At 68.8% G+C, this 57,546-nt stretch carries 48 protein-coding genes, 1 tRNA gene and 5 pseudogenes; 28 read left to right on the top strand and 26 right to left on the bottom strand.

Annotated elements, in window-relative coordinates:
- Window positions 1–12 precede the first annotated feature (12 nt).
- Together WBK31_RS34700 and WBK31_RS34695 are read left to right on the top strand one after the other, a co-directional pair.
- Window positions 13–441 carry a hypothetical protein gene (locus tag WBK31_RS34700; RefSeq protein ID WP_364061994.1) on the top strand — a complete coding sequence of 143 codons (429 nt, stop codon included), beginning with the start codon at window positions 13–15 and terminating at the stop codon, window positions 439–441.
- Between the two features lie 260 nt (window positions 442–701).
- Entirely contained in the window at window positions 702–1,301 is a 600-nt protein-coding gene (locus tag WBK31_RS34695) for a dihydrofolate reductase family protein (RefSeq protein ID WP_364061997.1), read from the top strand.
- 110 nt (window positions 1,302–1,411) lie between these two features.
- On the opposite strand, the pseudogene WBK31_RS34690 reads toward WBK31_RS34695, so the two are convergent.
- The 4 genes and pseudogenes from WBK31_RS34690 to WBK31_RS34675 all read right to left on the bottom strand — a co-directional run.
- Window positions 1,412–1,531: pseudogene (locus WBK31_RS34690) on the bottom strand (hypothetical protein); the annotation flags it as partial.
- A gap of 126 nt (window positions 1,532–1,657) precedes the next feature.
- Window positions 1,658–1,894, bottom strand: a pseudogene (locus WBK31_RS34685) (WD40 repeat domain-containing protein); the annotation flags it as partial.
- 344 nt (window positions 1,895–2,238) lie between these two features.
- A pseudogene (locus WBK31_RS34680) lies at window positions 2,239–2,427 on the bottom strand (serine/threonine protein kinase); the annotation flags it as partial.
- Complete coding sequence (locus WBK31_RS34675; RefSeq protein ID WP_406675572.1) at window positions 2,381–2,614, bottom strand: hypothetical protein; 234 nt, start codon at window positions 2,612–2,614, stop codon at window positions 2,381–2,383. The gene WBK31_RS34675 and the pseudogene WBK31_RS34680, both read right to left, overlap by 47 nt.
- A gap of 162 nt (window positions 2,615–2,776) precedes the next feature.
- Here WBK31_RS34675 and WBK31_RS34670 point away from each other — a divergent pair, with 162 nt between their 5' ends.
- The 4 genes from WBK31_RS34670 to WBK31_RS34655 all read left to right on the top strand — a co-directional run bounded on the left by WBK31_RS34670 (window position 2,777) and on the right by WBK31_RS34655 (window position 9,024).
- Window positions 2,777–6,304 carry a protein kinase domain-containing protein gene (locus tag WBK31_RS34670; RefSeq protein ID WP_378785929.1) on the top strand — a complete coding sequence of 1,176 codons (3,528 nt, stop codon included), beginning with the start codon at window positions 2,777–2,779 and terminating at the stop codon, window positions 6,302–6,304.
- A gap of 43 nt (window positions 6,305–6,347) precedes the next feature.
- Complete coding sequence (locus WBK31_RS34665; RefSeq protein WP_406673783.1) at window positions 6,348–7,568, top strand: sensor histidine kinase; 1,221 nt, start codon at window positions 6,348–6,350, stop codon at window positions 7,566–7,568.
- Between the two features lie 32 nt (window positions 7,569–7,600).
- Entirely contained in the window at window positions 7,601–8,221 is a 621-nt protein-coding gene (locus WBK31_RS34660) for a response regulator (RefSeq protein WP_378790162.1), read from the top strand.
- 143 nt (window positions 8,222–8,364) lie between these two features.
- Window positions 8,365–9,024, top strand: coding sequence for a hypothetical protein (locus WBK31_RS34655; protein ID WP_406673782.1), 660 nt, complete (start codon window positions 8,365–8,367; stop codon window positions 9,022–9,024).
- A gap of 70 nt (window positions 9,025–9,094) precedes the next feature.
- Here the strand turns inward: WBK31_RS34655 and WBK31_RS34650 are convergent, their stop codons facing one another.
- The 5 genes from WBK31_RS34650 to WBK31_RS34630 form a co-directional block, all read right to left on the bottom strand.
- Entirely contained in the window at window positions 9,095–9,565 is a 471-nt protein-coding gene (locus WBK31_RS34650) for a lamin tail domain-containing protein (RefSeq protein WP_378785931.1), read from the bottom strand.
- Window positions 9,566–9,917: 352 nt separating this feature from the next.
- Entirely contained in the window at window positions 9,918–10,760 is an 843-nt protein-coding gene (locus tag WBK31_RS34645; RefSeq protein WP_406673781.1) for a hypothetical protein, read from the bottom strand.
- The gene (locus WBK31_RS34640) at window positions 10,757–11,263 is read right to left on the bottom strand and encodes a SigE family RNA polymerase sigma factor (RefSeq protein ID WP_406673780.1); all 507 of its coding nucleotides are present in this window, start codon (window positions 11,261–11,263) and stop codon (window positions 10,757–10,759) included. Before WBK31_RS34640 ends, WBK31_RS34645 begins: the two co-directional genes overlap by 4 nt.
- A 241-nt stretch (window positions 11,264–11,504) precedes the next feature.
- Window positions 11,505–12,116 carry a hypothetical protein gene (locus tag WBK31_RS34635; protein WP_406673779.1) on the bottom strand — a complete coding sequence of 204 codons (612 nt, stop codon included), beginning with the start codon at window positions 12,114–12,116 and terminating at the stop codon, window positions 11,505–11,507.
- Between the two features lie 400 nt (window positions 12,117–12,516).
- On the bottom strand, window positions 12,517–13,473 hold the full coding sequence (locus WBK31_RS34630) for an MBL fold metallo-hydrolase (RefSeq protein WP_406673778.1): 957 nt from the start codon (window positions 13,471–13,473) through the stop codon (window positions 12,517–12,519).
- A 791-nt stretch (window positions 13,474–14,264) separates the two neighbouring features.
- Between WBK31_RS34630 and WBK31_RS34625 the strand changes: the two genes are divergently transcribed.
- Both WBK31_RS34625 and WBK31_RS34620 read left to right on the top strand, forming a co-directional pair.
- A complete protein-coding gene (locus tag WBK31_RS34625) occupies window positions 14,265–15,386 on the top strand; it encodes a tyrosine-type recombinase/integrase (protein ID WP_406673777.1) in 1,122 nt (373 codons plus the stop codon).
- 171 nt (window positions 15,387–15,557) lie between these two features.
- Entirely contained in the window at window positions 15,558–16,310 is a 753-nt protein-coding gene (locus WBK31_RS34620; protein WP_406675551.1) for a DUF2637 domain-containing protein, read from the top strand.
- Between the two features lie 273 nt (window positions 16,311–16,583).
- On the opposite strand, the gene WBK31_RS34615 is transcribed toward WBK31_RS34620, so the two are convergent.
- The 3 genes from WBK31_RS34615 to WBK31_RS34605 form a co-directional block, all read right to left on the bottom strand.
- Window positions 16,584–19,922 (bottom strand): type ISP restriction/modification enzyme, encoded by a 3,339-nt coding sequence (locus WBK31_RS34615; protein WP_406673776.1) that lies wholly within the window; start codon window positions 19,920–19,922, stop codon window positions 16,584–16,586.
- A gap of 874 nt (window positions 19,923–20,796) precedes the next feature.
- Window positions 20,797–20,870, bottom strand: a tRNA-Pro gene (locus WBK31_RS34610).
- Between the two features lie 65 nt (window positions 20,871–20,935).
- Window positions 20,936–21,799 (bottom strand): metallophosphoesterase, encoded by an 864-nt coding sequence (locus WBK31_RS34605; RefSeq protein ID WP_406675550.1) that lies wholly within the window; start codon window positions 21,797–21,799, stop codon window positions 20,936–20,938.
- 109 nt (window positions 21,800–21,908) lie between these two features.
- On the opposite strand from WBK31_RS34605, the gene WBK31_RS34600 reads away from it, so the two are divergent.
- On the top strand, window positions 21,909–22,367 hold the full coding sequence (locus WBK31_RS34600; RefSeq protein ID WP_364062027.1) for a GatB/YqeY domain-containing protein: 459 nt from the start codon (window positions 21,909–21,911) through the stop codon (window positions 22,365–22,367).
- Window positions 22,368–22,691: 324 nt separating this feature from the next.
- Here the strand turns inward: WBK31_RS34600 and WBK31_RS34595 are convergent, their stop codons facing one another.
- On the bottom strand, window positions 22,692–24,851 hold the full coding sequence (locus WBK31_RS34595; protein WP_406673775.1) for a transglycosylase domain-containing protein: 2,160 nt from the start codon (window positions 24,849–24,851) through the stop codon (window positions 22,692–22,694).
- A gap of 366 nt (window positions 24,852–25,217) precedes the next feature.
- Here WBK31_RS34595 and WBK31_RS34590 point away from each other — a divergent pair, with 366 nt between their 5' ends.
- Window positions 25,218–25,514, top strand: coding sequence for a WhiB family transcriptional regulator (locus WBK31_RS34590; RefSeq protein ID WP_364062032.1), 297 nt, complete (start codon window positions 25,218–25,220; stop codon window positions 25,512–25,514).
- 48 nt (window positions 25,515–25,562) lie between these two features.
- On the opposite strand, the gene WBK31_RS34585 is transcribed toward WBK31_RS34590, so the two are convergent.
- Together WBK31_RS34585 and WBK31_RS34580 are read right to left on the bottom strand one after the other, a co-directional pair.
- On the bottom strand, window positions 25,563–26,690 hold the full coding sequence (locus WBK31_RS34585) for an ArsA family ATPase (RefSeq protein ID WP_364062035.1): 1,128 nt from the start codon (window positions 26,688–26,690) through the stop codon (window positions 25,563–25,565).
- A complete protein-coding gene (locus WBK31_RS34580; RefSeq protein WP_364062038.1) occupies window positions 26,687–27,658 on the bottom strand; it encodes an ArsA-related P-loop ATPase in 972 nt (323 codons plus the stop codon). Before WBK31_RS34580 ends, WBK31_RS34585 begins: the two co-directional genes overlap by 4 nt.
- A 106-nt stretch (window positions 27,659–27,764) precedes the next feature.
- Between WBK31_RS34580 and WBK31_RS34575 the strand changes: the two genes are divergently transcribed.
- From WBK31_RS34575 to WBK31_RS34560, 4 genes are all read left to right on the top strand, one after another.
- Window positions 27,765–27,920 carry a hypothetical protein gene (locus WBK31_RS34575; protein ID WP_364062041.1) on the top strand — a complete coding sequence of 52 codons (156 nt, stop codon included), beginning with the start codon at window positions 27,765–27,767 and terminating at the stop codon, window positions 27,918–27,920.
- A complete protein-coding gene (locus tag WBK31_RS34570; protein WP_364062044.1) occupies window positions 27,917–28,375 on the top strand; it encodes a RidA family protein in 459 nt (152 codons plus the stop codon). Before WBK31_RS34575 ends, WBK31_RS34570 begins: the two co-directional genes overlap by 4 nt.
- 64 nt (window positions 28,376–28,439) lie before the next feature.
- Window positions 28,440–29,249: an NUDIX hydrolase gene (locus WBK31_RS34565; protein WP_364062047.1), complete on the top strand. Its 810-nt coding sequence runs from the start codon at window positions 28,440–28,442 to the stop codon at window positions 29,247–29,249.
- A complete protein-coding gene (locus WBK31_RS34560; protein WP_364062050.1) occupies window positions 29,246–30,037 on the top strand; it encodes an MBL fold metallo-hydrolase in 792 nt (263 codons plus the stop codon). Before WBK31_RS34565 ends, WBK31_RS34560 begins: the two co-directional genes overlap by 4 nt.
- Here the strand turns inward: WBK31_RS34560 and WBK31_RS34555 are convergent.
- Window positions 30,034–30,714, bottom strand: a complete 681-nt coding sequence (locus tag WBK31_RS34555) for a Crp/Fnr family transcriptional regulator (RefSeq protein ID WP_378785936.1) — start codon at window positions 30,712–30,714, stop codon at window positions 30,034–30,036. The two genes, WBK31_RS34560 and WBK31_RS34555, sit on opposite strands and share 4 nt — an antisense overlap.
- 268 nt (window positions 30,715–30,982) lie before the next feature.
- Between WBK31_RS34555 and nth the strand changes: the two genes are divergently transcribed.
- Both nth and WBK31_RS34545 read left to right on the top strand, forming a co-directional pair.
- Window positions 30,983–31,717 carry an endonuclease III gene (gene nth, locus WBK31_RS34550; RefSeq protein ID WP_364062053.1) on the top strand — a complete coding sequence of 245 codons (735 nt, stop codon included), beginning with the start codon at window positions 30,983–30,985 and terminating at the stop codon, window positions 31,715–31,717.
- A 40-nt stretch (window positions 31,718–31,757) separates the two neighbouring features.
- Window positions 31,758–32,405 (top strand): CoA pyrophosphatase, encoded by a 648-nt coding sequence (locus WBK31_RS34545; protein WP_364062056.1) that lies wholly within the window; start codon window positions 31,758–31,760, stop codon window positions 32,403–32,405.
- Between the two features lie 8 nt (window positions 32,406–32,413).
- Here WBK31_RS34545 and WBK31_RS34540 read toward each other — a convergent pair whose 3' ends face one another.
- Entirely contained in the window at window positions 32,414–32,905 is a 492-nt protein-coding gene (locus WBK31_RS34540) for a HEAT repeat domain-containing protein (RefSeq protein WP_364062059.1), read from the bottom strand.
- Window positions 32,906–33,008: 103 nt separating this feature from the next.
- On the opposite strand from WBK31_RS34540, the pseudogene WBK31_RS34535 reads away from it, so the two are divergent.
- Together WBK31_RS34535 and WBK31_RS34530 are read left to right on the top strand one after the other, a co-directional pair.
- Window positions 33,009–33,392 (top strand): annotated as a pseudogene (locus WBK31_RS34535) (CvpA family protein); the annotation flags it as partial.
- A gap of 160 nt (window positions 33,393–33,552) precedes the next feature.
- The gene (locus WBK31_RS34530) at window positions 33,553–34,197 is read left to right on the top strand and encodes a MarP family serine protease (RefSeq protein WP_406673774.1); all 645 of its coding nucleotides are present in this window, start codon (window positions 33,553–33,555) and stop codon (window positions 34,195–34,197) included.
- On the opposite strand, the gene WBK31_RS34525 is transcribed toward WBK31_RS34530, so the two are convergent.
- The 5 genes from WBK31_RS34525 to WBK31_RS34505 all read right to left on the bottom strand — a co-directional run bounded on the left by WBK31_RS34525 (window position 34,194) and on the right by WBK31_RS34505 (window position 39,977).
- Window positions 34,194–34,637 carry a DUF309 domain-containing protein gene (locus WBK31_RS34525; RefSeq protein WP_364062065.1) on the bottom strand — a complete coding sequence of 148 codons (444 nt, stop codon included), beginning with the start codon at window positions 34,635–34,637 and terminating at the stop codon, window positions 34,194–34,196. The genes WBK31_RS34530 and WBK31_RS34525 overlap by 4 nt on opposite strands.
- The gene (locus tag WBK31_RS34520) at window positions 34,634–35,554 is read right to left on the bottom strand and encodes an alpha/beta fold hydrolase (protein WP_406673773.1); all 921 of its coding nucleotides are present in this window, start codon (window positions 35,552–35,554) and stop codon (window positions 34,634–34,636) included. The genes WBK31_RS34525 and WBK31_RS34520 overlap by 4 nt, the downstream gene beginning before the upstream one ends.
- A gap of 6 nt (window positions 35,555–35,560) precedes the next feature.
- Window positions 35,561–35,986, bottom strand: coding sequence for a phage holin family protein (locus tag WBK31_RS34515; RefSeq protein ID WP_378785938.1), 426 nt, complete (start codon window positions 35,984–35,986; stop codon window positions 35,561–35,563).
- Window positions 35,987–36,359: 373 nt separating this feature from the next.
- Window positions 36,360–38,333 carry an acetate--CoA ligase gene (gene acs, locus WBK31_RS34510; protein WP_364062074.1) on the bottom strand — a complete coding sequence of 658 codons (1,974 nt, stop codon included), beginning with the start codon at window positions 38,331–38,333 and terminating at the stop codon, window positions 36,360–36,362.
- Between the two features lie 360 nt (window positions 38,334–38,693).
- Window positions 38,694–39,977, bottom strand: a complete 1,284-nt coding sequence (locus WBK31_RS34505) for an IS701 family transposase (protein WP_364070937.1) — start codon at window positions 39,975–39,977, stop codon at window positions 38,694–38,696.
- Between the two features lie 645 nt (window positions 39,978–40,622).
- Here WBK31_RS34505 and WBK31_RS34500 point away from each other — a divergent pair.
- From WBK31_RS34500 to WBK31_RS34480, 5 genes and pseudogenes are all read left to right on the top strand, one after another.
- Entirely contained in the window at window positions 40,623–41,402 is a 780-nt protein-coding gene (locus WBK31_RS34500) for an oxidoreductase (protein ID WP_364062077.1), read from the top strand.
- A gap of 1,251 nt (window positions 41,403–42,653) precedes the next feature.
- Entirely contained in the window at window positions 42,654–43,697 is a 1,044-nt protein-coding gene (ssd, locus tag WBK31_RS34495; protein WP_364062080.1) for a septum site-determining protein Ssd, read from the top strand.
- A 176-nt stretch (window positions 43,698–43,873) separates the two neighbouring features.
- A pseudogene (locus WBK31_RS34490) lies at window positions 43,874–45,043 on the top strand (TadA family conjugal transfer-associated ATPase); the annotation flags it as partial.
- An 846-nt stretch (window positions 45,044–45,889) separates the two neighbouring features.
- Window positions 45,890–46,603, top strand: a complete 714-nt coding sequence (locus WBK31_RS34485; RefSeq protein WP_364062083.1) for a type II secretion system F family protein — start codon at window positions 45,890–45,892, stop codon at window positions 46,601–46,603.
- Between the two features lie 678 nt (window positions 46,604–47,281).
- Window positions 47,282–47,803, top strand: a complete 522-nt coding sequence (locus tag WBK31_RS34480; protein WP_364062086.1) for a type II secretion system F family protein — start codon at window positions 47,282–47,284, stop codon at window positions 47,801–47,803.
- A gap of 115 nt (window positions 47,804–47,918) precedes the next feature.
- Here the strand turns inward: WBK31_RS34480 and WBK31_RS34475 are convergent, their stop codons facing one another.
- From WBK31_RS34475 to WBK31_RS34465, 3 genes are all read right to left on the bottom strand, one after another.
- A complete protein-coding gene (locus tag WBK31_RS34475) occupies window positions 47,919–48,791 on the bottom strand; it encodes a tyrosine-protein phosphatase (protein ID WP_406673772.1) in 873 nt (290 codons plus the stop codon).
- The gene (locus WBK31_RS34470; protein ID WP_364062092.1) at window positions 48,730–49,101 is read right to left on the bottom strand and encodes a VOC family protein; all 372 of its coding nucleotides are present in this window, start codon (window positions 49,099–49,101) and stop codon (window positions 48,730–48,732) included. Before WBK31_RS34470 ends, WBK31_RS34475 begins: the two co-directional genes overlap by 62 nt.
- Window positions 49,102–49,553: 452 nt before the next feature.
- Window positions 49,554–49,736: a hypothetical protein gene (locus WBK31_RS34465; protein ID WP_364062095.1), complete on the bottom strand. Its 183-nt coding sequence runs from the start codon at window positions 49,734–49,736 to the stop codon at window positions 49,554–49,556.
- Window positions 49,737–49,799: 63 nt separating this feature from the next.
- Between WBK31_RS34465 and WBK31_RS34460 the strand changes: the two genes are divergently transcribed.
- The 3 genes from WBK31_RS34460 (at window position 49,800) to WBK31_RS34450 (ending at window position 51,204) form a co-directional block, all read left to right on the top strand.
- A complete protein-coding gene (locus tag WBK31_RS34460) occupies window positions 49,800–50,300 on the top strand; it encodes a DUF4244 domain-containing protein (protein WP_406673771.1) in 501 nt (166 codons plus the stop codon).
- Window positions 50,301–50,377: 77 nt separating this feature from the next.
- A complete protein-coding gene (locus WBK31_RS34455; protein WP_378785943.1) occupies window positions 50,378–50,677 on the top strand; it encodes a TadE family type IV pilus minor pilin in 300 nt (99 codons plus the stop codon).
- Window positions 50,674–51,204: an Rv3654c family TadE-like protein gene (locus WBK31_RS34450; protein ID WP_406673770.1), complete on the top strand. Its 531-nt coding sequence runs from the start codon at window positions 50,674–50,676 to the stop codon at window positions 51,202–51,204. Before WBK31_RS34455 ends, WBK31_RS34450 begins: the two co-directional genes overlap by 4 nt.
- 2,626 nt (window positions 51,205–53,830) lie before the next feature.
- On the opposite strand, the gene WBK31_RS34445 is transcribed toward WBK31_RS34450, so the two are convergent.
- Window positions 53,831–56,371: a DEAD/DEAH box helicase gene (locus WBK31_RS34445; protein WP_406673769.1), complete on the bottom strand. Its 2,541-nt coding sequence runs from the start codon at window positions 56,369–56,371 to the stop codon at window positions 53,831–53,833.
- A 349-nt stretch (window positions 56,372–56,720) separates the two neighbouring features.
- On the opposite strand from WBK31_RS34445, the gene WBK31_RS34440 reads away from it, so the two are divergent.
- Both WBK31_RS34440 and WBK31_RS34435 read left to right on the top strand, forming a co-directional pair.
- Entirely contained in the window at window positions 56,721–57,071 is a 351-nt protein-coding gene (locus WBK31_RS34440; protein ID WP_043629845.1) for an STAS domain-containing protein, read from the top strand.
- A 1-nt stretch (window position 57,072) separates the two neighbouring features.
- Complete coding sequence (locus WBK31_RS34435) at window positions 57,073–57,519, top strand: ATP-binding protein (RefSeq protein ID WP_406673768.1); 447 nt, start codon at window positions 57,073–57,075, stop codon at window positions 57,517–57,519.
- Window positions 57,520–57,546 lie beyond the last annotated feature (27 nt).

Genomic DNA, 57,546 nt, shown 5'->3' with positions numbered 1-57,546 from the left:
ACGGTGCCTTCTATGGTGACGGCCGAGACCGTACCTCGGGAGCAGCCCATGTCAGAGAGAAAGGCGAAGCGCAGGCGGGCCGCGATGCGGCGCGAGGAAGCGAAGCGGCGTGAGCAGCGCCGGCGTCTCAGACGGAAGATCGGTTACGGCTCCGCCGCCGTGCTGTCGGTGGTGTTCGTGGCGATCGGCGTGCTGGCGTATGTGACGGCCGACGGCCCCTCACCCGCAGCCGGCACGGCACCCTCCACGACGGCCACTCCCACGGCCACAGCCTCACCCACCGCAACGCCGTCCGCCGAGAAGTCGGATGCCGAGAAGTCGGATGACGGGAAATCGGACGGCGGGAAATCGGACGGCGGAAAGCCGGATGGCGAGAAGGCTGACGACGGGAAGTCGGACGGTGGGAAACCGGAAGGCGAGAAGCCGGGCGGCGAGAAGTAGGGCTCGTCCTCGTCCTTTCCTCGTCCTCGTCGTCGCCCGAACCGTCGTCGTCCGGAGACAAGTAGCGTCCCGCGGCGCCGGCCCGCCGCCCGCCTTGGCTGATGCGGGCGGCGGGGCCCGCGCGATGCGCGCCTGTGCGTACCGATGGACACGAGCCCGTGCGTACCGATGAGTTCGGCCGATGAGCTTCGACCGATGAGTTTTGGCGGCCCGCGTGGTCCATATCGGCACACACCGGGAACTTCCTGAAGGAGGCCGATATGCGGAAGATCACCGCGCAGCTGTTCATCTCGCTCGACGGCGTCGTGGAGGCGCCCGACCAGTGGCACTTCCCGTACTTCAACGAAGAGATGGGCGCGGCCGTCTACGCGGGGCTGAGCAAGGCGGACACGCTCCTGCTGGGGCGCAAGACGTACGACAGCTTCGCGGGGGCCTGGCCGGCGCGCGAGGAAGCGGGCGACGTGGACGCCTCCTTCGCCAAGGTGCTCGGCGACGCCCGCAAGATCGTCGTGTCCCGGCAGCGGCTGGAGTTCACCTGGCGCAACAGCGAGCTGCTGCAGGGCGACCTCGTCGAGGCCGTCACCGCGCTGAAGAACGAGCCGGGCGGTCCCATCGGGATGAGCGGCTCCGTCTCGGTCGTCCGCCAGCTGCTCGCCGCCGGGCTGCTCGACGAGCTGCACCTGATGGTCCACCCCATCGCCGTGCGCAAGGGGATGCGGCTGTTCGACGAGGGCGAGCCGGTGCCGCTGCGGCTGGTGTCGTCCGAGACGTTCACGACCGGCGTGCTGAACCTCCTGTACGCGCCCGCCCCCTCGCCCGGCACCGTCGGGTACGACGACGTCAAGGAGCGCATGTCGTAGCGAGCCCCGGGTGGATCTGAGCGCGGCGGTAGTGGCTCGGCGAGACGCCGTACTCGCGGCGGAAGGCGCCGGAGAAGGCGAACTCGGTCGATCCGCAGCATGACGAAGTCGTCGTTGCCGGCGGTGGCGATCATCGATCCGTCCGGGCTGTAGGCGATGTCGTGCACGGTGGCGTCGTGCCCGCGCAGGGTGAAGCGGAGCCCGTTCGTCGTGGCGTCCCAGACGAACACCTCGCCGGACGCCGTCCCGGCCGCGTACGTGGTGCCGTCGGGGGAGAAGGCGGCCCCGTACATCTCCTCGTTCGCCTGCGGGTAAAGCTCGGTCATCATGGTGCCGGGCACCACATTCCACCTGCGGACCGTCACATCACCGGCGGTCACCAGGGACTCCCCGTCGGGGGTGAACGCCACCGCGTGCACGTTGCCGAGGTGCCCGGTCAGCGTCTTGACGTGTTCTCCCGTGGCGGGGTCCCACAGCCGGACGGTCCTGTCCCCGCTCGCGCCGGCCAGCAGCTTGCCGTCACGGCTGAAAGCCAGGTCCTCGATCGCGGCGGGGTGCCCGGGCATGGTCCGGACACGGCGGCCGCTGCGCACGTCGTACAGGCAGATGCCGTACGGGCACGGACCGGCGAGCAGCGCGGCGACCCCGAGGGCGGCGCCCAGCGCGAACAGCGCTCCCCTGCCGCGCTTCGCGGGATCGGCTTTCGTGGAACGGGGACTCGACGAGGGTCTCGCGCAGCGTCCGCCCGGGGCCGCCGCCGTGCCCGCCCTGGCTCGCCGGGGTGGTCAGGGCCGCCGGGTCCGCCGGGGCCGGGCTTCCCGGGGGGAGTCGGGCCTTCCGGTGGAGAGCTCGTCTTCGGGCTGAGCGGGCGGCAGACCTCCAGGACGTGGTCGAGCTCCGGCCGGGCGTCCGGGTTCTTCTCCAGGCAGGAGGCGATCAGCTTGACCAGCGGCTCGGGCACGCCGGACAGGTCGGGCTCCTCGTACACGATGCGGTGGGTGATCGCCCACGGCGGGCCCTCGCCGAACGGGCTGCGCCCGGTCGCCGCGTACGCCAGCACGCAGCCCAGCGAGAACACGTCAGCGGCCGGCCCCACGGGCAGAGCCGTCACCTGTTCGGGGGACATGTACGCGGCGGTGCCGAGGACGGTGGAGGTGCGCGTGTACGAGGTGGCGTCGAGAGCGCGGGCGCCGCCGGAAGTCGGGATCGTCGGCCAGCTCGGGGCGCACCACCTTCAGCGCGACGTCCCGCCCGCCGGGCGAGCGCCCGAGGTAGACCTCGCCCATGCCGCCGCCGCCCAGCTTGCGCACCACCTGGTAAGGGCCGACCTGCTCCAGCGTACGGGCGCAACCGGGATTGCGGAGCGTCCGCGAGACCCGCGCGGGTGGTCCGAATCCCCGGCGGAATCGGGGTTTCCGAACCAACGGCGGTGCGGTCGCGTCAGACGAAATGATCACGCTTGCCCGGGAGACCGCATGAGTCTGACGCCGCTCACCCACGACGATCCGACCCACATCGGTGCGTACGCGCTGGCCCGCCGCGTCGGCGCGGGCGGCCAGGGGGTCGTGTACGAGGCGTACGACCCGGCGGGCGTGCGGGTGGCGATCAAAGTGCTGCATCCGGGAGGCATACGCCGCCCACCGGCCAAGGAGGTGGCGGCGGCGCGGCGGGTCTCGTCCTTCTCGACCGCCAAGATCCTTGAGGTCGATCTCGACGCCGAGCGGCCGTACATCGTCAGCGAGTTCGTCGACGGTCCCAGCCTGCGCGCGGCGGTGGCGCAGGCGGGCCCGTACGAGGGGGACGCGCTGCACCGGCTCGCCATCGGCATCGCCACCGCGATGGCCGCCATCCACGGCGCCGGCGTCGTGCACCGCGACCTGAAGCCCGAGAACGTGCTGCTCGCGCCGGACGGCCCGCGCGTCATCGACTTCGGCATCGCGCGCGTCCTTGAGGCGTCGTCGACGATGACCAGCGGCCTGGCGGGGACGCCCGCGTACATGGCCCCGGAGCTGTTCCGCGGCGAAACCACCCCGCGCCCGGCCGCCGACGTCTACGCCTGGGGCATGATCATGGTGTTCGCCGCGACGGGGCGGGTGCTGTTCCAGCGGAACAACATGGCGGCGACCATACACGAGGCCCTGACCGCCGAGCCCGACCTCGACGGCGTGCCCGACTCGCTGCGCCCGCTGGTGGCCAAGGCGCTGTCCAAAGACCCGGACGAGCGGCCGCCCGCGCCCGACCTGCTGCTCTCGCTGGTCGGCTTCGGCTCCGCGGGCGTGGTCGAGCCGCCCGCCGGGCTGGAGCGGCGTACCCCTGAGCTGGGGGAGATCGCCGAGGACCTCTACCTGTCGCTCAGCGAGGACGAGCAGGCCGCGCTGCCCCTGGCCATGCTGCGGCTGTACGGCGCCGACGGCGAGCCGCGCACGGTGGACCTCGCCGACCTGGGCCCGATGCCGGCACTCGACAGGCTGGTGGAGCGCGGCCTGCTCGTACGCGAGGGCGGATCGATGCGCCCGGCGAGCGCGGCCCTGGTCCACGGCTGGCCGCGGCTGCGCGGCTGGCTCGCCGCCGAGAGGCCAGGCCACGCCGTGCACCTGCGGATCAGCGAGGCGGCCCGTGAGTGGGAGGCCAACGGCCATAAGGACGGCGACCTGCTCGGCGGCTCCTCACTCGACGCGGCCACGCGCTGGGCGGCCGAGCCGCACCCGTACATCACGCTCAACGTGCGCGAGAAGCGTTTCCTGGACGCGAGCATGCGCGCGGCGGGCAGGCGCGCGAGGCGGCGTCGCGCCACCGTCATCACGCTCGCCACGATGCTCGCGATCTCGCTGGCGCTCGCCGGGGTGGCGCAGACCCAGCGCGCCATCGCCGAGGAGCGCCGCGTCGAGGCCGACAAGCGGCGTGACGAGGCCGTCGCGCTCAACGTCGCCACCCGCGCGAACGACCTGCGCCAGTCCGACCCGGCCACCGCGATGAAGCTGAGCGTGGCCGCGTACGCGATGGCGCCCCGCGTCGAAACCCGCTCCGCGCTGCTCGCCTCGTCCACCCAGACCGAGACGAAGGTGTTCAGCCCGCCGAGCGTGGACGTGCACGCCTTCAGCGGGGACGGCGGCACCGAGGCAGTTCTCCTCGGCCAGGAGGTGCAGATCTGGGACACCGTGAAGGGGACGCTCAAGCGGACGTTCCGCGTCGAAGGCGTGAACCCCGAGGACTCCGAGCTCCAGCTGAGCGCCGACGGCGGCGTCCTGCTGATCAAGCCGATCCGCGAGGGGGAGACCCAGGTGTGGAACGCCGAGGCCGGCGAGCGGCTCGATCCGCCCGCAAAGACCATGAGCCTCGGCTGGCAGGGCCGCTACCTCGTGGACGGCGACGGCCGTACGTACGACCTGCCGAGCCTGACCGAGGTGCGGTCGCCGCACCTGGAGGCGGCGATCAAGGGCAGCAAGGTACGGGTCACCCGGGTGGGCGCCACTCGCGAGGACGTCGCGGTCATCGACCTTTCCAAGCAGAAAGTGGAGGAGCTCAACGGCCCGGTGCCGGCCGCCATGAACAAGACGGGAACTCTCATCGGCGTGGCCACGGGCGAGACCGTCGCGGTCGCGAGCATCAGCGGCGACACGCCGCCCAAAGTCGGCACCCTGCCCGAGCACATGGGCCCATCCGGCGACGGCGGTCTGGTGCTGCCCGTCTTCGATCCGACGGGGACGGTGCTCGCCACCGCCTCCAATTGGGCGGTGCAGCTCTGGGACGTCAAGAGCATGACGGCGCTCAGGCAGTTCTCCTATCCCGGCTTCGCGCCCACTCATCTGGTGTTCCGCGACGGTGGCGACACCCTCATGGTGGGCGGGCTCGACGGCAGCGTACGCATGCTCGACGTCGGGTGGTTCACCCGCCCGTCGTCGCTGCTCACCGCGGCTGGAACGCCGAACGGCCTGGTCCGAGGCGCGGTCTTCAGCCCTGACGGCCGCACACTGGCGACCATCACCGGGGACGCCATCCGGTTGTGGGATCCGGCCACCCGCCGGCAGCACGGCGGCGACATCAAGGGCAAATGGAACGTGCAGTGGCAGGGGCTCAACGCCACCACCATCACCAGGCCGCCGCTCGCCTTCTCACCCGACGGCACGACCATCGCCACTGCCCGCGACCTGCTCACCGTGTCCCTGATCGACGTGGCGACGGCGAAGGAAAAACGCACGCGGGCCCTGCCGAAGGATCCGGACAGCGTGAGCGAAGTGCTCTCCGTGGCGTTCAGCCCGGACGGCCGGCGCCTGGCGATCGCCACCAGCGACTGGCGCGTGATGATCCTCGACGCCGACACCCTGCGCACCGTCGCACAGGCGGGCACCCCCGGCGAGCTCCTGGCGACGGTCGTCGAATGGGACCCGAACGGGCACGTCGTGGCGCTCGGCAGTCCCACCGAGACCCGTTTGTGGGAGGTCGGCTCGGGTGACTCCTCCGCCGCGTCGCCCGCGGCCGTGCGCAAGCCGGGCAACCCGATGGCGCGCGAGCACAGCAGCGAGCCGCTGGCGTTCAGCCGCGACGGCAGGCTGCTCATCGTGCGCGGCGAGAACGAGTGCGCCTGCGCCACCCAGATCGGCCCCGAGGTGGACGCCCGCGTCTGGGTGTGGGACATGGAGCGCCGCACGCCGGTGAACCCGCCGCTCGCGGGCCACACCATGCCGGCGTACGCGGCCGCGTTCTCCCCGGACGAATCGATGATCGCCACCGTGAGCGCCGACAGCACCCTGCGCCTGTGGGACGCCGCCGACCACCGCCCGGTCGGGCTGCCCATCGACCGGCACCGACATGAGGCGCTCGCGCTCTCCTTCTCCCCGGACGGCAAGTCGATCACCACGGTCGGCGCCGACAGCTCGATCCGTACGCTGCGGCTCGACGAGGCCGAGGTGACGGCGGCCGTGTGCGCCCGGGCGGGCGGCGGCCTGACCGAGGCCGAATGGGCGCGGCACATCCCGGAGGTCCCCTACCGTCGCACGTGCTGACGGTTAGGCTCGCTTTGTGCCGGGCGCCGGGTCCTTACGGGAGATGAGCCGCTGGGCGGGCTTCACCGATGACCGCCCTCCTCTGGTGCTCAGCGTGTTCTTCTGGGGTTCCGCGTTCATCAGCGCCGTGACGGTCGCGGGTGCGCTGTGGAGGCTGGACGAGTTCGGCTGGCCTCTGGCGAAGGCGTTCCCACTGGCCGGCGCCGGTGCGCTGCCGCTGATCTGCGTGCTCTGGCCGCTGCTGCCGTGGCGGCGGCGGCCGGCGCCGCCGCGCAGGGCGGTCACCGTGGCGTTCCTGGCCGCGAGCCTGCTGCTCCTTCCCGCCGGCGGCATCGTGGCGCCGCTGATCGTGAGCGTGGCGGTCGGCAACGCGCTGATCGTGTTCGGGCGGCGCGGCAGCATCGGGTACGTGGCGACGGCCGCGCTGTTCGGCGTCGTACTCGGCCTGCTCAACCCCGGAAGGTCGGCGCTCGGGGCCGTGATCGACGGAGTGCTGGTGCTGCTCCTCGGTCTGATCATCATGGTCGTGGTGGCCGCGATGATCGAGTCCCAGCGCCGGGCCGAGGAGACCCGGCGGCTCCTGGCCGACCTGGAGGAGGCGCACGCCGAGCTGCGGCGCTACGCCGCCCGTACGCGTGACCTCGCCATCGCCGAGGAACGCGCCAGGATGGCCAGGGACATGCACGACTCGGTCGGCCACTACCTGACGGTCATCAACATGGGCCTCGCGAACGCCGAGCGCTTCCGCACCGCGCGCCCCGAGGCCGCCTGGGACGAGGTGCGCCAGGCCAAGGAGCTGACCCTGGAGGCCCTGGCCGAGACCCGCCGCTGGGTGCGCGCGCTCAGGCCGCTGCGCATGGAGGGCCGTACGGGCGTCGAAGCCCTGCGCGCCCTCGCGCGGTCGTACGGCACCGACGTGGCGTTCACCGTGACGGGCACCTGGCCGGACCTGGACGAGGAGCGCGTGCTCGCCTGCTACCGCGTCATCCAGGAGGGCCTGACCAACGCGCTGCGTCACGCCAAGGCCGGGCACGTCGCGGTCGCACTCGACGGCACACCCGAGCGGGTGCGGGTGACGGTCTCCGACGACGGCGAAGGAGCCGAACCGGACACGACGGAAAGCGGCTTCGGGCTGCGCGGCCTGCGGGAACGCCTGGAGTCGATCGGCGGCACCCTGGACGTGCGCAGCGAGCCCGGCGCCGGCTTCACCCTCCAGGCCGTGGTGCCGGTGCGAGCGACCGAGAAGGGGAGTACGCCGACGTGATCCGGGTGCTGCTGGTGGACGACCAGGTCCTGATGCGGGAGGGCCTGCGCAAGCTGCTGGAGATCGAGCCGGGCATCGAGGTGGCCGGATCCGCGCAGAACGGCGCGGACGCGCTCGCGCTGCTGTCGCGTACCCCGCCCGCCGAGCACCCCCACGTGGCGCTCGTGGACGCCCGCATGCCCGTCATGGACGGGGTCGAGCTGGTCTCGCGGCTGCGTACGGAGTATCCGGACATCGCGCCGGTGATCCTGACGACGTTCGACGATGACGACTACATCTTCGGCGGCCTGCGGGCAGGGGCCAAGGGGCACCTGCTCAAGGACACCCCGCCCGACGAACTGGTGTCGGCGATCAGGCGGGTGGCGCGCGGCGAGACCGTGCTGGGCGGTGCCGCTACGGAACGCCTGGTCGCGGCCGTACGCGAGGGCGCCGTCCCCCGTACCGGACCCTCACCGGATGAGCCGCCCTGCGGGCTGACCGGCCGCGAGTACGAGATCGCCCTGCTGGTCGGCTCGGGCGCCACGAACAGGGAGATCGCGCGCCGCCTCCACATCACCGAGGGCACCGCCAAGAACCACATCTCGAGCTGCCTGCGCAAGCTCGGCCTGCGCGACCGGACCCAGCTCGCGGTCTGGGTCACCCGGCACCGATAGGCGTACGGCGGTGCCATGACTCCGGTCATGCCCGCCCGGCCGTCAGGACATGACCTGATCCATGTCGCGCGGTGGATGCCGCGTTCGAACCCCGCGATCTACGGTGCTCGCATGCAGTACCACGAGCCCGCCGGCCCCGTGCGGTGCGCCCGCCATGGGCCGGCGTCATCGTCTCCACCGCCGGTTTCCTCGCCATGATCGCGATCGCCTGGGCGCTGTGGGACTCCCTGCCCGAACACATCGTCACCCGCGAGGCCACCGATACCCGCGCGGGCGCCACGGTGCCGCGGCTCGTCATGGCCGGCGCCCTGCCCGCGGGGCTGCTCATCGTCGCCGCGCTCACGCCCGTGGGGTTGATCGTCCAGCGCAGGCTGGCCCGTCACTTCCCTCCCTTGCTCATCGCCCCGCCGCACGCGCAGGCGCGGGCTCTGAACGTGCTCTTCGTCGTCCTGCCCCTGCTGCTTGTGACGCTCCAAGCAGTAGCGCTGGCCAAGGAGGCGGGATACGACATCCCGGTGGAGCGGGTGATGGGGGTGGCGCTCGGGATCGTACTGATCATCCTGGGACGCGCGCTGCCCGCGATGGGCTCGTCCGATGCCGTGCCGGACGGCTCGATCGGCAGGCTGATCGTGGCCTGGCAGCGGTCGCACCGCGAGGGCGGCTTGGCGCTGACGGCTCTCGGCGGGGCCTGCGCGGCGGGCTCCCTCTTCCTCCCGCCGCTGTTCGTCGGGGTCGCCTCGGCGCTGCTCGTGGGCGCGGTCTTCGCCCTGATGGCCGTACTGGCCGTCGTCCGTACGCGCTGATCGGGACCGCGCATGCCGGACCGCCGTCCCCCTCCAGAACGGCGGTCGGCTCCCTACATGTGGAACGGGCTCAGCAGATCTTGTAGTCCTGCCGCGACGAGTTGTACGAGCAGGAGTCGATCAGCTTCCCGGCCGGGTTCCGCAGGTAGGCGGTGTCGCTGACCTGGTTCCAGATGTAGGCGAGGGTGCCGCCGCTCCTGCCCCAGTAGCGGGTGGTGCTGGTGTTCGTGCCCTTGCCGGTGCGCAGGGTGACCGTCTTGCCGGGCTTCAGGACGAACTTGCCGAACGTGTAGACGTGGTCCGGCCGCCGGGTCGCGTCGCGGATGGTCCAGCCCGCGAGGTTGACGGCCTTCTTCGTCATGTTCCTGATCTGGACGTACTCGCCGTTCAGGCTACGGTTCCCGCCGTCGTCCGGCGAGCCGGGCGAGTCGTAGTAAATCTTCGTGATCTTGACGGCAGGCGCGGCGGCGTACGCCGGCTGCGCGACGGCGACGACGGACGCGGATAACAGGGCGGCGGTCAGCAGAGATCGAACACTCACAGGGACGCCTCCTGGGGAGTGAGATGGAATGGAACGATCCTATTGATGTTGCTGAGAAAGGAATGGACCGTTCCGTATCGGTTTGATGTCCCATACGCGTCCTGACTCTGAGTCGAGGAACGGACGGGACAATGTCGCGTTGATCGGCCGCCATCCGCCCAGGTGATCCTGCGACCATGCCCCTGGGGCCTTGGAAGATCGTCTTCATGCCCGAGGAGCTCGCCCGTGTCCGGATCGCTCCCCGCCCCGACCCCTGTGGGAGATGATGCCGAGCCTGGCCGGGACGGTCCGGGGCAAGCCGCCCTCCCTGAAAGAGGGCGGATGCGCTTCAGGTCGTCACCTGGGCGGTGGTTCAGCGTGATACCGGACCGAGAGGTGCGTACGGTACCTCTGCCCTGCGGTCGATGACCTCGCCCGTCTGGTCGTACGCGGTCACGGTCACGGCGGGGGTGTCGAGGTGCTTGCCGTCCGCGTTCACGCGGGCGGGCACCCGCCCGATGAAGAAGCCGCCGGCCACCGCGGCGTCCGTGCGCCTGCCGTCCGCCCAGTCGATCTCGACGCGGGTCACCTCCCGCGCCACGCGCCCCGCCACGACGCGGTAGCGGCCGCCGCTCTGGTCGTCGTCCGACATGGCGTTGGAGTCGGTCTCCGTCGTGTACGCGTCCACGGTCAGCGGCCCGGAGACGCCCGCGTCGAGGTCGCCGGGCAGGGCGGACCCCCACGGCGTGAAGACGGGGGAGCTGGGGAACGCTTCCTTGTCCTTCTGCGGCGTGCAGAGGACGAAGCCGGTCTCGCTGCCGACGAGCGCGGTCGAGCCGACGTCGTCGCGGTACACCACCAGCTCGCGGAAGTCCTTGACGTCGGCGTCCGCCGGGTATCGCTTGCGGGTGTCCATGCCGTCCACCGGCCCTCCCAGCGGCATGCAGTCCCGTACGGACTGGAGCTGCGCGGAGGTGTTGGCCGGCAGGCCGGCGGGACCGCTCGCAGGAGTCGCCGTGGTCGTGCCCAGGGTGAGCGGGACCGCGATCAGCGCGCCGGCGGCGACGGCGACCGCGCTCGCGGCCAGCGACCAGGTCAGGCGGCGGCGTCTCGCCCCTGCGACGGCCCGCGCCACCATGGCCTGCTCGTTCACGGGACGGGAGGCGTCCGCCAGCCGCTGCAGCTCAGCGGCGATGGTCTTCTCATCGACGTTCATTTCCAGGCCTCCAGCATGACGGGCTTGCGGACCAGCTCGCGGAGCCGGGTGATGGCTTGATGGGTCTGGCTGCGTACGGTTCCCACCGAGCAGCCCATGATCGTGGCGACCTCGGATTCCGGGAGATCCTCGTAGTAGCGCAGCACCAGCACGGCGCGCTTGCGCGGTGGCAGCGCGCGCAGGGCCTGCTGCAGGGCAAGGTGCTCGTCTACCTCGGCCGTACGGTCACTCGCCATCCGCTCAGGGGGCGAGTCCACCAATTTCTCCCTGCCCCAGCGGGGACTTCGCCAGCGGCTGACCTGTTCGTGGTACATGACCTTCCGCACGTACGCCTCGGGGTTGTCACGGATCTTGTTCCAGCGGCTCGCGGTCTTGGTCAGCGCCGTTTGGAGCAGGTCCTCGGCCGTGTCCTGGTCGCCGGTGAGGACGTAGGCGAGCCTGATGAGGCTGTCCGATCGAGCCGCTACGAAGTCTGCGAAGTCGCGTTTCTGCTCGTTGTTCAACACATCTCCTCGGTTCGCCTCCTAAGACGCGACGCTTCACCGGACCTATGGCGTACCGGCGAACAACCCTTGCGGCAGGGGCTGCTCCAAGGCGCGGATGCGGAAGTCAGGCGCCGAAGCGGCGGCGGGACGTCTCGATGCCGGCAGGGAGGAGCCGGCGCGGGCCATGTCCCCGAGCACCTGGTCGAGATCTGAAGCCACCGCCGTCCTCAGCTGGAGGCCACGCCTGGGAGGACGGCCGTCAGTCCAGGCCCGCGGAGATCCACTGGAAGGTGCCGCGACAGGGTAAGGAGTCGGTACGCCGCGCGGTGAGCCGCATGAATCGGGCGTCGCGCGGCGGAGTGCCGGTGACCTCGTGGTCTCCGCTGCCCGCCGTGACCGTGCCCTGCGCTATGGCTTTGCCGTCCACCAGTAATGACCAGTCCACCACGGCCGGACAGTCCCGGACCTCTTGCTGCTCCTCGATGAAGAGGCGCGCATCCAGGCGGAACCAGCCTCGTAGTTTCGTCCGGTCGTGGATGTCCTCGCGTTCGAACCGGGTCCGGATAACGCCTGAAGCGGGCACGGTCCATTTGAAGCCGGGCGGTGGGCAGGGACCGGAGTCGGAGTAGCAGAGCGCCCTCTTCATTTCCACCGGTGCATCGCCGGACGCGTAATCCAACCCGTCGGTCGGGTCCGAGCTGACGATGAAGTAGCCGAGGACGGCGCTTATCGCCAGGAGGAAGACCAGGCATCCGGACCCGGACGACCCGCCGTAGTCGTATGAATGGCTATGCCCGGCCACATGCCCTCCCTCGGTCATGCTGCCTTTCGCTTCATGATTCCAGAGAGCGCCGCAGAGGTCACCGGACACCGCACCTGACGTCACATCGGCTCAGTGCACTCACGAACCGGCCGGCTCAGCAGCAGGAGTCTCATAGACCGCTCGGCGGCCACGGAGGCTTCTCGACTCCGTTCATGACGATCCCGAATATCGCGATGAGGAGCGCTAAAAGGAGCGCCCAAAAGGCGAACACGAAGATCCTCCTCATCGTTCACCCCCTTGGCCCAGCCATCGGATACCCATGCACGCCGACCGGGGCACTCGTGGTGGGCGCGGCGGAGTGCGTGGTGTGGCCAGGACGGACTCGATCTCGTCTTTCGAAGTGTCCGCCGGCCTGAGGGGAGGGAGGAAGTCCGGAAAGTGTGGGGCGTGCCTCTTTCCCTCCTTGAGCGGCTTGGCGACGCGGTGGTTTTCCGCTGAATGAGCGGCGTCAGCAGCAGGTGGGTGTTGAGCGGCCGGACGCGGCCTTCTGCTGGTCCTGGAGGATGCGGCCGCGCAGCATCGTCTCCATGACCTTCATGAAGCGCTGCGTCCTGGCCGGGCCGATGATGAAGGGGTTCTTCGTGGCTCCCGCACGGAGTTGCTCGATGCGGGTCAGGCCGTAGTCGGCGCCGCCGTGGTTGTTCAGCTCGACGTCCACGCCGGCCTTACGCATCGCGACGGCGGCCGTACGTACGGAGGACAGGTACGTTCGCTTGGCCGCCGTCGTGGCGGGCGGGTTGGTGCCGCCCCACAGGATCGCGGTGTGGCGGCGGCCCTTCCAGCGGACCGGGAAGACGGGCGAGACGGTACCGGGGGTGTGGCCCGGCCTGTGGTGGAAGACGATCGTGGCGTCGCCGAGGGTCAGCTTCTGGCCGTCGGTGATCTCGAGGTCGCGCTTGGGGGCGTGCTCAGGGCGTTCTTTGGCGATGAGGTCCCAGTCGGCCTTGTGCATCATGACCCGGGCTCCGTACGTGTCCGCGAGGTACTGTGCGCCGCCGAAGTGGTCGTCGTGACCGTGGGCGGCCACCACGTACTTGATGTGGGTGGGGTTCACGCCGACGGCACGCAGGCCGGGAATGATGATCTTCCTGGCGTCGTCCGGTGAGCCCATCGCGTCGATGAGGATGACGCCCTTCGAGGTGAGCAGCGCCATGGCCTGGACGAACGTGGTGCCGACCACCGCGACGTTGTCGAAGATCTTGAACGGCTTGACAGGCTGCACGGCCGGCATCTGGAGATCGGGGGAGAGCGCCTTGACCAGGGCCTTCAGTACGGGGTCGTCGCCGGCGAGCTTGGCCGCGCGGTCGTAATAGTCCTGCGCGGTCTTGGGCGCGGCTGATGCCGGGCGCGCGCCTCCCGCCAGCGGTAGCAGGGCGGCGGCCAGCACGGTACGACGGGACGGCATCAACCAATACCTGCTTTCTCGAAAGACGGTTCGGACAGCGAAGCAGACCTCGTTTCCGCATGTCCAATAGCGATCTTCATCGCCGACCGATAAGGGAGCCGATATCGCGCCAGGTCGGACCTGATCCCACCCCCGGGTGGACATCATCGGGAAGGACCGTCACCTAGATGCGCATCCTCGCGGAGACGCGCGTCATCCCCAGGTTGGGGAAGCCGAAGCTGTGGCAGCTGCGTGCGGATCACGTGGATGAGTGGCTGGACGCATTCTCCGGCGACCTGGCCACCAGGACGCTACCCATCGACGTCCAGACACGGAAAAGGGCCCGACCCGTTGTGCGGATCAGACCCTCTGCCTGCGGCAACTGTGTCGGGGTGGCGGGATTTGAACCCACGACCTCTTCGTCCCGAACGGGGACGACGCGTTCAGAAGGCCTCCTGGTCATATCGCTTGTCGTCCGTAAAATCGCAGGTAGAAGGGGTTTTGCAGCACCCATTGATGGCCTTGAGTGCCCATCGGTGACAACGGGTCTCACGGTCAAATGACGGTCAGACGATCAAGGAGGCGATAAGCAGGTTGGGATTCTCTCGGAAGAGGTACGGCAGAGACGGTAAGCCTCGGTACACGGCTTACTATCTCGACCTCAAGGGCAAGGAGAAGTCCGCCGGTACATTCTCCAGAAAAAAGAGGCCGACAGGGCGTGGCGCGACGCTGAGAGCCTCGTCGCGCAGGGACGGGTGGGGGACCCGCGGAGAGGCCGGCAAACCTTCGAACGGTACGTCCTCGACACGTGGTTGCCGAATCACGAGATCGAAGCCACCACCCGGCAGAGCTACACGTACACGATCCACCGTCATCTGATCCCAGAGTTCGGCGAGATGCGGATGATCGACATCCTTCCTGAGCACGTGCGTGCCTGGGGCGCGACCATGAAGAAGAACGGTGTCAGTCCGGCGACCATCAAGTACGCCAAGGTGCTGCTGAGCGCGATCTTCACAACGGCGCTCAACGACCAGGTGACGTACCTGCACCCTTGCCGAGGCGTTAAGACGCCGCCCGTACCCAGGAAACCGCGGACGATCATCACGCCGGAGCAGTTCGACGTGCTCTACCGGGCGCTTCCCGACGCCGACTCGAGGCTTCTCGTCGAGACATCGATCGAGACTGGCCTGAGGTGGGGTGAATTGACCGAACTACGGGTGAAGGACCTTGCGCGGGGATCGAGAATACTCACTGTCTCCCGCGCGGTCGTCGAGGTGAACCCGAAGTTCCATCCCACCGGTGGACGGTTCATCGTCAAGGAGTACCCGAAGGACGGAGAGTTCCGGCGCTTCAAGCTCACCGCGCAGATCATGGCCAAGATAGAGGCGCACATCGAAGGGGAGAACCTCGGCGCCGACGACCTCCTGTTCGTCTGGCGGCAGGACTCGAAGGCCAAGCCGCCACTCCGGCTCGCGCGCAATCCTGCCGAGCTGGGCCTCACAGAGCCGAATGAAAAGGGAAGGCGCTACCGGCACGGCACGCTGAGCGCCTACACCGCCGGTAAATGCCGCTGCGAGCACTGCCGCGCAGCGTTCGCCATCTATCGTGCCGACCGACGATCCGCTGGTAAGGACAGCCCGCGTGAGCCGCGGCGACGAGCAACTGACGGTCACATCTCCGCCGACTGGTTCCGACGCCATGTCTGGAAGCCTGCGCTGAGGAAGGCCGATCTGGGGATCAACGTTCGAATCCACGACCTGAGGCATGCCCACGCTTCCTGGTTGCTGGCGGGAGGCGCGGACCTGCAGGTCGTCAAGGAACGGTTGGGCCACGCCTCGATCGCCACCACGGAGAAGTACCTGCACACGTTGGACGACGCAGACGAGACCGCGCTGGACGCGTTCTCACGGATCCGTAACCGATCGGCGAGATGACGATCCACCTCAGAAGCTGCGATCTGCACATCCATGTTCCCAGCCGCCCTACACCACCGGGGTGGACCGCGGGCGGCGGTGCACCAGTACGCGCCCCGGGGGCAGGCAACACCTGCGTGACCTCACGCGTACGCTCGCCCTTTCTCCAGGTTCGAAAGGCGGTGAGCAGCACTGGCGGTCAGTAACCGGGCTGTACTCCGCGTCCAGCGCACGACGGTCGCAGGGGTTCTTCTCCTGGCACTGATTGCGGCAGTGGTGTCCTTCCGCCATATGCACGAGCTCTGCCTACGCCATGGTGAAGATCAGCTAGCCGCTGTGCTGATCCCGCTCGGCGTGGACGGTCTGATCGTCGTCGCGTCGATGTCCATCCTCCTGTCCAACCAGTACGGCTCACGAGGAGGACTCCTGGCGTGGACACTGCTTGTGGTCAGCAGCCTCGCCAGCCTCGGAGCGAACGTCGCGGTCGCAGAGCCGAGCTTGATCGGCCGCATCATCGCCGCATGGCCGTCACTCGCTCTGATCGGTAGCTACGAACTCCTAATGTCCCAGATCCGCCGCTCTGCTCGACGACAAGAACCGAGCCGGGGCACCTCACTTTCGGGTGCTGATCTAACCGCTGGCCCAGACGGGGGAACCCCAGAGCAGCAAGACGATCAGGAACAAGTTGCTGGGCGCATTCGGCATGGCCGGGCCTTGCAACGAGAAGCGTGGCGTTGGGCGCAACAGAATCGATGCGCTAGCGGGGACCTTCCAAGCGGCATTGCCATCGCACGGGCCTTCAGCCGAAGTCCTCGTTGGGGCCGTCTGGTGAAGAAGGCCGGCCAGGGGGTGAACTCACGTAGCAGCCTGCGGGAAGTTGTCTTCGAGGGGCGATCGCCACCGGTCGCACATGGCTCGCCACTGCCGTCGGTCACATCCACGTAGCCTGACCGGCTTATGCATCAACCCGGCTCGTGCACTCGGCCGAGGCGACCGCCTGCCTAACTCCAACGCGCCTGGGGGTTCAGACTCGGAACCTACGGGATGTAGGCGATGCGGTCGTTGGTGATCAGCCGGATCGCAGGAGCTGGACGATGTGCTGGAAGGTGCTCCTCAACGCCTCTCAGATCGTCTTCGTAAAGGGCCGCATCAACCCGCTCAGTCCCTGAATGCGTGAACAACCACAACAGTTGTAAGGGCTGGCAGCCTCTGGGGAGATCAGCCATTTCCAAGAAGTTGCACACCAGCCGGGGGTGGTTTCGGTCGCCTCTTCGCTGACTCCGGAACCGGCAGCACGTCGGCGGCGGCAAGGTCGGCCTCGCCGATCAGAGGACCCGAGCACACGTCGGTCAGTAGCTGGTCCTGCTCAGGGTGCAGCAGGACGCATCCGGTTAGGACGGAAAGGAGTGCGAGGAATTCGAGTGTCAATTCACGGTTCCAGCAGGGCTGCGTGATGTCGTCCAGAGCCGAGGTCCGACGCTTGTTCCGAGGCTGGGTAGTCCGGTCGTTCAACCAGCGCCACACGATGCGCCGGCCCGAAACCTTGTAGTCGACGACCTCTTGGCGGACGGGGGCGAATGTCCCGCTGCCCACGGTGAGCCTCTGGGTTTCGGGGTCGTAGTCGAGCTGATCTCCGAGTCGCTCGGGGAGTGCCTTGACGGCGGTCAGGCACTTGATGCCGAACCGTTCGATAAGGGCTCGTTCCGAGCGCCCTCGCCCGGCGGCGGGATCAACGCAGCGACTCCCATAAGTGTGCAGCCAGAGGATCTCCCGTCCGATCGTCACCGCGCGATTCCACAGCACCGAATCTGAAGTGAGCGGAACTCGAACCCCTGGTTGTCGGAGGTGCTCCCGGAAGCGGCGTACGAATCCAGGGTGGGCGGTAACCGCTGCGATGTACGCCAGCATGTCCTCCGCCCTGACGGGAGTGCCCAGCCTGATGCGGAGGTGATTGAGCAGGCCCGGGGTCATGTTGGGGACGCTGCCCTGGTGATCGCGCCACAGTGGACGCACGCCGCCACCGCCCCAGCCGTTGAAGTGATGTAGATCGGGGATGAGGTTGGAGAAAACCAGAGCTGGCCCCTCGGTGACTTCGTGGGCGTCTTGCTCGGACACATAGATTTGGTGCTCGGAGCGGACATGCCACAGGGACGGGCGGGCCATGACGAGAAGCCGGTTGTCGGGGATGAGCCACTGCCGGTCGAATGAGCGGTAGGCGACTCGGATCGGCTCGGGGCATGGCCCCGCTTCCTCCGCCAGCGAGCGCTCGGCTGGTGGAAACCCGGGCAGCGGGGCAACCCGGCTACTCAATGTCCGATCTCGCCCCTCTTTGAAATACTCACGCTGCTCCTGTGCCGAGGCGGCCAGGAAGATCCGCCACCGCGTGCGCAAGACCTCGGCAGTGGGCGCGTATACCCATGTTCGGCCAGGAGTGACGCCTCTCGAGCGCCAGGGCATCAGTTCACTGAGTGACGGGAACGCTGCCCATTGCGGGTCAGTGGTGGGAAGGAAGGAGTCCTGCCATCCGGTACCGCAGGTGCGCCAGCATGATCCTGTCGTCGTCAACTGCTCCAGCGTGGTCATCTTCTCATCGCGCGTTCCGCGCAGTTCAAGGTAACGGACAGTTGCTGGAGTCTCCGGGGCCGAGTGCGCTGTTCTGGCAAAGACCAGGATGCTGAGTTGGCGCCCTACGTCGGCTCCGAGGAGCCTTGTCGCGATTGGTGGGCGGTTTCCTTCCGGAGCCAGCTCGATGATCCATCCCATATCGCAGGTGCGTCGCAGGTACTGGCGCAAACCACGGAAGGCGGTCCCCTTGATCACGCTGGAGGGGACAATGAATGCCACTACGCCTTCCGACATGCGATGTTCTGCTTCGAAGACCTTCCAGGCCGCCCAGCGCAGGAAGTACCACGGCATTCCGTGCAGGTCTGATTCATATCGGCCAAGGCCCGGAGCTCGGAATTCGTCGAGCGAAGGGCGGTCAAGCGTAGCTCCGAGGCGACGCGTTCCCCGCCGGGGGCGTTCGATCCATTCGGCTCGACCCTTGGCATTCTCCACATGCGGCGGGTTGCCGATCACCACCATGACGGGGACCCTGCGCTTGATGTCGTTCGCCCTATCCCGGGCCTCCTCCATCACGTGGTACTGCGCACCCAACCTTCTTTGCACATAGTTTGGGTCGGCTAATGCGTCGGTGAGGAACCGCAGGGCCTGAGGCGGGGTCTCCACCCCGAACCGAGTCTGGAACGATCCATGAATCCGCAGTTCAGCCACTGCGTACGGGGCAACCTGGATCTCGAACCCGATCAGCCGATCGGTTACCAGGTCGTGGACATAATCCTCCCGGGAGCCGTGCCCGAGCTTGTCGGCAACTCGGTCTGCCACACAGCCGATGACCTCAACTAAGAAGGTGCCTGTTCCCATTGCAGGGTCGACGACTACGACGTTGTCGTCGGCGAATCCCCATTCCTTACCAAGGTGCTCACGTAGCACCTCATCCACGAACCGGACAAGATGGCGGGCGACGCCGACTGGGGTGTAATAGGAGCCGGTCTCCTTGCGGAGCGCCGGGTCGTAGCTGGCGAGGAAACGTTCGTACAGGTAGGCGTAAGCGTCCGCCGGGCTGACGTCGAGCGCCTCTAGGTCGGCGACGCCGATCACACGCCGGAGTGTCTCGATGGTGTTGAGCTCGTCGTCAGCCTCGCTGGTGAGCGCTGCGAACGCCTGTCCCATCAGCAAGTGCCGTTTGCCCAGCTTTCGAGCTATTTCTTGGTAGGACTCGCCAACTAGGTCGATTCCATCCGAGCGGGCCAGTAGCAGCGCGAACGTGACAGTCTGGGCGAAGGCGTCGGCGAACCGCTCACGATCGAGCCCAGGGAACAACAGTTTGCGCCAGTCGTCGGCCAGTAGGGCAAGCCGCACCTGAGAGCGCTTCTTCAACGGGTTCGTGATCGCTGCGTACACCTCGTCCTTCAGGAGGTTGCACAACCCGCCGAGGATCTTCACGAGGTCGCCGAGCCTCCGAGGAGACTCTGGTTCCCAGAGCATGAAGTCCTGGACAGCCCCTACCAGTTCGGCGACGGCCGGCACCGCGGGACGCCGCAACTCTGCGACAGTGTTCGCTAACCTGATGATCGGCGACTTCCGCTCGCCGAACGAGTACCGTGCCCAGGTGACCCCGTCGGAGTAGATCACATTAGGGAGCGCGGAGAGCTTGCCCCACTGCTCCAGATCCCGCTTGTCGGGGCGCCATTCGGGTGCCTCGGGCACCCCCTTGCCCGGTCTTTTCAATTCGACGTAACCGACGCGGACCTGCCCGATGTTCACCGCGTAGTCGGGCCGCGCCCGGAGATGGTTCAAACGCACCTCGCCGTAAGGGATCGCCTTAAGCCCGGTTAAGGCGCCGAGGTCGCGAAGCAATGTCTCCAACGGCCCGCGGAACTGATCCTCATCCGCACCGCCAAGTCCCCACTTCTCCGCTACCATCCGGCCGAACTTGGCAACGATCGCGTACTGGCTGGCTGCGGTGTCGAGCTTGGGGACTCCGGCCACGTTCACCTCCGGTCGATGACCAGCACCCCACTCACTGTGACCGCCGCACCAGGATCCATCAAGATGCAAAACAGGATCCACGCTGTTGAACGCAGAGGAAGATAGATGTGATCTAAGCGTCACTTCACACGGAAGAGGGAGATTGATCCGCGCCCGAATCCGTGTGAAGTACTTCCTTGTATGCGGGCAGCCAGCCCAGGAATGTCAGTAGTGCCAGGAATAAGGCACGTCAGCGCCATGCCCCGTCCAAGCGTTCAACCTTGGCGAGGCTGCCGTCCGCGACGCGGCGGGAGACTTTCCCACTCGCGTACAGGCTGACCTTGTGTCCTCGGCCGAGTGCTTCGCGAGCCACCCCGAGCAGGATCCAGATCCCGCGCCGTGTATGCCTCTCCGGTAACCCATCGACCTTCTCCAAAGCACGAATCGCAGCAAGGACCGGATCCGAGGTTCGCCGTCGTGGGGTCACCGTGCCTCCTGGAGCCCTCGCTGAAGAGGGCGACTTCGCCACTGCCGCCCGGTCGTCTGCTTCCCTGTGCAAGTTGCGAGCTCGGCGACAGGCATCATTCTCCCCAGAACAACGGCCCAGCGGGCGCCATACGGGTGTTTGATCACTGCTGATTGAGGGTCCGGATTGGCTGGGTGGCTCAACGGTGTGGGCAGGCCCGGCACGGGTCTCAGTGGTGCCCGCGCCGGTTCCCTGGCTTTGAACCGTCGGTGGCTGCCGCTGCCCGCTGGTTCGGTGATCCTGGTGCCCAGGAGAACTTTTTGAACCTGTCGGTGACCCGTGGGCGCGTTCAGAACGACGGTGGAACAACGGTCAAACGATCAAAGGCCTGGTTCTCAATGTTGAGAACCAGGCCTTTGACCTGCGACTACAGTGTCGGGGTGGCGGGATTTGAACCCACGACCTCTTCGTCCCGAACGAAGCGCGCTGCCAAGCTGCGCTACACCCCGGTGCACGCCCGTCGTGTGCGTGCTTGTAAGAGTCTAGCGGACTTCCCAAGTGCTTGTGACCGCCTTTATCTCCGGGGCACGAGCGTCAGCAGCGTGGCCTCGGGGAAGCAGGCGAATCGGGCGGGGGCGTAAGGGGAGGTGCCGAGGCCGGCGGAGACGTGCAGCCAGGCGTTGTCGTGGCGGCTGAGGCCCTTGACGCGGGCGCGGTCGATGCCGCAGTTGGTGACCAGGGCGCCGTAGAACGGGATGCAGAGCTGGCCGCCGTGCGTGTGGCCGGCCAGCAGGAGCTGGTAGCCGTCGGCGGCGAAGCGGGACATGTTGCGCGGCTCGGGCGAGTGCATGACGCCGAGGCGCAGGTCGGCGTCCGCGGGGGCCGGGCCGGCGACGAGGTCGTAGCGGTCGCGGTTGATGTGGCTGTCGTCGATGCCGGCCACGGCCACGTCGAGGTCGCCGACCTTGATGCGGGCCGTGGTGTTGTTCATGTCGAGCCAGCCTTCGGCGGCCATGCCGGCCCCCAGCTCCTCCCAGGGCAGGTTGGGCGTGTGCTGGCGGCGGTCGTTCTTGGAGGTGCGCCACAGGTAGCGTGCCGGGTTCTTCGGCTGCGGCGCGTAGAGGTCGTTGGAGCCGTACACGAACAGGCCAGGACGCGACAGCAGGGGCTCCAGGGCGTGCAGGAGCGCGGGAACGGCCTCGGGGTGCGCGATGGAGTCGCCGGTGTTGACCACGAGGTCGGGCTCCAGGGCGCCGAGCGAGCGCACCCAGTTGATCAGCATGGTGCGGCGCGGCGTCAGGTGGAGGTCGGACAGGTGCAGGACGCGTACGGGACGCTGCCCCCGCTCGAGAACGGGCACGTCGAAGCGGCGCAGCCGGAACCAGTTGCGCTCGACGACGGACGCGTAGCCCAGCCCGGCCAGGCCGAGACCGAGCATGGACAGGGGCACTGCGACGGCTTTCCTCACACCTTCATGATGCCCGACATCCGGCCAGCGGAGTCCGGATGGCGACGGGGTGGTCCGCGCAGGCGGCAAGATAAAGCGCATGAGCGCATTGAAGGACAAGCTGAAGGCCGACCTGACGGCCTCGCTGAAGAGCAAGGACGAGGTACGTCTGCGTACGGTCCGCATGGCCCTGGCCGCGATCAACGTCGAGGAGGTCGCGGGCAAGGAGGCCAGGGAGCTGACCGACGACGAGGTCATCAAGGTCCTGACCAAGGAGGCGAAGAAGCGGCGCGAGGCCGCCGAGGCGTTCCGCAACGCGGGCCGCACGGAGCAGGCCGAGGCCGAGCTGGCCGAGCAGGCGGTGCTGGAGGAGTACCTTCCCGCGCAGCTGTCCGACGAGGAGCTCGCCGCGCTGGTCGACGCCGCCATCGCCGAGACCGGCGCCTCGGGGCCGCAGGCCATGGGCCAGGTCATGAAGGCGGTCAACCCGAAGGTCGCCGGCCGGGCCGAGGGTGGCAGGGTGGCCGCCCTGGTGCGTGCCCGCCTCACCGGTAAGTAGGGCCTACGGGGCTTCTGGTACGCGGTCTCGGTTCAGGGCCCCTTTCGGCAGGGCTCCTTTCGGTCCTACCGGGCTTTCGGCACGCGGCCCGGGCTTCGCGGGTTCGGTACCGGGTGACGGAACTCGCCGCACGGTGTCCCGGTCCACGGCCCGCTGTACGGCTCTGGTTCGCCCGGAGCGTCCCCATGCCTCCCCGTACGGCCTCCAGCGCCTCTCTGCGCCCCAGCGGCCCGTCAGGCGGCATTCGTAGGCATTCAACAGCTTTGAGGCCTCCACCCGCGAAGGGAGGAGGCCTCAAAGCGTCTCAGGGCGTCTCAGAGACTCTCAGCGTCGGCCGTCGGGCATGGTGAACGGCGGCCCGTTGTCGCCGGCGCGCCCGCGGCCACGGTCGTTGTCGCCCCAGCCGCCGCGCCCGCGGTCGCCCCGGTCCTGCGGCCCGTCACCGAACTGGTCGCGGTCGAAGAAGTCGAACGGGTTGCCGCCGTCGTCGTCCTTCTTCTTTTTCTTCGGCTTGGGCGCGCAGTGGTCGGTGCACCCGCCGAACCGCGACTTGTCGACCGGCTTGAACTCGGCCGGCTCGATCCCCTTGAGCGCCTGGATCATGGAGTCCTTCCAGATGCGCCCGGAGATCGACGAGCCGTACACGTACGGGTAGTAGCGCCCGCCGATGGTGACGCCGATCAGCTTGTGGGCCGAGGTGCCGCGCGGGTCGCCCAGGCTGACGGCGGAGGCGAGGTTGGGGGTGTAGCCGGAGAACCAGGCCGACATGTAGTTGTCGGTGGTGCCGGTCTTGCCGGCCGCGTCGCGCCCGATGCCGCCGACCTCGGTCATCGTGCCCTTGGTGAACACCCCGGACAGGATGCCGCTGACGGCGTCGGCGACCTCCTCTTCGAGGACCTGGTTGCACTTGGGCTTGTACTGCTTGACCTTGCCGTTGCGGTCCTTGATCTCGGTGATGGCGAGCGGCTTGCAGTACTTGCCGCGGGAGGCGAAGACGGCGTAGGAGCTGGCGATGGTGACGGGGTCGACCTCGTTGACGCCGAGCGTGAACGTCTCGACCTCCGACAGCTTCTGCCCGTCGGCCCGCTTGACGCCGAGCTTCTTGGCCATCTTGACGACGTCGCAGAGCCCGACCTTCTCCTGCAGCCGCATGAAGAACGTGTTGACCGAGCCCCAGGTGCCGGTCTCCAGCGTCTTGAAGCCGCCGCCGCCCTCGCTGGAGTTGCGCACGGTGTGGGACGGGTCGCCGACGTTCTGGCCCTTGCAGTTCTTGAACGTGCTGTAGCCACGGGCCTTGTAGCCGGCCGGCGAGGGGAAGCCGTCGCCGTACTTGAGCCCTTCCTCCAGGGCGGCGGCCAGCGTGTAGACCTTGGCCGTCGAGCCCTGCTGGAACCCGTGGCCGCCGCCGTGCGCGGCGTCGGCCACGATGTTGTAGCTCATCTCGTTCTTCTTCTTGCTGCGGCCGAACTTCCGCGAGGCGGCCATGGCCTTGATCTCGCCGGTGCCGGGGACGACCATGGCCTGCGAGGCCACGGGCTTGTCCTTGGGGCTGACGTACTTCCTGATCGCCTTCTCGGCGGCCGCCTGCATCTTGGGGTCGAGCGTGGTCTTGATCTGCAGGCCGCCGCGCTGGAGCAGCTTCCTGCGCTCCTCGCGGTTCTTGCCGAAGTCCTCGTTGTTGAGGATCTCGTACTGGACGTAGAGGCAGAAGTACGGGTATTTGCTGGCCTCGCAGCCGCCGGGCGCCTTGACGTCCTTGAAGCCCAGTTTCTTCTTCTTGGCCTTCGCCGCCTCCTGCGGCGTGATCTTGCCGAGCTCCGCCATCCGGTCGAGCACGATGTTGCGCCGCTCCAGCAGGCGCTGCCGCGACTCGGCGCTGACGTTGGGGTCGGTGCGCGCCGGGTTCTGCACGGCGCCGGCGAGCGTGGCGGCCTCGGTCAGGTTGAGCTTGGAGGCCGGCTTGTCGAAGAACCTCTTGGCGGCGGCTTGGATGCCGTGGGCGCCCGCACCGAAGTAGGCGATGTTGAGGTATTTCTCCAGGATCTGGTCCTTGGTGTACTTCTCCTCGATCGCCATGGCGTAGCGCAGCTCGGTCAGCTTGCGCGAGATCGTGGGCGCGATGGCCGCCGCCTGCTCCTCAGGCGTCTCGGCCTTGTTGACCAGCACCTGCTTGACGTACTGCTGGGTGATCGACGATCCACCCTGCGTGACGCCGCCGCTGGTGAGATTCTTCATCAGTGCTCTGGCCGTTCCCTCCACATCGATCGGCCCGTGCTGGTAGAAACGGAAGTCCTCGATCGCGATCAGGGCTTCGCGCATGATCGGGGCGACCTTGTCGAGGGTGACGGACTCCCGGTTCTCGAAGTAGAACTGGGCGATCTTGTTGCCGTCCGCGTCGTAGAGTTCGGTGCGCTCCGGCAGAGGAGGTTCGTCGAGTTCCTCGGGCTTGAGGTTGAGTCCCTCGACTGCGGTCTTGGTCGACATGCCCACTCCGCCTACCGCCGGAAGGGCCACGGCGGCGGCGAGCACCCCAGCTGCCGAGCCCGCGATGAGGAGGCGCAGGACGCTGAGGATGGGGTTGGAACGACGTTTGCCCTGGGCTTGCACGTCTCTAAGAGTACGTCGAAACCCAGACCGAATCGGTAGCAGGACACCATTTCACCTTGACTGACGGGGGTGACTAGTCATTCCCGGTCAACATCACCCGCGAGAAATTGGTCCTCTGGGGTCTGTCGGCCCGAACGTCTGGTTGCGTACGTTCTCCCTGCGGCAACTGAATACGGAGGCTCGGCGCCCGCGCCCGTCGGCCCCAAATGACGACTGACCACCTAAGGGGAGTGGGGTCGAAAAATGTGGATCACGGATTGGACCTCCCGTGCCGCCTGTAAGGGTGCGGATCCGGATGCCCTGTTCGTGCAGGGCGCCGCGCAGAACAGGGCGAAGCTCATCTGCCGGGGTTGCCCGGTCCGCACTGAGTGCCTCGCCGATGCGCTGGACAACCGCATCGAGTTCGGGGTGTGGGGCGGCATGACCGAACGGGAACGTCGCGCGCTGCTTCGACGGCGCCCTGACGTCACCTCGTGGCGAGACCTGCTCGAGTCCGCCAAGAACGAGTACGAACGCACCAATGAGCTGATCGCGGGCTGATCCCAGCCCGGCGACCGTGTACGGCCGGCGCCGCCGCCGGCCGTACTTCTATGCGGTGGCCAGCAGGTTCCCGATCTGGCGCAGCCCCGCCAGGTCGTGGACGTCCTCGGACATGGCGCGGACCTGCACCACGGGCACCGTGGGGTGGGCCGAGACGAAGTGCTCCTGCTCGCGGTTCTCGCGGGCGGCGAGCTGCATTCGCCCGGCGTGCAGCCGCAGCACGGCCGCGGTGAGCTCGTGCTCGCCCCTCGACTCCAAGTCCTCCGCGGCGGCGGCGCTGCGGGCGGCTGAAAGCCCGGCTGCGGGCGAGACGTGCACCCGGTTGACCACCAGACCGGCCAGTGGCATGCGCTCCTCGGCCAGGCGCTCCACGAAGTAGGAGGCCTCGCGCATCGCGTCGCGCTCGGGCGCGGCGACCACGAGGAAGGCCGTGCCAGGGGCCTGGAGCAGCCGGTACGTCATCTCGGCCCGCTGCCTGAACCCCCCGAAGACGGCGTCGAGCGCGGAGACGAACGTCTGAAGGTCCTTGATCACCTGCGCGCCCAGCAGCTTGGTCATCGCTCCCGCCATGAGCCCGAATCCGGCGTTGAGCAGCCGGAACGCACTGCGTCCTCCGGCTTTGGCAGGCGCGGTCAGCAGCCGGATGAAGCGGCCGTCGAGGAACCGGCCGAGCCGCTCGGGCGCGTCGAGGAAGTCGAGCGCCGACCGCGACGGCGGCGTGTCGACGATGATCAGGTCCCACTCGTCCGAGCGGCGGAGCTGGCCCAGCTTCTCCATCGCCATGTACTCCTGGGTGCCGGAGAAGCTGGACGACAGGGACTGGTAGAAGGGGTTCGACAGGATCTGGCGGGCCCGCTCAGGGTCGGCGTGCGCCTCGATGATCTCGTCGAACGTACGCTTCATGTCGAGCATCATCGCGTAGAGCTGGCCGCCGCCCTCGGGCGAGCTGACCAGGCGCGGAGTGTTGTCGAGCTCGGTCAGCCCCATCGACTGCGCCAGCCGCCTGGCCGGGTCGACGGTCAGCACGACCACGCGGCGGCCGCGCTCGGCGGCCCGCAGGCCGAGCGCCGCCGCGGTCGTGGTCTTGCCCACGCCGCCGGCGCCGCAGCAGACGATGATCCTGGTGCCCCGGTCGTCGAGGATGGCGTCGAGGTCGAGTGCTGGGGGCTTTTTCACGCTGCTCCCTGGGTGCGCATGCTCTCTGCCAGCTCGTACAGGCCGGCCAAGTCCACGCCGTCGGCGAGCAGCGGCAGCTCGTAGCGGGGCAGCCCGGCTCCGGCCAGCGTCTCGCGCTCGGCACGCTCAAGCTCGGTGCGGTGCGCGTGCTCGACGACCTCCTCGCCCAGCGCCCTGGCCAGCTCGCCGGCCTGCGCGCCGTCGGCCACACCCGCGGCCTTGAGCCCGAGCACCAGCTCCTCGGGGTCGAAGCGGCCCTGGGCGGCGGCGTCGAGTACGGGCTGGGGGAGCTGCGACTCGCGCACCATGTTGACGAAGACGCCGCCCGCGGGCAGCCCGGCGGCGCGCAGCTCGGAGATGCCGTCGAGGGTCTCCTGGACCGGCATCTCCTCCAGGAGGGTGACGAAGTGCACGGCCGTCTCGGCGGACTTCACGACGCCCTTGACGAGCTCGGAGTGGTTCTTGATGGGCCCGACCTTGGCCAGGCCGGCCACCTCTTCGGTGACGTTGAGGAAGCGGGTGATGCGGCCGGTGGGCGGCGCGTCCATGACGACCGCGTCGTAGACCCTGCGGCCGTTCTTGCCGCGCCTGCGCACGGCCTCGCTGGTCTTGCCGGTGACCAGCACGTCGCGGAAGCCAGGGGCCACGGTGGTGGCGAAGTCGACGATGCCCATCTTGGTCAGCGCCCGGCCGGCCCGGCGCATCCCGTAGAACATCTCCATGTACTCGAGCATGGCCTCTTCTGGATCGATGGCCAGCGCGTAGACGTCGCCTCCGGAGGGCGCGACGGCGATCCTGCGCTCCTCGTACGGCAGCGGCGGCAGGTCGAAGATCTGGGCGATGCCCTGCCTGCCCTCCACCTCGACGAGCAGCACCTTGCGGCCGCCCGAGGCCAGCGCGAGGGCGAGGGCGGCGGCGACGGTCGTCTTGCCCGTGCCGCCCTTGCCGGTGACGACATGAAGCCGCACGTCGGCCCAATGTGTGTCCGTCGAGTCCACGACTTGAGGCTACCGAACGGTCACTTGTCGAAAGCCTGCGACCACCATTTGAGATTGCTCACAATAAGCTGCCCCCATGAAGAAGTGGGAGTACCTGACAGCACCCGTGCTGATTCACAACACCAAGATGATCCTCGACAACTTCGGCGCCGACGGCTGGGAGCTCGTCCAGATCGTGCAGGGCGCCAATCCCGAGCAGCTCGTCGCCTACTTCAAGAGGGAGAAGCAGTGACGCCTGAGCAGAAGCTCGAGGAGCTCGGATACACGCTGCCGCCGCCCGTCACGCCGGTCGGCTCCTACCTGCCCACCGTGCGCACCGGCGACCTGCTCTACACCTCGGGCCAGGTGCCGATCCTGGAGGGCAAGCTGCACCAGACCGGCAAGCTCGGCGCCGACCTGGGCGTGGACGAGGGCAAGGCGGCGGCCCGCCAGTGCGTGCTCAACGCCCTGGCCGCGCTGAAGGCCGAGCTGGGTGAGCTGTCGCGGGTGCGGCGGATCGTGAAGGTCGTGGTGTTCGTGGCGAGCGCGCCGGACTTCGTGGATCAGCCGCAGGTGGCCAACGGCGCCAGCGACCTGCTCGCGGAGGTGTTCGGCGAGGCGGGCAGGCACGCGCGCAGCGCGGTGGGCGTGGCGGCGCTGCCGCTGGACGCTCCCGTCGAGGTGGAGCTGATCGCCGAAGTCGGCTGAATGGGCATATGTCACCATGACCGAGTGAAGTTCTAGAGGAGGTCATGTGACCGCGATGCCGGGAATGCTGCTACCAGCCGAGCTCGCCGCCCGGGCCAGGGAGGTCATGGCCGGGCGGCTCCAGCCGGTTCCGGCGCGGGACGCCGCCACGGTGGTGCTCCTGCGCCCGGGGCCCGGGGGCCATCCACAGGTCTATCTGCTGCGGCGCAAGGCCACCATGGCCTTCGCCGCCGGCGCGTACGTCTTCCCCGGCGGCTCGGTCGACGCGCGCGACACCGACCAGGCGGTCGCATGGGCCGGGCCGTCGCCCGCCGAGTGGGCCGAGGTGCTGCACGCGGACGAGGCGGTGGCGCGCGGGCTGGTGTGCGCGGCGGTGCGCGAGACGTTCGAGGAGTCGGGCGTGCTGCTGGCCGGTCCAGGACCTGACTCGGTCGTGGACGACACGACGGGCGACGACTGGGAGGCCGACAGGCTCGCGCTGATCGACCGCTCGCTGTCGTTCGCCGAGTTCCTGTCCCGGCGGGGGCTGGTGCTGCGTACGGACCTGCTCAAGGCGTGGGCGCACTGGATCACGCCGGAGGTCGAGACCAGGCGGTTCGACACCCGGTTCTTCGTCGCCGTGCTGCCCGAAGGCCAGCGCACCCGCGACGTGGGCGGCGAGGCCGACCGGGTCGTCTGGCAGCGGCCGGCCGAGGCCGTCGAGCTGGCGCACCGGGGCGAGATCTTCCTGATGCCGCCGACGTACCGGACGCTGAGCGAGCTGGCCGGCTGCGCCGACGTGGCGGAGGTGCTGGCGACGCCGCGCGACATCGTGACGATCATGCCGAGGGCCGTCGAGGTGGACGGCGAGCTGCGGCTGGTGGTGGCGTCATGAGCGGCCTGTACATCCCGATCGGCTCGCCCGACGGCTCGCGCACCGAGCACGCGGAGAACCTGCTCGCGCCCAACCCGTCGGTGATGACGCTCGACGGCACCAACACGTGGGTGATCGGCACCGGCGACGAGGTCATCGTGGTCGATCCGGGGCCGGACGACGAGGGCCACCTGCGGCGCGTACGCGACCATCTGGGGGAGCGGCGGGTCACCACGATCCTGCTCACCCACGGCCACTTCGACCACAGCGGAGGGGCGAAGGCGTTCGCTCAGATGGTAAACGCGCCCGTACGCGCCCTCGACCCTCGTCACCGCCTCGGCGACGAGGGGCTCGCCGACGGCGACGTGGTGGCCGTCGGCGACCTGGAGATCCGGGTGTACGGCACGCCCGGCCACTCGTTCGACTCGCTGTGCTTCTGGCTGCCCGCCGACCGGGCGATGCTGACCGGCGACACCGTGCTGGGCAGGGGCACCACGATCGTCGCCCGCGACGGCGGCCTCGCCGACTACTTGCGCAGCCTCGACAAGCTCAGGGCCGCCGCCGAAAGCCTGGAGGCGCGGGCGCTGCTACCCGGCCACGGCCCGGTGCTGCCCGACCCGATCGGCGCGCTCGACGGCTACATCGCACACCGCAGGCAGCGGCTCGACCAGATCAGGGCGGCGCGCGAACAGGGCGCGCGCACGCCGCGCCAGATCGTCAAGATCGTGTACGCCGACGTCGACCGCTCGCTCTGGCCGGCCGCCGAGATGTCGGTGGCCGCCCAGCTCGACTACCTCGACGGGCGCTAGCGCGAACGGTTGCGCAGGCGCTCGACGTCGAGGATGACCACGGCCTTGGCCTCGATGCGCAGCCAGCCGCGTCCGGCGAAGTCGGCGAGGGCCTTGTTGACCGTCTCGCGGGAGGCGCCGACGAGCTGCGCCAGCTCCTCCTGGGTCAGGTCGTGGTGCACCCGCAGGCCGTCCTCGGTCTTGGTGCCGAACCGCTCGGCGAGGTCGAGAAGCTGCTTGGCCACCCGCCCGGGGACGTCGGTGAAGACCAGGTCGGCCAGCACGTCGTTGGTGCGGCGCAGCCGCTGGGCCAGCGCGCGGAGGAGGTGGAGCGCCACCTCGGGACGGCCGGTCAGCCAGGGGCGCAGGTCGTCGTGGCCGAGGCCGGCCAGGCGGACCTCGGTCAGCGCCGTCGCCGTGGCCGTACGGGGCCGCGGGTCGAACAGCGACAGCTCGCCGAACATCTCGCTCGGCCCGAGCACGCTGAGCAGGTTCTCACGCCCGTCGGGGGAGGTGCGGGACAGCTTGATCTTGCCTTCGAGCACGACGTAGAGCCGGTCGCCGGTCTCGTTCTCGTGGAAGAGCGTCTGTCCCTTGGACAGCTGGACCTCGGTGATGCTCGTGCGCAGCGCCGCGGCGCTTTCGCGGTCCAGCGCGGCGAACAGGGGGGCCTTGCCCAGCACATCTTCGGTGTTCACTCTGCCTCCTCTGCTGCCATTGTGACTCACCCCACTCCAGGCGTGCGTCTACAGGTTAGGGGAACGCCAGAGTGGTTGTGCCTTGTCCGGACTTGTGAAGTCCGGGAGGGTCAGGAGGGAAAGGTACCGGACGTCCGTTCCCGGATCGTGACCGGGACCACCTTTCGAGCTCGACCGGCCGTGTGCCACGGGTCGTCGGCCGAGGCCGCCGCCGTTCTGAGCGCCTGACATGGGTTCAACCGTCCCCGGAAGCTTCTACTCTTGCGGCATGGCGACGAACGCGGCGACGAAAGCGGCGGGGCGCAAACCGGAGAGCCGGCTCGCCCTGGTCCGGCGGGCGCGCAGGATGAACCGCATCCTCGCGGAGACCTACCCCGACGCCCATTGCGAGCTCGACTTCTCCAACCCGCTCGAGCTGCTGGTCGCGACCATCCTGTCCGCGCAGTGCACGGACAAGCGGGTCAACATGGTGACCCCCGTGCTCTTCGCGAAGTACCCCACGGTGGAGGACTACGCCGCGGCGGACCGCGCGGAGATGGAGGAGATCATCCGCTCCACCGGCTTCTTCCGCGCCAAGACCAACAGCATCATCGGCATGGCGCAGGCCATCTGCGAGCGCTACGGCGGCGAGGTGCCCGGCAGGCTGAAAGACCTGGTCACGCTGCCCGGCGTGGGCCGCAAGACGGCCAACGTGGTGCTCGGCAACGCCTTCGGAGTGCCGGGCCTGACCGTCGACACCCACTTCCAGCGGCTGGTACGCCGCTTCGGCTGGACCGAGGAGACCGACCCCGTCAAGATCGAGCACGCCGTGGGCGAGCTGCTGCCCAAGAGCGAGTGGACGATCTTCTCCCACCGGGTGATATGGCACGGCCGCCGCATCTGCCACGCCCGCAGGCCCGCGTGCGGGGTGTGCCCGCTGGCCGCGCTGTGCCCCTCGTACGGCACCGGGCCCACCGACCCCGCACAGGCGGAGAAGCTCGTCAGATCCGGCCCGTTCTCCTGACCCGGGGAAGTGATCGGTACCACCGCGTGTTGGAGGATGCGTGACCCACGTGCCCGAATGGCTGGAGCGACTGGCGGCGCAAGCGCAGCGGATCAGAGTCCCACTCCCCCTCCGGCCACCGGACGGGCGCGGGCGGGCCGCCGCGGTGCTCATGCTGTTCGGCGAGGGGCCCAACGGCCCCGACGTGCTGCTCATCCAGCGCAGCACGCGCGGGCGCAATCACGCGGGCCAGCCGGCCTTCCCGGGCGGCGGCGTCGATCCCGAGGACGCCGGGCCGATCGAGGCCGCGCTGCGCGAGGCCGAGGAGGAGACCGGCGCCGACCCGCGCGGGGTCCACGTCATCTGCACGATGCCCGAGCTCTACCTCACCTACAGCGACAACCGCGTCACGCCGGTGATCGCCTGGTGGCGCGAGCCGTCCGCGGTGCACGCGGCCTCGCCCGACGAGGTCGACTCCGTCGAGCGGGTGCCGATCGCCGAGCTGGTCGATCCGGCCAACCGCCTCATGCTCCGCCACCCGCGCGGCGGCCTGCCGGGGCCCGCGTTCCGGGTGCGGGGGATGCTGGTGTGGGGGTTCACCGCGATGATCCTCGACACCGTGCTGCGCGAGGGCGGTCTCGAACGTCCGTGGGACTCGACGCGGGTTGAGGAGCTGCCGCCCGATGCCGTCAGGCTCAGCACCCGCTGAGTAGCCGCCTAGGCTCCCGACCTGAGCGCCACGCCCAGGGCCGCCCAGCCGGCCACGTCGGCGTCCTCGTCGCCGGCGAGCGCCCGCAGCGTCTCAAGCCCGGCGCGGTCCGGCGGCTCGCCCAGCACGTGCTGCAGCGCGTACGCGGCGCCGTACCGCACCCTGGGATCATCGTGCGCCGCCAGCTCGATCACCGACGGGAGCGAGCGCGGGTCCGCCAGGTGCCCGAAGGCGATCAGCACCGAGTACAGCACCATCGCGTCGTCCTCGCTGGCCGCCAGATAGCGCAGCACGGGAAGCGTACGGTCCACGAAGGGGCGCAACTGGCCCATGATGTCCACGCCGAGCAACCGTTCGGCGACGCTGTCGGCGGCGCACAGCCGCCTGGCCTCGATGAACGACTCCAGGTCGCCCCGTTCGCGCAGCAACGAGATCACGTGCCAGCGCAGGGCCCCATCGGGATCGGTGTCACGCAGAGCTGCCTGGATGAGTTCGCGCACTGTTCCCCCGTCCGGCGGCATACCGCTCAAGGTAGCCAGCGGGGTGACGCCATCCTGATCGAACACGTGCACACTTGACCCACTTGCTGGTTAGCTTTGAAGCGTGCGCGGTGATCTGCTTGACCTCATTCTGATCGGCCTGGTGATCGCCTTCGGCGTCTCGGGTTACCGCCAGGGCTTCATCATCGGGGCGATGAGTTTCGTGGGGTTCGTGGGCGGCGCCGTGCTCGGCGTGTTCATCGCGCCTCCCATCGCCAAGGCCCTGGTCGATGGCGACACCCCGCAGGCGCTGCTGGCCATCGTGATCGTGTTCCTCGCGGCGACGATCGGGCAGTTCGCCTCGTCCACGCTCGGGGCCGTCGTCCGCAGCCACGTCACGTGGGAGCCGGCCAAGGTGGCCGACGCGGTCGGCGGCACGTTCGCCAGCGCGCTGTCGGTGCTGGTCATCGCCTGGCTGATCGGCTCGCTCATCGTCTCCACGTCCTTCACCCCGCTCGTCGACCAGGTGAAGAACTCCGCGCTGCTGACCACCGTCGACGACGCCATCCCGCAGGCCGCGCGCAATTGGCAGCAGCCGTTCAAGAAGTTCATCGACCGCTCGGAGTTCCCGCCGGTCTTCGACGCGATCGGCGCCGGCGCTCATCGACGTGCAGCCGCCCGACCAGAGCGTGCTGCAGGGCGCCGAGCTGCGGCGCGCCCGCCGCGCCATCGTCAAGGTGCAGGGCAACGCCGAAAGCTGCAACAAGCACATCGAGGGCACCGGCTTCGTCTACGCGCCCGGCCGCATCATGACCAACGCCCACGTCGTGGCCGGCGTGACCCGCAACCTCGAGGTCATCGACGCCTCCGACAACCGCCACACCGCCACCGTCGTCCGCTACAACCCGCGCCGCGACATCGCCATCCTCTACGTGCCCGGCCTCGACCTGCCCCAGCTCGCCTTCGACGGCGACGGCTCGCGCGGCGACAGCGCCATCGTCGCCGGCTTCCCCAAGGGCAAGGGCTTCACCGCCGAGCCCGCCAGGATCGGCGGCCAGCTCGACGCCGAGGGCCCCGACATCTACCGCGACACCACGGTCAGGCGGAAGGTCTACGTGATCCGCGGCCAGGTGCTGCCGGGCAACTCCGGCGGCCCGCTGCTCACCCCCGAGGGCAAGGTCTACGGCGTGATCTTCGCCGCCGCCATCAACGAGGAGCAGACCGGCTACGTGCTGACGGCCGAGGAGGTCGCCCCCGACGCGGCGGCCGGCCGCAACGACACCACGCCCGCCAGCACCCGTAAGTGCGACTAACGGGGCAGCTTGGCCAGGATCAGCGCGATGGCCGCGCCGGGGTCGCTGTCCTGGGTCAGGTTCGAGGCCGCCTTGCCGACCTCGTCGTACGCGCCGCCGTACGACTGCGTCTTGGCCGCGCCCCTGCTGAACAACGTCACCGCGCCGCGCCCGTTGCCCCGCTGCAGATGCGTCAGCCCGACGCAGATCTGCGCGAGCCCCTGCCACAGGTCACGCTCGTCGTCGGGCGCGCACTTCCAGCGGCCCTCGAACACCTCGTGCGCGTTGAACGGCAGGCCCTGCTCAAGGAAGCGGCGGCCGTCGGCCAGGGCCTGCTCGGTGGTGGGGGCGTAGTCGTCGGGGACGCGCGGCATGCCCTGCGAGCCGTAGGGCAGCGGCCGGCCGTACGCGTCGCGCGGCCTGGCGTTACGCGGCCTGCCGTCGGGATCGCGGTCTCTCATCGGTCGGGCTCCGGGTCGTTCAGCCAACCGAGCAACTCGGTGTCGAACACGTCGGGGATCTCCTCGTGGGGGAAGTGGCCGGCGCCTTCGAGCAGCCGCCACCGGTAGGGAGCCGCCACGTAGCGGCTCGACCCCTGCGCCGTGCGCGGCAGCACGCTCGGGTCGAGCGCGCCGTGCAGCTGCAGCGTGGGGGCCTCGATCTCGGTACGCATGAGCCGGGCGTAACGCCGCCCGTCGGGGCGCAGCTGCGAGCGGCCGAACCAGCGGTGGTACTCCAGCGCCGAGTGCGCCACGGCGGGGATGCGGAACGCCTCCCGGTACGTACGCGACTCATCCGGCCCCGGCCACCCCGGCCGCGACCAGGCGTCGAGCAGCCGCCCCACCAGCGCCGCGTCCCGCCGGGTGAGCCGGTACTCCGGCAGCAGCGGAAGCTGGAAGCCCAGCCGCCACGCGCTGACCTTGAGCTGACCGAACGGGTCGGTGACCAGCGCGCTGCGCAGCCGCAGCGGATGCGGGGCCGAGACCACGACCAGGCGGCGCACGCACTTGGCGTCGAGCACGGCCATCGTCCAGGCCAGCAGCCCGCCCCAGTCGTGGCCCACCACGATCGCGCCGGTCTCGCCGAGCGCCCTGATCAGGCCCGTCGCGTCGGTCGCCAGCGTCGGCAGGTCGTAGCCGCGCGGCGGCTTGTCGCTGCCGCCGTACCCCCGGAGATCGACCGCGACCGCGCGATAACCCGCCCGCGCCAGCGACACGAGCTGGTGCCGCCACGTCCACCAGAACTGGGGGAACCCGTGCAGCAGCAGCACCAGCGGGCCTTCGCCCGCCTCGACCACGTGGAAGCGGGTGCCGCCCGCGTGCACCGCGCGGTGCGTCCACGGGCCCTCGATGTGGACGACCGACTCGTCAGGTGCCATCGCGGGTCACCGGCTCCCGATCGGGGGCGAGCGCCGGCTCCGCTCCTGCTCGTCGGGCGTGGCGATCTCCTTCAGCCCCTTGATCGATCTCGTGGTCCGCTTCATCCCGGCCAGGCCCTTGAGCCGGCGCACGCCGAACAGCACCGCCAGGCCCGCCACCAGCAAGTACAGCACCGTCACGATGAGGAAGGCCAGCCAGTGCGGCATCACCTGGGCCAGCGCGTACGCGATCGTGAACGAGGCGAGGATCAGGCACAGGTGCGCCATGAACGCGGCTCCGGCGAACATCCCCACCGCCGTGCCCACCCGTTTGGCGTCGAACCTGAACTCGGCCTTGGCCAGCTCGATCTCCGAGCGGATCAAGGCCGAGATGTGACTGCTCGCCTGGGCGACCAGCGAGCCCAGCGATTCTTCCTCGGGAGTCTGCGGCATGAACGTCTCCTATCGAGGCCGGTTGGCCGTGTCAAACATCATCAGCGCGACGCTTGCGTACCCGCGTGTCAAGCAGCACCGCCGCCGTGCCTGCTCCTTCGACAGTCTCGCCAGGCCGGGCCACGAGGGCCGCCAGGCGCCGCCGAACACGCCGAGGAACTTACCGAGCACGGTTCCGCCATCACTCCCAGAACTACCTGATCGGACAAGATAGCGCTCGGGGCGGCGGGCTGCGGCTTCGCCCCCTCAGTGGGGTTCGACGTTCTGATCAGTGGGGTTCGACGTTCTGAGAAACCGCGACGGCCGCTGCCCGGCGCGCGCTGTGCTGCTGCGTGCGCCGGGAGCGGCCGTTTCACGTGGAACCTGAGGAGGCTCAGTCCTCGGACTTGGCGGACGGGAGCTTCTGCGAGATCAGGTCCATCACCGTGCTGTCGGCCAGCGTGGTGACGTCGCCGATGCTGCGGTTCTCGGCCACGTCGCGCAGCAGGCGCCGCATGATCTTGCCGGAGCGGGTCTTGGGCAGCTCGGGCACCACCAGGATCTGGCGCGGCTTGGCGATCGGGCCGAGCGTCTTGGCCACGTGGTTGCGCAGCTCGGTCGCGATGTCCTCGCTCTCCTCCGCGCCGCCGCGCAGGATCACGAACGACACGATGGCCTGGCCGGTCACCGGGTCGGTCGCGCCGACCACCGCGGCCTCGGCCACCTTCGGGTGGCTGACCAGCGCGCTCTCCACCTCGGTGGTGGAGATGTTGTGGCCGGAGACGAGCATGACGTCGTCCACGCGGCCCAGCAGCCACAGGTCGCCGTCCTCGTCCTTCTTGGCGCCGTCGCCGGGGAAGTACATGCCTTCGAAGCGGCTCCAGTACGTGTCGATGTAGCGCTGGTCGTCGCCCCAGATCGTACGGAGCATGGACGGCCACGGCTCGCGGACGACGAGGAAGCCGCCGCCGCCGTCCGGCACGCTGTTGCCCTGGTCGTCCACCACGTCGGCGCTGATGCCGGGCAGCGGGCGCATGGCGGCGCCCGGCTTGGCGGCGGTGACGCCGGGCAGCGGGCTGATCATGATGGCGCCGGTCTCGGTCTGCCACCAGGTGTCGACGACGGGGCAGCGGTCGCCGCCGATGTGCTTGCGGTACCAGACGTACGCCTCGGGGTTGATCGGCTCGCCGACCGAGCCCAGGATGCGCAGGCTGGACATGTCGTACTTGGCGGGGATGTCGTCGCCCCACTTCATGAACGTCCTGATCGCCGTCGGCGCCGTGTAGAGGATCGTGATCTTGTACTTCTGCACGATCTCCCAGAACCGGCCGCGGTGCGGGGTGTCCGGCGTGCCCTCGTAGATGACGCTGGTGGCGCCGTTGGCGAGAGGGCCGTACACGATGTAGGAGTGGCCGGTCACCCAGCCGATGTCGGCCGTGCACCAGTAGATGTCGGTCTCCGGCTTGAGGTCGAAGACCGCGTGGTGCGTCCAGGCCGTCTGGGTCAGGTAGCCGCCGGTCGTGTGCAGGATGCCCTTCGGCCGGCCGGTGGTGCCGCTCGTGTAGAGGATGTACAGGGGGTCCTCGGCGTCGTGCGGCTGCGCCTCGTGCTGGTCGCTCTGGCGGTCCACCAGGTCGTGCCACCAGATGTCCTTGTCGGTGGTGGAGATCTCCTGGCCGGTACGCCGTACGACGACGACGTGCTCCACCTGCGGGCACTCGGCGACCGCCTCGTCCACCGTCGGCTTCAGCGCGGACGGCTTGCCCCTGCGGTAGCCGCCGTCGGCCGTGATGACCACCTTGGCGTCGGCGTCGTCGATCCGGCTCTTCAGCGCCGTGGCCGAGAACCCGCCGAACACCACCGAGTGGATCGCCCCGATGCGGGCGCAGGCGAGCATCGCGATGGGCAGCTCGGGGATCATCGGCATGTAGATCGCCACCCGGTCGCCCTTGCCGACGCCCAGCTCTTGCAGCGCGTTCGCGGCCTTGCTGACCTCGCGCTGCAGGTCGCTGTAGGTCAGCGTACGGGTGTCGCCTTCTGGCTCGCCCTCCCAGTAGTAGGCGACCTTGTCCCCGCGCCCCTCCTCGACGTGGCGGTCCACGCAGTTGTAGGCGACGTTCAGCTGACCGCCCACGAACCACTTCGCGAACGGCGCGTTCCACTCAAGAGTCTTGTCCCACTTCTTGGCCCAGGTGAGCCGATCGGCCGCGCGCTCCCAGAACGCGAGACGATCCGCTGCGGCCTCGCCGTACGCGGCTTCGGTCACGTTCGCGGCCGCCGCCAGGTCAGCCGGCGGTTCGAACCGGCGATTCTCCTGCAGCAGGTTGGACAGCGCCTGGGTTTCGTTACCAGCGGTCTCCGGGGCCACCTCGTGCTCCTTCTATGGCCAGAATGGATAGGTTCGTGTCCCACTTCACCAGCTCACGGCCTCCGTACACAAGAGGTCTAGACAGGTCCGTACCGTGCGGCGCGGCGGGTCGGCGGGTTATCTGCGCGCATGACAAACGCTATTGAAACGTTGTCATCCTGAAATCTTCAGAATGCGGGGACCGGGGAATCAACATCCTTTATGGGTCCCCCTTGTGGTGGTTTTCGGGGATCCGGACAACGGTGCGGGCGTGGCGCGGGTAATGCCTGGATCGTCGGTCATGGGCGCTCTGCGGGCGTTTCTCGGGCCCGTTCGACCTTCCCATGGGCCTACCGTTACGGCAGCCGTAGATTGTTGTGATCATGGTGTTGTCTCGGCGTAGGTATGCCATCGCTGGTGGCAGAGGCGCGCTCGATATTGGTGCCGTCGCCGCCAGATGGACCAGGTCAGACGGTGCTCGGGGTCCCGTCGTGGGTCGGGGATGACGACGCCGCGCAGTTGGCGGAGCAGTTCGGGGATGGCGATGGCGACCAGGCCGAGATGCTCGGCGAGGGGACCGTCAAGTTGACGCTGGTAGGCGGTGGCCACGGCGATGAAGGCGTAGGCGAGCAAGGCCATGGTGCTCCAGCGGTGCCAAGAGCGCCAGCGGATGACCTGTCCGGCGTCCAGGCCGCAGGTCTGCTTGGCAAGTTGATGATCTTCTTCGATGCGCCATCTGGACGTGGCGACGTGAATCAGGCGGGCCAGCGGCACCGGGTGCGGGCTCCAGCAGCGGTAGAACGACATCTGGCCGGTGTAGCGGTGGCGGCGGATCAGCAGGGCGGCGTGTCCGGGGTCGTGCTCGTCGGGGGTGTCGTCGGGTCGGATGGCCAGCATCGCCCAGTCGTAGTGGCGGGTGCCTTTGGTGCCGCTGCCGGTGCGCAGCCGCATCCATGCGCCGGCGGGGATGAGCGTGGCGGCGTCTTTGGCGGCGAGGGTGCGTCCAGCGTGGGTGATGATCGTGGTGCTGGAGCGGACCGCCAGCACGTAGCCCAGGAGCAGGGTGCGGATCAGGGTGCGTAGCTCACGGCCGCCGTATACCTCGTCCCCGGTGACGAAGGCGGCGCGTATGCCGGTCGCGTGCGCGCGTTGGAGCAGGTCGCCGGCGAGCTGGGGTTTGGTGGCGAACATGGTCTGTTCGGGGATGTGGGCCAGCTCGCGGTGTTCGTCGTCGGCTGCGCGGCTTGCGGGCAGGTAGAGGGCGCGGTCGAGGATGGTGTGCCCGCGTGGGGTGGCGTACGCCAGGTGGACTGCGACCTGGCATAACGCGACACCGCCGAGGGTGCCGCTGTATTGGCGGGCGGCTGCGGCGGCGTCGGTGGAGGACTTGGCGTCGGCGGTCTCGTCGATGATCAGTACGGCGTGGTCGGGGTCGCCGTCGTCCAGGTGCTCGATCGCCCATCGGGCGGCTTGGGCGGTGACCTGCTGCTCGTCCCAGGAGGCGCGGGCCAGGAAGTGCTGGAGTCGGTCTGGGGTGGGGTGTCCGGCCGCCTCGGCCAGGGTCCAGCAGTTCTTGTCCTCCAGTTCCATCAGCAGCCCCGCCAGCATCTGTGCGCAGGTGGCGCGGCTTTCACGGCGGGGGAAGCAGGGCGCTATCCGGGCCATGAGTTCCTGGTGTAGAGCGGCGTGCTCGGTATGCGCTACGGTGACGGCACGAGCCGCCGCGGCCTGGTCTTGTGTCACAACTCGACATGATCGCGGCGGCTCTTCGCGTCACGCCACACGACCAGCGGCAACACCGTGAAGATCACGATCTACGGCTGCCGTAACCGTACGCAACGGTAGCCACTCCGGTCCGCACCGCCTCGCCCCGCCTTGCTCTGGCCCATGTCCCCACTGAAACCAGGGGAAACCCCCCGTCCGAGGGCCCGCCTGCACATCGTGGTGCGACCCACCCCCGGCTTCCTGCGCACCTGCCTCCCAGCTTCCTGCGCGCCAGCCTCCCAGCTTCCTGCGCGCCAGCCTCCCAGCTTCCTGCGCGCCAGCCTCCCAGCTTCCTGCGCCAGCCTCCCAGCTTCCCGCGCACCTCTGACAAGCGGCGATGCACATGTGCACCGCGAGGCGTGCACCTGCGCGCATGCACGTCTGCATACCCGCCACGCGTCAGTTACACGTCGGCCGGGCGTCGGCTACACGTTCGTGCCCGCGCGCCTGCATGATGTGGCGCCCACCGGTCCGTACGGCTGCACATGAGCACAACGCACCACGCGAGGTCCTGCAGGCCCCTTACTCGCAGGTAAGGTCGGGGACGTGAGTGACCCATTGGCCGTCATCGCCCAGTTCCCCGGCGTGCCCGAGGCGGTGGACGAGGCCCGGCAGGCCGTGGACCGGCTCTACCGGCACCGCGTCCTGCGCCGCGCCAGCCCGGCGGTGTCCGCGGAGTCGTCCCTGCGTGGGGCCCGTGCGTCGGCCGCCATCGAGGGCACGGACGTACCCCTCGACGCCCTGCGCCGCGACGAGGTGCACGACCCGCTGGTCCAGGGGGCGCTGCGCGCGTCGGCCGAGATGGGCCGCCTGGGGCAGACCTGGCGCAAGGCTCCCAGGCAGGTGCTCGCCAGGCTGCACACGGTGGCCGCCGCCGGCCTGACCGACCAGGAGGGCCTGGGACGTCCCCGATCGGTGGACGAGGCCCCGGATCCGCTCTCGCTGGGCCCGGCGCCGGGCGTCGTGGACACGACGGCCCGTATGGAGACCCTGTTCACGCTGCTTGAACGCCCCACGAAGGCCCCCGCGATCGTGCTCGCCGCCGTGGTGCATGGGGAGCTGGCGGTGCTGCGCCCCTTCGGCACGGCCGACGGCGTCGTCGCCCGGGCGGCGGGGAGGCTGACTCTGGTCGAGTACGGCCTGGACCCCAAGTCGCTGGTGGCGGTCGAGGTGGGGCATCTGGAGCTGCCCTACGCGGACGCGCTCAGGGCGTACCTGACGGGCACCAAGGAGGGCGTCGCCGCCTGGGTACAGCACTGTGCCTCTGCGGTAAGCCTGGGCGTTCGCGAGACGACTGCAATCTGTGAGGCCATGCAGCGGGGCTGATCCGGCACCAAGGGGGATCGCACATAGCGGACGGCGTCCCTGTCACGAGACGCCGTCGGCCGTGCATCGCACCGGGTTACCAAGCGTGCACCTTCTTCCGTCGGAGCGGGACAAGCCCGTCACGACGCGCCTCCCGCGGCTGGTCGCGCGTGGGTACCCGGTCGATGCACCCGGACAAGGTGGTCCGTAACACCGTTCTATGTCCAATCCGCGCAGATGGGAAGCCCTGGCCCCAAGACCTTTACTCATCCATGGGTCGCGCCAGCCGTTCGGTCACTCTCCGTGACCATCTTTATGTGATCGTTATGCCAGGACGAAAAAACTTGGCGGAAATTCCAGATTGCTCCTCGACGAAACTCGAGTGGATCGGGCAGCATACGGTGGTATCGCCCGAAACTGGAGCGGTCTTGCTCGGGATGGCTTTGCGAGTCCCTTGCCAGGCTCCGGTCTAGTGATGAAAGCTTTCTTCTGAAACGGGACCGGCTCTACCCCCCCGGAGCCGGACCGATCAGGCGACCCCCGCTCTCCCCCCGGCGGGGGTCGCCCCTTTTCCTCGGGCCTCCTGACGCCTTTCCCGCTGCCTTGCCGCCGCGCGCTGCGCCCCGCTCGCCCGAGCGATGCGGCGCTTCCGCTTTCGCGAGCCGAGCCGTTCTTTCGTACGGAGGGGCGTCCCAGAGCTTTCGTACGGAGGGGCACCCTGGAGCCCCTGAGCCGCCGCGCCAGGACCGACACGGTCCCACGGAGAACACTTCAACCTGCGGGGACCGACACCGTCTTCACGAGCACGAGCACGAGCACCGCCACCACTGCCACCGCGGAGGACCGCCGTGCTGCGGGAACCGCCGTGCCGCGGAGGACCGCCGTGCTGCGGGAACCATCGTGCCGCGGGAACCGCCATGCCCCCGGACACCCCTATGCCTGCGGACACCCGCACGCCCGGACGCATCCACAGGGGACAGACGCATCCACAGGAGAGGGAGACCAGCCAGGCCGCCATCCCCAGAACCCCGTTCGGCCCTACGCAACCCCGCCCCGCTCGACGAAGCTCGGACCTCCCACGACGAGCACCACCCGAGACCACCCGAGCGATCACCCGAGCGATCACCCGAGACAGCCCGAGCGGTCACCCGAGATCGCCCGAGACCACCCGAGGTCGCCCGAGATCGCCCGATGTCGCCCGAGACCACCGAGACCACCTGAAACCACCCGTAAGAACCACCCGTAAGAACCACCCGGGAGGCCGACCCGACCATGCACCGCCCTCTGGTCATCACCGAAGACCACGCCCTGCTCGACGACCTCGTCCGCATAGCGGCCGCCGCCGGAGCCCAGCTGGACGTGGCACACGCCCCAGCCGCCGCCCGCCCGTTCTGGAACCTGGCCCCGCTCATCGCCATCGGCGCGGACCAGGCGGACGCCGTGGCCGCCACCTCACCTCCGTCCCGCGACCAGGTCCTGCTGGTCACCAGAGCCCCGGACGACCCTGACACGTGGCGAAAATGCGTGGCGGTAGGAGCGCAGACCGTCCTCACCCTCCCCGCCGACGAACGCCGCCTCGTCGACCGCCTGGCCGACGCGATGGAGCCCGACCCTCGATCGGGTTCGATCATCTGCGTGATCGGCGGCAGGGGAGGGGCGGGCGCGAGCGTCCTGGCGGCCTGCCTGGCGCTTCGAGCTTCGGGCGACCGCCTCCGTACCCTCCTGATAGACGCCGACCCGCTGGGCGGAGGCATAGACGCCCTCCTGGGCCACGAGGAGGCCAAGGGTTCCCGCTGGGGCGATCTGGTGGCGCGGGAGGGCAGGATCAGCTCCAGCGCCCTCCAGGCGGCGCTCCCATCGTTCGGAGACCTGGCCGTGCTCTCCTTCCACCGGGGCGAGGTCGCCCCGATCCCCGCACAGGCCATGCGCTCGGTCCTGGAAGCGGGCCGGCGGGGGTTCGACGTTGTGGTCGTCGACCTTCCCCGGCACCTCGACCCCGCCGCGACGGAGGCCCTCGCCAGGGCCAAGACCACCCTCGCGGTGGCGCCTGCCGACGTACGCGGCATCCTCTCCACCGTCCAGGTGCTTTCCGAGGTACGCAAGCACACTCTCGACGTCCGCGCCGTCCTGCGCCCCGGTGTGCTGGACGAAGACCTGGCCGTCTCCTCCTTGGGCATCCCCTCCGCCGGCACCCTCGCCGACCAGCCCAGACTCACCGCCACCCTCAATCGGGGCGAGCTCCCCAGACTGGGCCCCCGTACGGTGCTCGGCGCACTGTGCACGTCCCTACTCCGCGACCTACTCCCACCCGCATGAGCACCGCCCCGACCACCGCAGGCCGCCTGAGCACCGCCCCAACTGCTCTCCGCCGCACGAACGCCGCCCAGACTGCTCCCGACCACATGAACGCCGACTTGCCCGCACCCGGCCGCATGACCGTTGACCCGACCGCTCCCCGTGGCATGAGTACCGCTCCCACCGCTGGTGGCCGCATGAACGGTGGCCCGGCCGCTCCTGCTGAGTCCGTCTCTCCCGAACTGGTGGAGGCCGTTCGCGTACGCCTGGCCAGGGCAGGCGTCGAGCCGACCGCGGCTCAGGTGGCGGTGGCGCTCAGAGCGGAAAAGGCCGTCTACGGGGACGCCGAGATCCTCGCCGTGGCCCGTGCCCTGTGCGCCGACCTCATCGGCGCCGGCCCTCTGGAGCCGCTGCTGGCCCGACCCGACGTGACGGACGTCCTGGTCAACGGCCCCCGCGAGGTCTGGATCGACGACGGCGCCGGCCTGCACCGCACCGCCATCACGTTCGCCGACGACGGAGCCGTACGCCGCCTCGCCCAGCGCCTCGCCACGGCGGCGGGCAGGCGCCTCGACGACGCCTCCCCGTACGTGGACGCCCGCCTCCCAGGGGGAGTACGCCTCCACGCCGTGCTCCCACCAGTGGCCCCCGGCGGCACCTGCATCAGTTTGCGCCTACCGCCCCGCCGCACCTTCACCCTGTCCGACCTCGTCCAAGCCGGCACCATCACCCCACCCGCCATCCCGATCCTGACCGCCATGGTCACCGCGAGACTCGCCTTCCTCGTCACCGGAGGCACCGGAACCGGCAAAACCACCCTCCTCTCCGCCCTGCTCTCCCTCGCCGACCGGGGCGAACGCCTCCTCCTGGTGGAAGACTCCGCCGAGCTGCGCCCCCTCCACCCCCACGTGGTGCGCCTGGAAACCCGCCCACCCAACCTGGAGGGTGCGGGCGAGGTGGGCCTGCGCGATCTCGTACGGCAAGCGCTCAGAATGCGCCCTGACCGCCTGGTGGTGGGCGAGGTGCGGGGCTCGGAAGTGGTGGATCTCCTGGCCGCGCTCAACACAGGCCACGAGGGCGGCTGCGGCACCCTCCACGCCAACACGGCGGCCGACGTACCGCCCCGCCTCGAAGCCCTAGGCTGTGCGGCCGGCCTGACAAGGGAGGCGGTCCACAGCCAGCTGGCCGCCGCCTTGGACGCTGTCATCCACCTGACCCGCGACCGCCAAGACGGCAGAAGGCGCATAGCCGAAATCTGCCTGCTCACCAGAACCCCCTCGGGCCTGGTCGAATCCATCCCCGCCCTGACCTTCACCGCCCAGGGCACCGCCCACCCCGGCCCCGCCTACGAAGCCCTGGCCACCCGCACCCAAACTTCACAACACCGACCCACCAGCACCGCATCAGCAACGCCACAAAGAACTCCGCTATCGCAAGCCACTGCTGGTCAGCCACAACCGGCCTATCCGGCACAAACGCGTGTGACGTCGCGGGAGAACGCATGTCGCCCAGGGGAAGCTGCCGCACCGTCACCAGCCAGGCTCGTACCAGCGGCACCGCTATCAGCTTCACCGGTACCAGCGGCACCGGTGCAGGCCGCACCACCACCTCAGCTCACACGCTGGCAGCCCCCTGCACCACCACCTCAGCCCACGCCCTCGCAGCCCCCTGCACCAGCACCCCAGCTCACGCCCTCGCAGCCCCCTGCACCAGTACCCCAGCCCACGCCCTCGCCACCCTTTGCACCGCCGCCCCGGACTACGGCCTCACAGCACCCTGCATCACCACCACCACCGGCTTCACCCCCGAAGCGGGCGACCGAACCAGCGCCTACCGCGACCGTGCCTACCGCGATCGCGGCTACCGCACTGTCGGCGCAGACCGTCGCTGTAAGGCGGCCCGGTTCACCACCGTCGGCCAACCCACCGAGGCCCGGTGGCCGCACCGACACCGACCGCACCGTGGGGGCAACCCGCTGAACCAGCGCGGCTCGGCTCCTGAGCCGACCACGTCGCTGACCGCGCAGTTCCGCCGAAACCGGTAATACCGCCGGGGCCCGCTGTCGCACCGGCGCAGTAACCACCACCCGCAGACGACCACCACCCGCAGACGACCACCACCCGCGGACGACCACCACCCGCGGACGACCACTACCCGCGGACGACCGCTACCCGCGGACGACCACCACCCATGGGACGATCTGGAAATCGCCGATGATCAACGCCCTGCTGGCCGCGCTGTCTACAGCCTGTGCACTCTGGCTGTGGACAGCCCCCACCACAGCCACCACCCGCCTGACAAGACTGCTGACCGCGAACCAGCCTGCACACCGCCCCCGACCATCGCTGTCCAGGCTGTTCGCTCGCCCCAGCCCCACCCGCCGAGCCGAAGCCTGGCGAAAGGCGTGCATCGAACTGTGCCAGGCGTTGTCAGCAGAGCTCTCCGCTGGACGCACCCCGGCAGAGTCGATGACCAGAGCCATAGCCGCAGTGGATGTCCCCGACCCCGACCTCCTCCGCCCTGTCATCGCCGCAGCAAGAGACGGCGGTGACGTCTCAGCAGCCCTCAAAGCGGCCGCTCCACCGCAGGGCGGCGAGGGCCTGCATCAACTGGCAGCGTGCTGGGAGGTCGGCACCACGGTGGGCGCGGGCATGGCCGCCCTCATCGACAGAGTGGCGCAGACCCTACGAGCCGCCCAAGCCCACCGCGAGGATGTGGCCGCTCAACTGGCCGGTCCCCGCACCACGGCCAGGATGCTCGCCATCCTCCCGGCCCTGGGCCTCCTCATGGCCGCCGCGCTCAACATGCATCCGTTGAGCTTCTTGTTCGGCAGCATCCCGGGCCTGATGTGCCTGGTAGCCGGCGTGACCCTGGACGTCTGCGGCCTGTTGTGGACCAACCGCATGGCCACCCAAGCCCAATCCTGACCTCAACCCGTAACACGGAAGCTCAACCCGTAACGCTCAAGCTTGTCCTGAGCCTGCAACGCTCAAGCCTGACCACAGCCGCAACGCCCAAGACTCGACCCCAGCCCTCAACTTCGGAGGTCTGACCCCAGCCTGCGACGTCCAGCCGACCCGACATCTAGCGCAACCTCAGAAGCCTGAAGCCCCAACCTCAATCTCCAGCCCTGCCTAAACCTCGATTCCAGCCCCTGCCCAGACCCGCAACCTGCAGCTCTTGCTCGGACCCCGCGACCTTCACCTCTTGCCGGACCCATGGCCTCCAGCCCTCGCTCGACCCGCGACCTCAAGCTCTCAACCCAGCAGCACAACTTCAACCGCACACTCTTAGCTCACTTGACCGCGACTACCGCCCATCCGCCCAACCTGGACCCACCGATGCTTTCTCTGCTGTCAGCCCTGTGTGCCGCCATGTCCGCATGGCTCTGGGTCTCCCCACGGACACCCGCTGAACGCCTCGCCCGCCTACGCCCACAACCGAGCAGCGCCCACCCCGTACCCGAGCAAGACCCCGCCCATCCACCAGCCCCAGACCCCACCTGGTCGGAGCCCACCAAGCGCCGCCTCACGAAGAGAGCGACCCTCCCGGCAGCAGGCACGGGACTGCTCGCCGCAGTCCTGATCGGCGGCATCCCGGGCCTGGTGGCCGGCGCGCTCATTGCCCCGGCCGTGGCCCTCTACCTACACCGCAAAGCCCCACCCCACTCCAAGGACGATCAGCGCAGGATCACCGCCGACCTCCCCTTCGCCGCCGACCTGATGACGGCCTGCCTCCGAGCAGGACGCCCGGTGAGCGCCGCCACCGAGATCGCCGCGACCGCAATCGGCGGCCCCTTGGGCGAGCGCCTGATGTGGGTCAGCACCCAACTACGCCTGGGCGCCGATCCGGAACCCACCTGGGCCTACCTGGCCAAAGAACCGTCGATGGGCAACCTGTCCAGAGCCATGAGCCGAGCCGCTCAGAGCGGCGCCCCAGTAGCCGACGTACTGACCCGCCTGGCCGACGACGCCAGAGAAGCATCCAGAGCAGCCTCGGTCGCCGCCGCGAGAAAAGTGGGCGTGAAAGCAGTGGCACCGCTGGGCCTGTGCTTCCTACCGGCGTTCGTACTCCTCGGCATCATCCCAGTGGTGGCCGGCCTGGCCTCGACCATCGTCCTGCCGTGAACACGCCAACCGTCCAACCGGCCGGGGGAAGCGAGGTTGAGCGACGGATCGAGCGCCAGCCGGTGCAGCCCGGAGCACAAGCACCAGACAGTCGCCCCAGCAGTGCAGCGCAGAGCTAAGAGTCAGGCAGACCGATCAGCCGTGCACGAAGCGCAGCCACATCCCCATCGGTAAGCCCCGCTGCCCGCAGATGCTTCTCCACATCCAGCCCGTCCAACGCGTCGAGAAGCGCATCCCGAGCAGTAGTGCCCTTACGAGCAAGAATCCGCCGGATCTCCTCAGTTTGATCCGCCATACCAAGGGCCCGGAACAAGGGAGGCAGTCGAGCCGCACTCAACTCATAGTCAGCGGCGATGTCCTCAGGCGCGACTCCGGTCAGCGCCAGCACCAGCATGACGATGAGCCCGGTCCGATCCCGCCCGAGCCCGCAGTGCACCAGCACCCCTCCAGGCCGGGCACGTGCGATGGCCGCGACGGCAGCGGCGCACAGCCGCGCCTTCCGCTCGATGAAGACCCGGTAGTAGAGCGGAGACCCGTCGAGCTCGTTCTCCCAGATCTCGTTCCAGAACGCCGTGTCCGCGGAGTCGTCCAACGGCACATGAACGGTCGTCAGCATCTCGGGCCGAGGATTCAAGTCACCGTGGCGCTCATCCTCGTTCCGCAGATCGACGATGGTCCGAACGCCGTAATCGACGAGAGCCCGCCACCCCTCCGGAGTAAGCCGCTCCGGGTTATCAGACCGAATCAGAGCCCCTGTGCGGATGGCCCCACCGCCACGCACGGCGACCCCGCCAAGGTCCCGTACGTTGAAGCACCCTTCCCATTCGACGTGCCGTCCACCACGCACAGACCCTCCCAGAGGCGAGACCAATGGGGAGAAGACCGCACTTCGCCCGCCGCTGCCAATCGATGAGACAGAGCCGCCCTCACTTTGGTTCTTCGCCACCTGGACGTTGATCGGCCGCCATGCCACCGAAGCTGATCTCATTGCCTTCGGGGTCTTCGTAGATGACCTTGGTGACGCCGTTCTCGTACGTTTCACGCTTGACGGGCTCGATGCCACGCCGCGCGATCGCCGCCACCCGCTCGCCCAGGTCGTCGGAGAACGACACCACCAGCGCGTTCCCGGCGCGCTCCGGGGCGTGGACGACGTAGACGTACCGATGCTCCGCGAGCTCCCACACCGCCTCGATATCGTTCGGCACGAATGACGGCGGCTCACCGAACAGCCGCTCGTACCACGAGAGCGCCGCGTTGTAGTCGGTAACGGGGATGCCGACGAAGAGGTCCAGCGCCATGTCACCCTCCACGGGGAGTCGAGTGTCGCCGTTGTAGACCCCGGCAACAAGAAAACTCATCGCCTCCCACACCGCGCCCACCCAGGGCCATACGTCCCCATGCACCAGGAGGCCGGACTTCCCGAGTAGCGCCCGCCAAAGCGATGTACGACACCTCGGGCCACAGGCACCGCAGGCGCGGCATGCCGGCGTCCGTAGTCGTCGGCCTGGCAGTACACCGGCGGGCGCAGCTGTGTGAACCGCTCGTAGGCGGGGCGAATGCGTGGGCAGGGCGAACTCCTGGGACTGGGCAAACTCGTGGGGCGGGCGAACTCGTGGGCGGGCGAAGGAGCGCTGGCCGCCCGCACGGAAGAGCGCATCCTCGCCCGCACCCTATGCCCGGCAGACGAATACGCGTACTCGGCAGATGAGAAGGGCCATCCCCGCGATGCCCATCGTCACGCCGACCACGGTCACCCCCGATGACGATGGCGGCGACCACCGTCACTCCCGATGAGGATCGCGACGAACACCGCGACCCCCATACGGATCGTCACCAGCTTGAGCCGCGTCGCGAACCGCAGCACCGGCGATCCACAGACCTTCACCGTCTGGCGGGCCATCCACAGAACGCCGCTCGGGCCATCGCCCGCCACCCCGCCTCCGCCACCCTTTGAACCCCCGCCGGACAACTCCGGCCCTCAACACCTGGAGGCACGATGCCAAGTCCCGCCACCATGCCAGACGACATCAAAGCCACCCCAGACCACCACAGGCGCACCCCGTCCGCCAGACTCGGGCAAGCGGGTCAAGCCACACAGCACAACACGCGACGAGCCACCCAGCCGCTCAACACCGCGCCGCCCAGCCCAACCCGCACCCACCAAACCGCGTCCTCGACCAGCACTGCGGCACCCCACCCGACAAGCCACCGATCCGCAGCACCTAACCCGCAGAGCAGCGGATCACCCCAACTAACAGAAGCCTCGACGTCCACGCGCACCCGTAGCACCGCCAGACGTTCCTGGCCCAGCGTCGCCCAGTGGCTCCATTACGCGGCCGTCAACCGCGAACGCGGCATGTCCACCGCCGAGTACGCGGTAGGCACGATCGCGGCCTGCGCGTTCGCCGCGCTCCTGTTCAAGGTGGTGAGCAGCTCGGAGGTCCAGGAGATGCTGACGTCGCTGATCAACCGAGCCCTCAACACGGCCAAGGAATGATCCTTCGCCTCGCGCGGACGCGTAGAGGCGCTCGCGGGCAGGCATCGCGGGGTTCGGTCACCGCCGAAACCGCCGCGATGCTGCCCGCCCTCATGGTCGTCCTGGCCGCCGCCCTGTGGGCGATCCAAGCGGTCGGCGTACAGCTCGAATGTGTGGACGCCGCCCGCGCCGCAGCCCGGGCGGCCGCCAGGGGAGAGCCGCTCGATCAGGTCCGTGACTACGTCCGTGCAGCCACAAGACCGAACGCCGAGATAGCCGTCACCCGCGACCCCGACCTCACCAAGGTGCAGGTCACGGTCGAAGTCCGCCCGCCCTGGGCGGGGTCGCTGCCCGCCGTCCAGGTATCAGCCGCCGCCACCGCGGTCACCGAGCCATGACCATCCCTACCGAACCGGAGAAAGCCGAACCGGAGAACCCAGTGACCAATGTCAAGGAACGCGGATCAGCCACCCTCTGGGGTGTGGCCCTCATGGGCCTGCTGATGGCGGTCGCCATGGCGTTCGCCACGGTCGGCTCCGTACGCGTGGCCCAGCACCGCGTCAACAGCGCCGCCGACCTCGGCGCTCTGGCAGCGGCCAAGCTCGCCCTGATCGACCCGGAGGGCGCCTGCGTCCGGGCCACCGAACTCGCCGCCCAGAACGGCGCCAAGCTGACCAAGTGCAAGATCACAGATGACAGAGCCGACGTCTGGACCACCCTGCCCCTGTCACTCCCGCTATTAGGCCAGATAACGCTGAACGGAAGATCCCAGCCGGCCCAGCACCTCCTACACCCCCGAACAACCCTCACTAGCCAACTCCACCCTCCCGCCCAGAGCCCAGGGACGGGCGCGGGGAGGCCACGAGCCCGCGAAGCACCTTGGCAACGACCCGAAGGGCGTGCCCCTGAACACCAAATTGCGTAGCGACCTGAAAGCCGGCAGGGCCACCAGCCCGCACTGTTGCTCGTCCAGCGAGCCCGCGGAATGACAAGGCAACCCCGACTCAAGTTCACCAAGCCCGTACGAGAGTTCAGCATCGCCGACCCGGAAGTCCATCAGGTTGTGGACGCGACCGTGAGCAAGAAGCGCCGCGGGACCACCAGGCACGGACGTTCCACCGCTGCCAAGAGCCGAGCTCACCCAGCCAGCAGTGTGCTGCGCTACGACGAGCTCCCCGCGTCCACACCCAGCTTTCGGCAGGGCGGGCCGCCGATTTGGTCGGGAGGGGGTGAGCCCATCGGCGCTGCGACGCACCGGGACGCTCCACGACGGTTGGCTGCCCTACACGCCCGGTCGGTGACCGTTGTCTGCCGGGCGGACTGCACTTCCGGTCGTCCCATGGGCGCCCCGAGGGTGCTTGAGCGGCGCGAGGCTCTCGGCGGAGGGAAGCGTCGTGACGGTAGTCGCCAGAGTGGCGGTCACAGGAGCGATCGCAGCCGGTTTCCTCACGTTCGGCGTCCCTGCTCACGCAGCCGTGACGTGCAAGCCCGCAGGCCCACCCAACCTCACCGTGCAAGCAGGGCGCGGCGGGCGGGGCGGCCCTTCCCGGGGAGATCACTTCGCCGCCCGCCGGTGAGGTGGTCACAAGCTCATCGGTGCCGGTCTGCGCGCGGGCCGGACTCATACAGCTGAAGGTGGGTCTGTACGTCGAGGGGCCCTCCACGCCCAGCCAAGTGATCGGCACCGGCGGCGGCAATCAGACGATCTCCGGGACCTTCGATGCCGGCGACACCCCCGCTGGAACCTTCACCGTTCCCCTCAAGGGCGAGATCACCGGCACCACGTACGCCGGCAGCACGTTCACTCTGCGCAGACCCGCCCCGGTGCCGACGGAGGTGAACGTCAGCAGAAAGTGGACGAGGAAAGTCCTCGTGACCTGGCGCAAGGGGCCAGGGCCGGACCTTCCGTCGTACGAGGTGTCCAGCACGCTGTCCGGAGTCAGGGGGCGGTTGCCTGTCGAACGTGCGTGCTCGCTCCGGGGATTCGTACAGGGCAGAGCTGGCGGTGCCGGCCGGGGCGGTGGGCAAGAAGGTCGGGTTCGCGGTCGAAGCGTTCAGGGGCGACGGAAGCGGCGGATCGATCGGGTCGGGGGAGTCGGCGATGGCGTACGTCAGCTTCCCGCCCGCGCCCTCCGCCAAGCCGGCGAAGAAGAGGTCGGCCGACACAGGTGGGCCGCCAATCGCGGAACGACGGACCGACGGAGGTGGACCCGCTGCCCGTGCTGCCGGGAAAGCACAGGCTCAGCCGTCGGACAAGCCGGCGAACCGCGCATCGGCGACGCGCCCCGAAACGCCCGAAGCCGATCGGAACGTGAACCTTCCCCCTCGCTCCGATGTGAGGCGGGGCGGAAAAGACGGCTCGGATGCGGGCACGGGCGAGCCCAGGGGCGGAGCGGATTCGGCTGCGGGGCGGAGCGACGGAATGAACGCCGCGTCGGGTGAGTCCTCGCTCGGAAGCGTCGGTCGGTACGGGCTGTACGTTGCGGTCGGCGTCGCCTTGGCACTGCTGGGGCGCATGCAGGTGCCTGGGCTCGACGGCGCTCTCTGGCTGCGGGGGTGATGGGTGGCCGTCACGAGTCCTCATCGGCAGCGCGGACGGCAGGGCCAGATGGTTCTGCAGTGCGGACGGCAGCGTCAGATCGTTCGGCAGGGCCGAATGGTTCTGCAGTGCGGACGGCAGCGTCAGATCGTTCGGCAGGGCCAGATGGTTCTGCAGTGCGGATGGCAGCGTCAGATCGTTCGGCAGGGTCAAATGGTTCGGCGGTGCGGGCGGCGGGGCCAGATGGTTCGGGGCAGGTGGTTCAGGGGCAGGTGGTTCGGCATAGGGGTTTCTTGCCGCCTGTGTCCGATTCTCTAGAGGACAGTGCATTCTGGGCGTTTTCCTCGGGAGAAAGTCGATGTATCCGGCGAGGTTGACCACGGCGGCTATAAGGGCGGAGGGCAAGGAGGGGTGGGCACTAGCCGCTTTCCGGAAAGATACGAAGGGTCGGGGAGAGCAGGGAAAGGGGTATTCCTGCTGATGGGGAGTGAGGCTTTGCGGTGAGTTGTTCGGTGCAAGCGTCAGGTAGGTGCTGTAGTCGTCATGGCCCTGAGGGCGCGGTCCTCGCACCCGTTGTTCAAGGCGGTGCACAGCGGTGGCGTTGACGTGAGCGCGCTGAAGCTGGTGCACCGGAGGGCCTGGAAAGTGGTGCACCTTAGGGCATGGCCCTAAGGTGTCGTCGTCCTCTGTGCCCTGCGTCGCGGGCTGCGGTCCCTCATGACCCATGGCGAGACGGCGCTTTTGTCGCCGACCCAAAGCAATAAGGAAAGTCAGGCATCGGACGCATCTGCGTCAAGACCGTCCTCACGCACCTGGACATGTCACGCGAGCTGCGCCACTGGTCCGGCCGCGAGAAGGATGTCCTGGTCTATGAAATGGGCAGTTCAGCGGTGAGCTGAAATGTCCAGCACCGGTGCTGGTGGAGGGGTGGGTTGGCATAGAGTTTAGGGCACGGGGCAGGGTGTTGTGGCGAGATTCAGTGAGCTACTTCTTATCGGGATTTCTTTTTCGATCATTGTGGGGATAGCAGGATGTTGAGGAGGCGGATTGCGCCTCTTTTGTCCAAGGGTTCGTTGCCATTGCCGCATTTCGGGGATTGGATGCAGGAAGGGCAGCCGCGTTCGCATTCGCAGGACAGGATGGCTTCGCGGGTGGCGGTGAGCCAGTCGGTGGCGCGGGCGTAGCCGCGTTCCGCGAAGCCGGCGCCACCCTCGTGGCCGTCGTACACGAAGACGGTGAGCAAGCCCGTGTCGGCGTGCAGTTCGGTGGAGACGCCGCCGATGTCCCAGCGGTCGCAGGTCGCGAACAACGGGAGCAAGCCGATGGAGGCGTGTTCGGCGGCGTGGGCGGCGCCGCCGAGATCGATGCCGGCCTCGGCTAGCGGGGCCACGGCCGAGGCGGGCAGCGTCCACCAGACGGCGCGGGTCCGGAGCGTACGGGGCGGCAGCTCCAAGGGCTCGTCGCCGAGTGATTCGCCAGATTGGAGGCGCCTCTTCAGGTAGGAGACGACTTGCCGGGTCACCTCCACCTCGCCGAAGTGGAGGGTGCCGGTGCCGAGAGGTTGGGAGCGTTCTGTGGAAAGGATGGAGATGTCGGTGATGTCGCGGGCGAAGGTCGTGTAGTCCGGGTTGGCGCTGGAGACCAGGGCCACTCCGGCCTCCAGGTCCAGGAGCTCCACCAGGAAGGTCTCGCCCTGGTGCAGGTAGATCGCGCCCGTGTGCACGGTGGTGTGCGCGGAGGGCTCGTCCACGCTGCCCAGGAGACGGCCTGTGGACGACTCCACGACCTGGATCGGGTTTCCTCCACCGCCTCGGATGTCGGCGAGGTCCGTGGCCCGCTCGCGCTTGGTCCAGAACCATCCCGCCGGACGCTTCCTGAGCATGCCCTCCGCCACCAGGTCCTCAAGGACCTTGGCGGTGGTGGGGCCGAAGATGGGCAGGTCGTCCTCGGTCAGCGGGATCTCGGCCGCGGCTGCGCAGAGGTGAGGGCCCAGGACGTACGGGTTGTCGGGGTCGAGGACGATCGCCTCCACCGGGCGGCCGAACAGCGCCTCCGGGTGGTGCACGAGGTAGGTGTCCAGCGGATCGTCCCGGGCGATCAGTACGGCCAGCGCGTCCTGGCCGTCGCGGCCCGCCCTGCCTGCCTGCTGCCAGAACGAGGCGCGGGTGCCCGGCCAGCCGGCGATCAGTACGGCGTCGAGGCCTGAGACGTCCACGCCGAGCTCGAGGGCGTTGGTGGTGGCCAGGCCCATGATCGTGCCTTCGCGGAGTGCCTTCTCCAGGAGGCGGCGGTCCTCGGCGAGGTAGCCGGCCCGGTAGGCGGCGATCTTGTTGGGGAGGTCGGCGAGGTCGTTGAAGTCCGTCTCGGCCTGCTCCGGGATCGCCCAGGTGAGGGACGACGGCGGTTGCCCCGGCTGCGTGGAGGGTTGATCCCCGCGCTCGCGGGGGCGGCCTGGATGCGCGTCTGCGGTCGTCTCAGGGTCTGAAGGGGTGCCCGGGTCCGCGGTGGCGCTCACGTCTGCGGGTGGCTCAGGGGGCAGGGCGGCCCCCGTGTACGTGGCCTCCGCATGCGTGGCCAGTGCGGGTGTGTCCGGGGTTGAACCGGTCCTCGGGTCTGTGGGTGGTGCAGGGGTGGGGGTGGTCTGTGCGTGCGTGGCCTCTGTGTGCGTGGTCGTCGTTGGGTGTGCGGGTGGGTTCGCGGTTGAACCGGTCTTCGCGTCTGTGGCCGGCCCAGTGTGGGTCGGGGTGTAGGGGAGGGAGAAGGCTACGTCGGCCAGCTTGGCGCGGGCGGTCAGGGCGACGGTTTCCGCGCCTCGGCGTGAGCGGACGAAGGCGAGCGTGCGTACGTCGGCCAGGACGAGGTCCGCCAGCAGGTCGGCGGCCTCCGCCGTGGCCGTCCGGCGTACGGGAGCGCCTCCCTCGCCCCGGAGCTCGGTCAGAGGCGGCTCCCAGAGCGCGAAGGTGGTGGCGCCCTTGGGGGAGGCGTCCACGGTCACCTCGTCCATCTCGAGGCCCGTCAGCCTCCTGCCGAAGACGCCGGGCTCGCTGGCGGTCGCCGAGGCGAGGATGAAGGTGGGGTGCGAGTGGTAGCGGGCGCAGGCGCGGCGGAGGCGGCGCAGGATCTGGGCGACATGGGAGCCGAAGACGCCGCGGTAGCCGTGGCACTCGTCCACGACGACCAGGCGCAGGCGGCGGAAGAACGACGACCACTGCGAGTGCCGGGGCAGGATGCTGCGGTGCAGCATGTCGGGGTTGGTCAGCACGTAGTTGGCGTGCTGGCGTACCCAGGTGCGTTCCTCGAACGGGGTGTCGCCGTCGAAGGTGGCCGCGCGAAGTTGCGTGATGCGCAGCTCGCGCAGGCTGCGGAGCTGGTCGGCGGCAAGGGCCTTGGTGGGGGTCAGGTAGAGGACCGTGCCGCCGTCGAGGCAGGCGGCCACGGCCGGGGTGAGGTACGCGAGCGACTTGCCCGACGCCGTACCCGTGGAGATGATCACGTTTCGGCCACGGAATGCCAGGTCGGCGGCCTCGTACTGGTGGGGCCAGAGTCCTGTCACCCCGCGGTTCGCCAAGCGCGTAACGAGGACTTCCGGAGCCCAGTCCGGCCAGCGCACTTGACCCGCCTGACGTGCGGGAACATGCTCCACATGGGTGACACGCTCACGACGCGAGGGCACTCCTAGAAGGTGGCGGAGGAGTGATGCCGTCTGTTCTGGGGAGGATCCGGTGGAAGTCACTGTTTCCAGTCTTGCATCCGTGGGCAAAGTCGCCGGGAATCGTGATTTCGTATAGACACAAGCCAGGCGCGTGGTTGAATGCCGCGCGTCAGGGTCGGACAGTCTGGGGCTACGCTCCAGATTGCCAGGCCGGCAAGAGTACTTTCGCAGGCGAGGCGCTGGAGGATCTGTGGATCTGAAGTTGGATCACCGCACCGAGGACCGACTCACCATCGTCGAGGTCGAGGGTGAGATCGATGTCTACACGGCGCCGAGATTGCGTGAGCTCCTCATCGATCTGGTCAACAAGGGCAACTTCCACCTTCTTGTCAACATGGAGAAGGTCGACTTCCTCGACTCCACGGGCCTCGGTGTCCTGGTCGGGGGGCTCAAGCGGGTTCGCGCGCATGACGGCTCGCTCGAGCTGGTCTGCACGCAGGAGCGCATCCTCAAGATCTTCCGGATCACCGGTCTGACCAAGGTCTTCGGGATCTACGCTTCGGTCGACGAGGCCAAGGAAGCTCACGGCAAAGACAAGTAGCATGGCTACCGTCGAGCTCACGTTCAGCGCTCTCCCCGCACACGTGCGCACCGCACGGCTGGTCGCGACGGCGATCGCCCGCCGCACCGGTGTGGACGAGTCGATGCTGGACGAAGTCCGGCTCGCCGTGGGTGAGGCGTGCTCCCGGGCAGTCGAGGCGCATCGAGCGCACTGTCCGGGCGAGCCCATCCGCATCGAGCTACGTGACGATTCAGGGCGTTTCGAAGTCACGGTCAGTGATTCGGCCCCCAGCGAGGAGATCAAGCAGGAACAACCGCTCGATCTGGGCATGCTCTCCGACTCGTTCATGTCGAACTTCGGTATCGCGGTCATCGAAGGGTTGGCCGATGATGTCGAGGTCTATCCCACCCCAAAGGGGACGAACATCCGGATGAGCTGGCCGACCGCCGTCAACACCGGAACCGGCACCGGCACCGCCGCCTTCTGACCCAGGTTCAGGTCACGCAGTTCGCCC

The organism is Nonomuraea sp. N2-4H (assembly GCF_045291505.1).
GTDB lineage: Bacteria > Actinomycetota > Actinomycetes > Streptosporangiales > Streptosporangiaceae > Nonomuraea > Nonomuraea fastidiosa.
Note: the sequence above shows the minus strand (reverse complement) of the source record. Positions and strands in the feature narration are given on the sequence as shown.

Excerpts from the sequence above, each read along its gene's own strand:
- WBK31_RS34595 (WP_406673775.1), bottom strand. The coding sequence starts at position 24,851 with ATGTCGACCAAGACCGCAGTCGAGGGACTCAACCTCAAGCCCGAGGAA.
- WBK31_RS34455 (WP_378785943.1), top strand. The coding sequence starts at position 50,378 with ATGCTGCCCGCCCTCATGGTCGTCCTGGCCGCCGCCCTGTGGGCGATC.
- WBK31_RS34560 (WP_364062050.1), top strand. The coding sequence starts at position 29,246 with ATGAGCGGCCTGTACATCCCGATCGGCTCGCCCGACGGCTCGCGCACC.
- WBK31_RS34645 (WP_406673781.1), bottom strand. The coding sequence starts at position 10,760 with ATGAACGTCGATGAGAAGACCATCGCCGCTGAGCTGCAGCGGCTGGCG.
- WBK31_RS34700 (WP_364061994.1), top strand. The coding sequence starts at position 13 with ATGGTGACGGCCGAGACCGTACCTCGGGAGCAGCCCATGTCAGAGAGA.
- WBK31_RS34575 (WP_364062041.1), top strand. The coding sequence starts at position 27,765 with ATGAAGAAGTGGGAGTACCTGACAGCACCCGTGCTGATTCACAACACC.
- ssd (WP_364062080.1), top strand. The coding sequence starts at position 42,654 with ATGCACCGCCCTCTGGTCATCACCGAAGACCACGCCCTGCTCGACGAC.
- WBK31_RS34565 (WP_364062047.1), top strand. The coding sequence starts at position 28,440 with ATGCTGCTACCAGCCGAGCTCGCCGCCCGGGCCAGGGAGGTCATGGCC.
- WBK31_RS34520 (WP_406673773.1), bottom strand. The coding sequence starts at position 35,554 with ATGGCACCTGACGAGTCGGTCGTCCACATCGAGGGCCCGTGGACGCAC.
- WBK31_RS34505 (WP_364070937.1), bottom strand. The coding sequence starts at position 39,977 with ATGGCCCGGATAGCGCCCTGCTTCCCCCGCCGTGAAAGCCGCGCCACC.
- WBK31_RS34460 (WP_406673771.1), top strand. The coding sequence starts at position 49,800 with ATGCCAAGTCCCGCCACCATGCCAGACGACATCAAAGCCACCCCAGAC.
- WBK31_RS34665 (WP_406673783.1), top strand. The coding sequence starts at position 6,348 with ATGAGCCGCTGGGCGGGCTTCACCGATGACCGCCCTCCTCTGGTGCTC.
- WBK31_RS34695 (WP_364061997.1), top strand. The coding sequence starts at position 702 with ATGCGGAAGATCACCGCGCAGCTGTTCATCTCGCTCGACGGCGTCGTG.
- WBK31_RS34660 (WP_378790162.1), top strand. The coding sequence starts at position 7,601 with ATGCGGGAGGGCCTGCGCAAGCTGCTGGAGATCGAGCCGGGCATCGAG.
- WBK31_RS34605 (WP_406675550.1), bottom strand. The coding sequence starts at position 21,799 with ATGCTCGGTCTCGGCCTGGCCGGGCTGGGCTACGCGTCCGTCGTCGAG.
- nth (WP_364062053.1), top strand. The coding sequence starts at position 30,983 with ATGGCGACGAACGCGGCGACGAAAGCGGCGGGGCGCAAACCGGAGAGC.
- WBK31_RS34600 (WP_364062027.1), top strand. The coding sequence starts at position 21,909 with ATGAGCGCATTGAAGGACAAGCTGAAGGCCGACCTGACGGCCTCGCTG.
- WBK31_RS34670 (WP_378785929.1), top strand. The coding sequence starts at position 2,777 with ATGAGTCTGACGCCGCTCACCCACGACGATCCGACCCACATCGGTGCG.
- WBK31_RS34515 (WP_378785938.1), bottom strand. The coding sequence starts at position 35,986 with ATGCCGCAGACTCCCGAGGAAGAATCGCTGGGCTCGCTGGTCGCCCAG.
- WBK31_RS34450 (WP_406673770.1), top strand. The coding sequence starts at position 50,674 with ATGACCATCCCTACCGAACCGGAGAAAGCCGAACCGGAGAACCCAGTG.
- WBK31_RS34475 (WP_406673772.1), bottom strand. The coding sequence starts at position 48,791 with ATGAGATCAGCTTCGGTGGCATGGCGGCCGATCAACGTCCAGGTGGCG.
- WBK31_RS34630 (WP_406673778.1), bottom strand. The coding sequence starts at position 13,473 with ATGCCGTCCCGTCGTACCGTGCTGGCCGCCGCCCTGCTACCGCTGGCG.
- WBK31_RS34485 (WP_364062083.1), top strand. The coding sequence starts at position 45,890 with ATGATCAACGCCCTGCTGGCCGCGCTGTCTACAGCCTGTGCACTCTGG.
- WBK31_RS34435 (WP_406673768.1), top strand. The coding sequence starts at position 57,073 with ATGGCTACCGTCGAGCTCACGTTCAGCGCTCTCCCCGCACACGTGCGC.
- WBK31_RS34470 (WP_364062092.1), bottom strand. The coding sequence starts at position 49,101 with ATGGCGCTGGACCTCTTCGTCGGCATCCCCGTTACCGACTACAACGCG.
- WBK31_RS34525 (WP_364062065.1), bottom strand. The coding sequence starts at position 34,637 with ATGAGAGACCGCGATCCCGACGGCAGGCCGCGTAACGCCAGGCCGCGC.
- WBK31_RS34590 (WP_364062032.1), top strand. The coding sequence starts at position 25,218 with ATGTGGATCACGGATTGGACCTCCCGTGCCGCCTGTAAGGGTGCGGAT.